A 55,947-nucleotide genomic window follows, 5' to 3' on the forward strand; every position below is an offset into this window, starting at 1 on the left:
TCTACGAGAACGGCCAGAAGGGCAAGAAATTCGATAGCTCCGTCGATCGCAAGGAGCCGTTCGAATTCCCGATCGGCAAGGGCCGTGTCATCGCCGGCTGGGACGAGGGCGTCGCCTCGATGAAGGTCGGCGGCAAGCGCACGCTGATCATCCCGCCGCAGCTCGGCTACGGCGCCCGCGGCGCCGGCGGTGTAATCCCGCCGAACGCGACGCTGATGTTCGACGTGGAACTGCTCGCGGTGAAGTGACGCACGCGTCGCACTGGGCGACACAAAATAAAAAAGACCGGCCTTTCGGCCGGTCTTTTCCGTTTTCAGATGCCGCGCGTCAATCGGCCGCGCGCTTTGCGCCGGCTGCCGCACGATCAATCGCGTCCTTTGCGGCGTCCTTGGCATCACCCATGGCCTGCTGGCCCTTGCCCTTCACTTCCTGGATCACGCCTTCGCCCTTCAGACGGTCGGAACCGGTGGCTTCACCGATGCCCTGCTTGGCCTTGCCGATGGCCTCGTTGACGTTACCCTTGATCTTGTCCGTGGTGCCGCTCATGAAACTCTCCTTTTGATCTTGCTCGTGAATGCAACGTCCCGCGGCTAGCAAGGTTCCAATTTTGGTATGGCTCGCGAGCGCGGCTTCGGGTTAGGTTGCCGCGCACGGAACCAACAGAAAGCAAGTCCCATGACTGGCCATGACCATTCGCATTCCCACCATGACCACGATCACGACGATCGCTGGAAACATGACGGCGTGCGCGTCATTCCCGGCAACCAGCTCGATACCAACGTGCCGTCGACGGCAGGCATGGACCGCGCGGCCGCGATCAATTTTGCGCGCGTCGGCGCCCAGAAATTGTGGGCCGGCACCGTCAGCATCAAGCCGGACGCCAAGACCGGCGCGCATCATCACGGCCATCTCGAGAGCATCATTTATGTGGTGAAGGGCAAGGCGCGGATGCGCTGGGGCGAGAATCTGCAATTCACCGCGGAAGCCGGCCCCGGCGACTTCATCTTCGTCCCGCCTTACGTGCCGCATCAGGAGATCAACGCCAGCCCGGACGAGGTGCTGGAATGCGTGCTGGTGCGCAGCGACGGCGAGGCGGTGGCGATCAACCTCGACATCGAGCCGGTCGAGAAGCCCGAGACCGTGCTGTGGATCGATCCCGTCCACCGGGATCCGAACGAGAAGAAGTAAGACCTGACGGCGGCCTGCCCGGTTCTGTCGGGTCGAACCGGGCGGGGGTGACCGTCGGAAAAATATCCGGAAGCGGTGTCGGGTGGCCGTCGGCCTGTACGTCCTTGGGCAGAACCCGCCCAAGGAGCTTCCGATGCCCAGGATGATTTTTCTCAATCTGCCGGTGACCGACCTCAAGCGTGCGACCGCTTTTTACGAAGCGGTCGGCGCGACCCGGAACCCGCAATTCAGCGACGACACGGCAAGCTGCATGGTCTTCTCCGAGGCCATCTACGTGATGCTGACGACCCACGACAAATTCCGTCAGTTCACGCCGAAGCCGATCTCCGATGCGAAGACCTCGAACCAGGCGCTGTTCTGCCTGTCCGCCGACACCCGCAACGAGGTCGACGCGATCGTCGGCAAGGCCGAGGCGGCGGGCGGGTTGGCCGATCCCAGCCCGAAGGACGAATACAGCTTCATGTATGGCCGCAGCTTCGAAGATCCGGATGGCCATATGTGGGGTGTGAACTGGATGGACATGGCGGCTGTCCCTCCGCAGCCCGCAGCGGCGAATGCCTGATCAGCTCGTTTGAGCGCTAAACTGAGGAGGAGCATTCACGATGTCCAAGGTCGTACCCTGCATGTGGTTCAACGGCGATGCCGAGGAAGCCGCGAAGTTCTATGTCTCGCTGGTGCCGAATTCGGCAATCACGCACGTTCAGCGCAACGTATCGGACGGCCCCTCCGGCAAGGAAGGCTCCGTGCTCGTTGTCGAGTTCACGGTCGCCGGTCAGCCGCTGGTCGCGCTCAACGGCGGCATGAAGATGGAGTACACCCACGCCATCTCGTTGATGATCCATTGCGATCACCAGGCCCAGGTCGATAGCATCTGGAATGCTTTCCTTGCCCATGGCGGCAAGGAGGAGCAGTGCGGTTGGCTCAGGGATCGCTGGGGCGTGGCCTGGCAGGTGGTGCCGAAAGTGATGTTCGAGTTTCTGTCGAGCCCGGACAGGGCAGCGGCCGCGCGCGCGATGCAGGCCATGATGAAGATGGTGAAGCTGGACGTCGACACGCTGCGCCGTGCGTTCGAGGGTAAGTCGGCAGCGTGACGGCGACACAGGTCCCGTAGGGTGGGCAAAGGCGCTCTTGCGCCGTGCCCACCATCCGTATCCGGTTGAGAAAGGTGGTGGGCGCGCTCCGCTTTGCCCACCCTACAAGATCCGTGCGAGCCGCTAATAATTGATCCGCAGCCCGACGCCGCCGTGGATGGTCGTGCCGACGGGTTGCGGGCCGAGCGTGCCGTTGGCGAAGAGGTCCACGACCCAGCCCTTCTGCACGCGGAAGCCGAGCCGGCCGCCATATTCGAACCAGCCCTGGTTGCCCATGGTCGGCACCACCGTGCCGTCGCCGGTCACGGTGGCGACGATGCCGCTATGGCTCGCAAACGACTGCACCCAGCCGCCGTTGATGTTGGTTTCGATGTTGCTGCTGAACAGATGCGTCCACTGGCCGCCGATCTTGACCAGGCTGGTGCGGTCGGTGCCGGTCGCGATGGTGGCGTCGAACGGGTTGAAGGCCACCGCATTGTCGCTATAGCCGGACACGCGCTGCCAGAGCTGCCAGACCTCGATCGAAGCTGCGACCTCGTCGCGCGGCGACACGCGGCTCATCCAGCCGGCGCGGCCGTAGACCGCGTAGTTCGACGCGTTGGTCGAGCTCGTCACGCTCACCGGTCCGAGGCTGGTATTATAGCTGCGGGTGTAGCGCGCCTTCTCCCACGGCGTCAGGATGGTGCCGACGTCGAAGAACGGACGTGACGAGCCCCAGTCGGTGAAATCGTAACGGAGCGCGAAGGCGCCGATCGGCGCGCTGGTGATCTTGTAGCCGCCCTCGTTGTATTGCGTGTAGGCGATGCCGGCGAGCAGCGACAGATTGTTGGTGAGCTCCTTGCGGCCGTGGATGCCGGCCGAAAACGAGCCGGCCGAGCCGAACGCGCTGATGCAGTCGCTGCAATTGACCTGCTCGTTGACGCCGAGCAGGACCGTGCCGAGCACCCGGTTGGTGATCATCTGGTTGAAGCGCTGATTGGCGAGCCCGCCGATCGAATTGCCGCTGGAATCCGCGCCGGTCGGCGTTGGGCTGGGCGACGGATAGGGATTTGGCGTGGGTGACGGAGAAGGCGAGGGGCTGGGGGAGGGCGAGGGCGAGGGCGATTGAGCGGCGGCCGAACCGATGCCAAGCGCGGCCGAGCACAATGCAACAGCCAGAAGGAGCGCGGCCCGTCTCACGAACTGTCTTGCCAGGTTTCGCATCGTCAGCGCCCACACAGCATGCCGTCCTCATGGACGGCGGGCGTGATCGCCGGCGAGGCGTCGGCATACTGGTTGACCGAACACAGCCCCGCGCTTGCGGCGCAATTGGCAGCGAAGGTCCACGGCGGCGTGTTGGTCTTGGTGATCGAGACCTTGCCGCCGGTCGATGTGATGATTGCGGTGTCGCCGGGCTGGGTGAGCTGAACGCATTGGAAGCTCGTCGTGCAGACGCTGGCCGCGCCGTCCTGAAGCACGACGACGGAGCGTCCGCGCTGCGAGAGGATGTCGAGCGTGGTGCCGCGCACGCCGATGGTGGCAAGCGGTGTCGTGATCTTGTAGGCGGTCTTCTCGGAATGGCCGGTGACGAAACGGAACGCGCCGGTGGTCATGCGGATCGCGACGTCGCGATAGCTGTGCTCGTCGTTGAAGACGGTGCGGTCGAGCTTGAGCGTGGCGCTGGGACCGAGCGACAGGTTGGTGCTGTCGGCCATGACGAAACGCGCGGCGCTGTCGGCGCCGGTGCGCACGGTCTCGTCGCGCAGCATGCTGTCGCCGACACTGATCGGCGTGGCGGTCGCGGCCACGCGCACCACTTCGTTCTGGATCACGACGGCTTCGCCGACGCGCGTCTGCGCCGACGCGGCAGGCGCCGCGCACAATGCGGCCGACAACAGGGTGGGGAAAAGCCAGAAACGCAAATTCATTTCACAACCGATCGATGTGTCCCTGATCGTACCGGATCGCGCACGCTTCTGATGTGGCGAAATTATCACAAGCGGCGCGGACATGCGTTATGCTTAGTGACAGTGGCGGCAGAATGCGTTCAATGAAAACTGCGATCCTCTTTTTTGTCAGCGGTGACGCAAATTTGCCACGCAAAACATCCCCACAGCAGCCGCTTGAACGGTCCGCAGTTCCGAGAGTGTCGCGAAGCGCAGTGGTTGCTGTCGTTATTTTCCTAGCTGCCCATTTCGCGCTGCTGATCGGACTGACCACACCGGAGAAGTTCGTCTTCGACGAGGTGCATTACGTGCCGGCGGCGCGGCAGATGCTGGTCCCCGTGATGTCGCAGCCGATGCTCAATCCGATGCATCCGCCGCTGGCGAAGGAGCTGATCGCCGCCTCGATCGCGGCCTTCGGCGACAACGCGCTTGGCTGGCGTTATCCCGCGACATTGTTCGGTGCGTTGGCGATTGTCGCGATCTATCTGTGCGGCCTCGCGCTGTTCTCCGCGCAGGGGCCTGCGATCGCCGCAGCGCTGATCGCCGCCCTGAACCAGATGCTCTACGTGCAGGCGCGCATCGCGATGCTCGACATCTTTGCGCTCGGCTTCGGTCTGCTCGCGACCGCGGCCTTCATGCATGGTTTTCGACGCGAGCGGCCGCAGGCGCTGTTCGCGATCTCCGGCAGTCTGTTCGGCCTGGCGGCAGCCTGCAAATGGAGTGGCCTGTTTCCGCTCGGCGTCTGCATCGTCATCGTCGCAGCGATCCGCCTGATGCAGGGCTGGCGCACGCTGTTCGCCGACGCCAAGCCGGACGACTGGTACCGGCCGGAGCTGTGGCCCGGCTTGAGACTGCATCATGTCGCGCTCTGCTTCGCCGTCCTGCCGGCGATGACCTATCTTGCGACTTTCGTTCCGATCTACGGGGTGTCGTTGCCGGATCTGATCGAGGCGCAGCGGCGGATCTTTGCCGACAACACCACGACCGCGATCGCCGGCCACACCTATATGAGCGCGTGGCCGTCATGGCCTCTGCTCGCACGCCCGGTGTGGTTCCTGTTCGACAAGACGGGCGAGGACAACATCTCTGCGATCGTCTTCCTCGGCAATCCGCTGGTGCTGTGGCCGGCTCTGCTCGCGCTCGCGCTCGCGCTGCGCGATTTCATCGTGCTGCGCCGGTGGGATGCGTTCCTGATCGCGGCGTTCTATTTCGGTCCCTGGCTCGCCTGGGCATTGCTGCCGCGCACGCTGGGCTTCATCTACTACTATCTGCCCGCCGCCACGGCGGCATCGCTCGCGCTGGTCTACGTGCTGCGCCGGGACGGCCTGCCGCGCTGGCTGCTCTGGGCCTATGTCGGAACCGCCGCGATCGGTTTTGCAGTCATGCTGCCGATCTCGGCGGCCTTCATCGGAACCACGATGCGGAGCTTCGGCCGGCTGATGCTGTTCCAGAGCTGGATATGACATCGCCGCCTGCCGGGGCGGCAGGCGGCGATGTTCGTCATCGGATCAATGCCCACATCACTTCGATGCGGTCTTGGTATCCATGTTCACGACCTGGACGCGGCGGTTGATCGGGTCGGCGCCGTTGGCGGTATCCTTCAGCTTGGTCTTGCCGTAGCCGACGGTGACGAGATCGGTGCCGTTGAGGCCGTAGTTCTGCACCAGGTACTTCTTGATGGTGTCGGCGCGGCGCTCGGAGAGACCTTGATTGTACTCTTCGCCGCCGGTCGCGTCGGTGTGGCCGGCGACCACGAAGGTCGAGCCCTTGAGCGCCGGATCGGACAGCGCCTTGCCGAGCGCCTGCACCGAGGGCACCGAGGTCTTGGCGATGTCGGCCGAGTTGTAGTCGAACTGGATCTCCAGATCGATCTTCGGCTTGGTCGCGGCGAGCTCGGCAATCTGCTCGCGCTCACCGGTCGAGAGCGAACGGGTCGATCGGTTGCGCACGGTGTTCAGGAAGGTCGATTCCTTGGCCTGTACCGCCGGATCGGCCTGCGGACCGGCGGACAGGCCGCGGGTCGCCGGCTTCGGCTTCAGTGCATCCAGGATCTGGCCTGTGGACACGTTGTTGTCACCGGCCAGAGCCAGGCCCGCCGTCATCGACAGCGCGGCGGAGAGAGTTATCGCCTTCAGTCCAAAGAATTTATCAAAACGGGTCATTGTCGTATCCTCGCTGTTACGCCTGATAGCGATTTGATGCTGCGAGCATAGGGCAGGTTCAAAGGCCCTGATGTGATCTTGGTCACGGTGGCAAAAACCGCTTCAAGGCCGATCCTAGCGCATTTCCGGGCGTTCCGGACGTCGGACCGGCGCGTTTCGCGGTCACCCCGGGTACAGGGCCGATCGTACCAATAGCAGTGGTCGCACTCGCCGCGGCGCGGGTTCAAGCGGCGGCGGTCCCCGGTGTGATCGAAATCATGTTGGGGTGCGCGGACCTTGGCCGCGGCAGCTCCGTTGTTGCATTGCAGCAAGAAAATTGTCTTCTCCGCGAAACGTCGGCGGGAGAGAATACGTAATTGCGAAGGCCGGCATGATGCCGGTTTCATTTTACGGAGGAGACTTTTTGATGAAGATCTTGCTCACCGCCGCAGCCTTTGTCGCGTTCACCCTTTCGCTGTCCCCGGCGTCCGCCGCGATGATGGCGTGCACCAAGGACAACATGATGAAGTCCGCCGCGATGATGGGCGGCACGCCCGACACACCGGCCAAGATGGCGTCGAACAAGGAAATGGCCATGGCCAACACCGACATGAGCAATGGCAAGATGAAGAGCGCCTGCATGCACTACATGAAGTCGCAGAAGGCCATGATGGCGAAGTAGGCTTCGGCCGCGCCAGCCCGCCGCGCTGTCAGCAGATGGCAGCGCGGCTTTTTCATTGCAGGTTCCGGTCAGGTTCTTTCTCCCGGCGCGAATCCCGCTACATTGCGTTCTGCAATGTCACGCGCGCCCAAACCGCTTCCCCTCACCACGACACAGGCCCGGCAGATCTGGCTGCATGCCCAGCGGCTGAACGAGCGTGCCCCGTTCGGCGAGGGAGCGCAGGCCGTCGCAGATGCGGTCGCCCATCTTGGCTACGTGCAGATCGACACCATCAACGTCATCGAGCGCTGCCACCATCACATCCTGTTCAGCCGGATCCCGTCCTATCGCCGCGCCGATCTGCGCCACGCCCAGAGCGTCGACAGAAGCGTGTTCGAGTATTGGACGCATGCACTTTCTTACGTGCCGACCGGCGACTTCCGTCTGTTCCTGCCGGCGATGCGCGAGCATCGGCGCGAGGGACACAAATGGTTCGCCTCGGTGAAGCCCGCGGACATGCGCAAGGTGATGCGGCTGGTGCGTGCCGGGCCGCTGACGATCCGCGACATCGAGGACGACGTGCTCACCGAGAAGGAGCATCTGTGGCAGAGCCGCAAGCCCTCGAAGCGGGCGTTGCAACTCGCCTTCTATACCGGCGCCGTGACCATCAGCGAGCGCCAGGGCATGCTCAAGACCTACGAGCTGATGACGCGGCATTTCGGCTGGGACAAGCTGCCGAGGCCGGCATCGGCCGGGGAGATCACGGCCTATCTGCTCGACCGCGCGTTGCGGTCGCAAGGTGTGGTGAGCCTCGATTCGATCTGCCACCTCGACGCGCCGCGCAAGAAGGCGGTGGCCGGCCTGATCGCCTCCCGCGTCCGTCGCGGCGAGCTCGTGCCCGTCGCTATCGAAGGTGCCGGCAAGCAGGAGCATTGGGCGGCGCCGGCCGCGCTCGAGGCGAACGCCGAGGTGGTCTCACCCGATCTCGTCCACATCCTCTCGCCGTTCGATCCCCTGATCATCCAGCGCAAGCGCACCAATCTCATCTTCGGCTACAACCACCTGTTCGAGGCCTATGTGCCGAAGGCCAAACGCAAGCTCGGCTATTTCGCGCTGCCGGTGCTGGTCGGCGACGAGATCGTCGCCGCGCTCGATCTGAAGACCGATCGGCAGGCGAAGAAGCTGCTGATGCAGAAATGGACCTGGACCGGGCAGGGCAAGAAGACGGCGGGGCGCAAGGAGCTCAAGCAGAAGATCGAGGACGAGCTCGATCGCTTCGAGCAGTTTCAATTGGCGGAGTAGACGCGACTTCGTAGGGCGGATGAGCCGAAGGCGTAATCCGCCACGGCTGTCGCAGCGAAGAGAGTAGAGGCGGATTACGCAGCGCTAACCCACCTTACGCAACTCAGCCACCCGATCGATCCAGGCCCCGAACGCTATCCCGACCGCATAGGCCACAAGGTTCCATGGCGAGAAGATGCGCCCGAGCAGCAGCGCACCGGCCGTGGTGAGCCGGAACGCGTCGAGCCATGGCGTATGCACCAGTCGGGAGAACTCCACGACAACCGCGATCAACACCGCGACAGTCGCGATCTGCGCCCGCGTCAGCTGCGGCAGCACGACACCGACCATCAAGAACACCATCGTCGCCCACAACAGCGAGCCGCCGTATTTCACGATGAACGCAGGCAGGCCGAGCGGAAAGCCGTACCAGCGCAGGCACAGCCCGCAGGCGATCACCGCGAGCGCGAGGGCGGCGCGGGTCTGCGATGTCCGTACCGGCGCAACAGGTTTATCCGGTTGCGTCCAGTGCATTGCTTGCTCCATTGACTCTTTGGCCACGATGCTGAAAACGGCAACCGGCCCACAAAAGCAACAACCCAGGGGGAAGCCATGAGCCAGACCACCACCTATGCCGGTCCCGGCGGCGCCAAGAACTTCAACAAGTCGGACATCGAGACCTCGACGATCCGCGCCATCTCCTGGCGCCTGATTCCGTTCCTGGTGCTGGCCTACTTCTTCTCCTATCTCGACCGCGTCAATCTCGGCTTCGCCGCGCTGACCATGAATGCGGAGCTGAAGTTCACGCCGCTGATCTTCTCCTGGGGCGCCGGCATCTTCTTCATCGGCTATTTCATCTTCGAGGTGCCGAGCAATCTGGCGCTGGAGAAGTTCGGCGCCAGCCGCTGGATCGCCCGCATCATGGTGACCTGGGGCATCATCTCCGCGCTGATGGCGCTCACGAGCGGCGTGACGAGCTTCTACGTCCTGCGCTTCCTGCTCGGCGTCGCCGAGGCCGGCTTCTTTCCCGGCATCATCCTCTATCTCACTTATTGGTATCCGGCCGAATATCGCGCCCGCTTCCTTGCGGCCTTCGCCATCGCCGTGCCGGTCTCGACCGTGATCGGTGCGCCGATCTCGGGCCTGCTGCTCGGGCTCGACGGCGCGATGGGCCTGAAGGGCTGGCAGTGGCTCTTCATCATCGAAGGCATTCCCTCGGTGCTGCTCGGCATCGTCACCTGGTTCTATCTCACCGACAAGCCGGAGAAGGCGGACTGGCTGTCGGCCGAACAGAAGGCGTGGCTGAAGACGAAGCTCGATTCGGAAATCGCCGCCAAGCAGGCGGTGAAGCACCTCTCGCTCGGCGAGGCGTTGTCCTCGCCGAAGGTGATCGCGCTCAGCCTGATCTATTTCGGCTTCGTCGGTGCGCTCTACGGCATGCAGTTCTGGCTGCCGCAGATTGTCAAGGCGTTTGGGCTGACCAATGCGCAGACCGGCTTCGTCACCGCGATCCCGTATCTGTTCGGCACCATTGCCATGATCCTGTGGGCGCGGCATTCCGATGCGACGCGCGAACGCGTGACGCATGTCGGTGCGCCGCTGCTGCTCACGGCCGTGGCGCTCGCCGTCTCCAGCTATCTCACCGATCCCGCCATGACGATGGTGGTGCTGACGGTGGCCGCGATCGGCGTGTTCTGCTGCTTCGGCGTGTTCTGGACGCTGCCGACCGCCTGGCTCTCCGGCACCGCGGCCGCCGGTGGCATTGCCCTGATCAACTCGATCGGAAACCTCGCCGGCTTCGGCGGGCCCTATCTGATCGGCTGGGTCAAGGAAGCGACGGGACAGACCTCGACCGGTCTGCTGGTGCTCGCCGTGCTGCCGCTGCTGGCGGGCATCCTGGTGTTCGTCGGCGGCCACGACAGCACGCACGAGTTTGCTGAGCAGGAGCGGTAAAGGGCGAAACCCCACAGCTCGGTAGCCTGCATGATCCAGGCTACGAACCTGCATGGTGCCCTATCAGGGCACCTATCTGCCAATAGTCCTTCCGACCCTTACCACCCCTTAACGATCACGCATTCCTGATGACTGACGATTATTGACTTTCATCAGTGATTAGTCGACATTCCTCTCATTCGAGATACAGGAGTGTCCTTCGATGTTCGTCCGGTCGGTTTTGTCGAGCTATTCCAGGCTGTTGGCAGGTGTGTCGTTGGCCCTGATGGCGGCGAGTCTGGCTGGGTGCAATGACACCGTCGCCGAGAAGGCAGAGCCGCCACGTCCGGTTCTGGTCGCGACCGCGCATTATGATGCCGAAACCCCCGAGCGCAGCTTCGTCGGCACCGTCAGGCCGCGAATCGAGAGCGATCTTGGCTTCCGCGTCGCCGGCAAGGTCGCCAAGCGCCTGGTCGAGGTCGGCCAGACCGTCGAAATCGGCCAGCCGCTCGCGACCCTCGACGAGATCGATCTGAAGCTCCAGGCCGAGCAGGCACTGGCCGAGCAAACTGCGGCAACCGGCGTGCTGGCCCAGGCCGCTGCCGCTGAGCAGCGCGCCAAGGACCTGAAGGCCAAGGGCTGGACCACCGACGCGCAGATGGACTCCAGCCGCGCGGCTGCAGACGAAGCCCGCGCCCGCCTGAACCGCGCCGAGCGTGCGCTCGAGCTCAGCAAGAATTCCCTTTCCTACGCGACGCTCAACGCCGACGCCCGAGGCGTCGTCACCGCAACGCTGATCGAGCCCGGCCAGGTGGTCTCCGCGGGCCAGGCTTCGATCCGTGTCGCCCGCTTTGCCGAAAAGGAAGCGGTCGTCGCGATCCCTGAGACGCTGGTCGGACGCGCCAAGTCGGGCGTCGCCAGCGTCACTCTTTGGTCGGAGCCGGGCAAGAAGTATACAGCCAAGCTCCGCGAGATCGCGCCGACGGCCGATCCGGCCACGCGCACCTATCTTGCAAAGTTCTCGCTGCCCGAGGCCGACGACAAGGTCTCGCTCGGCATGACCGCGACGCTGACGCTGTCGGACGCCGCCACCGAACGCGTCGCGCGGCTGCCGCTGTCGGCGCTATTCAACGAAGGCGGCAAGCCCTCCTTTTATGTCGTCGACGACAACGGCGCGCTCACGCTGAAGCCGGTGGCAGTGAAGTCCTACGAGAGCAGCGACGTCGTCATCACCAGCGGTGTGGAAGAGGGGGCCAAGATCGTTGCCCTCGGTGTGCAGAAGCTGGATCCGGGCCAGCGGGTGCGGGTCGTGTCGTCACTGTCCTTTTAAGTCTCGTTTTCGAGTTCGTCGTTGCAAGGCGAGTTTCGGCCCGAGCGCAAATGCGAAGGCTGAAGCGGCGAAGCGATCCAGAATCTGCCCAGCCCCCTGGATTGCTTCGCTGCCTCGCGATGACGGTTTGAACTGAGTGGCTGTCGTTATTTTGGCAACTGGATCGTCTTTTCGGAGAGAGCGATGAAGCGCTTCAACCTTTCGGCCTGGGCCGTCAGCCATCGGACGCTGGTTCTCTTCCTGATGATCATACTCGGCGTTGCCGGCTTCTTCTCCTATGAGAAGCTCGGCCGCGCCGAGGATCCGTTCTTCACGGTGAAGGTGGTCAACGTCTCCGTGATCTGGCCGGGCGCGACCGCGCAGGAGATGCAGACCCAGGTCGCGGACCCCATCGAGAAGAAGATCCAGGAGCTGCCCTATTTCGAGAAGGTGCAGACCTATTCCAAGCCGGCCTTCACCGCGCTGCAGGTCACCTTCCGCGACTCCACGCCGCCGAAGGACGTGCCCTATCTCTTCTACCTCTTGCGCAAGAAGCTCGCCGACGTACAGGGCCAGCTGCCGTCAGGCATCCTGGGACCCGTCGTCAACGACGAGTTCTCCGACGTCGATTCCATCCTCTACATGATGACCGGCGACGGCGCTGACTACGCCCAGCTCAAGAAGGTCTCGGAAGGCTTCCGTCAGCGCATGCTGAAGGTGCCCGGCGTGACCAAGGTCGACGTCTACGGCAACCAGGACGAGCGCATCTTCGTCGAGTTCTCCCACGCCAAGCTCGCCACCCTCGGCATCACACCGCAGGCGCTGTTCGACTCGCTCGCCAAGCAGAACAACGTGACGCCGGCCGGCACGGTCGAAACCTCCGCGCAGCGCGTGCCGCTGCGCGTCACGGGCGCGCTCGACGGCGCCAAGGCCGTCGCCGAGACGCCGGTCGAGAGCAATGGCCGCGTGTTCCGCCTCGGCGACATCGCCACCGTCACCCACGGCTATGTCGATCCGCCGAGCTTCGTCGTCCGTCAGGAAGGCAAGGCCGCGATCGGCATCGGTGTCGTCACCGCCAAGGGCGCCAACATCCTCGAGCTCGGCAAGGAGGTCGAGAAGGCGACGGCTGAATTCATGAAGGCGGTGCCGCAGGGCATCGACGTCAAGCTGATCGCCGACCAGCCCAAGGTGGTCGAGCACGCAGTCGGCGAGTTCGTGCACTCCTTCATGGAAGCGCTCGTGATCGTGCTGTTCGTCTCGTTCCTGGCACTCGGCTGGCGGACCGGAATCGTGGTCGCGCTATCGGTGCCGCTGGTGCTCGGCATCGTCTTCATCGTCATGAACATGATGGGCCTCGACCTGCACCGCATCACGCTGGGTGCGCTGATCATCGCGCTCGGCCTGCTCGTCGACGACGCCATCATCGCGGTCGAGATGATGGTGGTGAAGATGGAGCAGGGCTGGGACCGCATGCGCGCGGCGTCGTTTGCCTGGGAATCAACTGCGTTTCCGATGCTCACGGGAACGCTGGTCACGGCCGCTGGCTTCCTCCCCATCGGCTTTGCCAATTCGGCGGTCGGCGAATATGCCGGCAGCATCTTCTGGATCGTGGCGATTGCGCTGGTCGCCTCCTGGTTCGTGGCGGTGATCTTCACGCCCTATATCGGCGTCATGCTGCTGCCCAACATCAAGGTGCACCACAATCACGATCCGCACGCGGTGTACGAGACCCGCATGTACCGGGGCCTGCGCGCCATCGTGCAATGGTGCGTCAACCACCGCATCACCGTGGTGGTCGCGACCGTCGGCATCTTCATCGCCTCGGTCGTCGGCTTCGGCCATGTCCAGCAGCAGTTCTTCCCGCTGTCGGAGCGGCCCGAGCTGTTCTTCCAGTTGCGCCTGCCTGAGGGCACCGCCTTCAACGTCACCGAAAAGGCGGTGAAGAAGGCCGAGACGCTGCTGAAGGACGACAAGGACATCGAGACCTACACCTCCTACGTCGGCCAGGGCTCGCCGCGCTTCTGGCTCGGCCTCAATCCGCAGCTGCCGAACGAGGCCTTTGCCGAGATCGTCGTCGTCGCCAAGGGCGTCGAGGGACGCGAGCGCGTCAAGGCCAAGATCGAGAGCGCGGTTGCCGACGGCTTCCTGTCCGAGGCGCGCGTCCGCGTCGACCGCTTCAATTTCGGCCCGCCGGTCGGCTTCCCCGTGCAGTTCCGCGTGATCGGTCCCGACGCCAACAAGGTGCGCGAGATCGCCTATCAGGTCCGCGACGTCATGCGGCAGAACAAGAACGTCAAGGACGTCCAGCTCGACTGGAACGAGCAGTCGCCCTACCTCAAGCTCGTCGTCGACCAGGATCGTGCCCGCGCCCTGGGCCTGACCCCGCAGGACGTGTCGCAGGCGCTCGCGCTGCTGATCTCGGGTTCGCAGGTCACGACCGTGCGCGATGGCATCGAGAAGGTCGGCGTGGTCGCCCGTGCGATCCCGTCCGAACGCCTCGACCTCGGCGGCGTCGGCGACCTCACCATCACTTCGCGAAACGGCGTTGCCGTGCCGCTGCAGCAGGTCGCCAAGATCGAGTATGCCCACGAGGAGCCGATCATGTGGCGGCGCAACCGCGACATGGCGATCACGGTGCGCTCCGACGTCGTCGACGGCGTGCAGGCGCCCGACGTCACCGGCCAGATCACGCCGAAGCTGAAGGCGATCAAGGACCACCTCGAGCCGGCCTACCGGATCGAGGCGGGCGGCGCGTTCGAGGAATCCGCCAAGGGCAACGCCTCGATCTTCGTCCTCTTCCCGCTGATGGTCATGGTGATGCTGACGCTGCTGATGATCCAGCTGCAGAGCTTCTCGCGCCTGATCCTGGTGTTCCTGACCGCGCCGCTCGGCATCGTCGGGGCCTCGTTTGGCCTCAACGTCGCCAATGCCCCGTTCGGCTTCGTGGCGCTGCTCGGCCTGATCGCGCTTGCCGGCATGATCATGCGCAACACGGTCATCCTGGTCGACCAGATCGAGACCGACGTCTCCCACGGCCTGACCCGGCGCGAGGCGATCGTGGAGGCCACCGTGCGCCGCGCCCGTCCGGTGGTGCTGACCGCGCTCGCGGCCATCCTCGCCATGATCCCGCTGTCGCGCTCGGCCTTCTGGGGCCCGATGGCAATCACCATCATGGGTGGCCTGTTCGTCGCGACCTTCCTGACGCTGCTGTATTTGCCGGGCCTCTATGCACTTTGGTTCCGGAAGAGCCTGGACGAGGCGGGGACGCCCGAGCAGCCTGCCGCGTCGCAGCATGGCAGCGATGATCATCCCGCAATTCCGCTTGCTGAAGCGGCTGAATAAGTGAGATGAAGTGCTGATTGACGAGTCCTGACAGATGACACTGATTGCGGAACATATCGAAGGCGACACCCGGGATCGTATTCTCGAGGTGGCCGAGCGGCTGTTCCGTCAGATCGGCTACCAGAAGACCACGGTCGGGGACATCGCCAAGGAGCTCAGGATGAGCCCCGCCAACGTGTATCGCTTCTTCGAATCGAAGAAGGCGATCCATCAGTCGGTGGCGCGCTCGCTCATGGGCGAGGTCGAGCTTGAGGCGCAGCGGATCGTGGCGAAGCCCGGTCCGGTGCCGGAGCGCTTCCGCGAACTGCTCACCACCATCCACCGCATGAACACCGAACGCTATGTCGGCGACAACAAGTTGCACGAGATGGTCGAGATTGCGATGCAGGAGGACTGGGACGTCTGCGTCAACCACATGGAGTGTATCGCCCGGTTCGTCGGCCAGATGATCGCGCAAGGCGTGGCCTCGGGCGAGTTCGAGGCGCCGGACCCCCAGCTGGCCTCGCTGTGCGCCTGCACCGCGATGATGCGGTTCTTCCACCCCCAGATGATCGCCCAGTGCGCCACCAAGCCGGGCCCGACCATCGACCAGATGATCGATTTCGTCATCGCCGGTCTGTCGCCGCGCCACTGACGGGGCGGCGGAATTTCTCTTATAAGCAGGCTGACGTAGCCCGGATGGAGCGAAGCGCAATCCGGGATGGTTCAGCGTTGCGCTAGCGGCCCCGGATTACGCTTCGCTCCATCCGGGCTACCAGGATCAGGGAAGGCCTCGCGTGACCGACAAAGACCTGTACTTCTACGAGCCCTGCAAGGGCCACGGCCTCAAGCACGATCCCTTCAACGCCATCATCGCGCCGCGGCCGATCGGCTGGATTTCCTCCCGCGACACCAAGGGCCATGTCAACCTCGCGCCCTACAGCTTCTTCAACGCGTTCTGCTATGTGCCGCCGATCATCGGCTTCTCCTCCACCAATTGGAAGGACACGGTCGAGAACATCCAGCAGACCGGCGAGTTCGTCTGGAATCTCGCCACGATGGACCTTGCCAAGCACATGAACGCGACTGCCGCGCATGTCGCCCCCGAGGTCGACGAATTCGAGATCGCGGGCCTCACCGCCGTGCCCGGCAAGCTCGTCAATGTGCCGCGCGTCGGCGAGAGCCCCGTCGCCTTCGAGTGCAAAGTGTCCGACATCGTCCGCCTCAAGGGCGCCGACGGCAAGGAGGCCGATGCCTGGCTGACGCTGGGCGAGGTCGTCGCCGTCCACATCGACAAGGCCATGATCGAGGACGGCGTCTACCAGACCGCCGCCGCCCGCCCGATCGTCCGCGCCGGCCGCCGCGGCGATTATTTCGAAATCAAGCCGGAAAACATGTTCGAGATGGTGCGCCCGGATTAATCCCGCTCGCTCTCTCCGCTGTCATTCCGGGGCGACGCGTCAGCGTCGAGCCCGGAATCCATCGAGCCGCAGAGTGGTTGGATGAATGGATTCCGGGCTCGCGCCAAGAGGCGAGCCCGGAACGACGTGGGGGAGACATCTGGCCCCATCCCTCTCCCGGAACTGCCAGCACGACCCGGCCGTTATGGCCCCGGGGCGGCCGCCCGGCCGCGTCAATTCGCTTCATTTCGCAGCCGAAGTGTTCACTCGCCCCGGCCACTTTCCGCTAAAATGCCCGACAAACGCGCCGATGCATGAGGTCAGCCATGAGCTTCCGCCGCGACACCATCACCAAGCCGATATTTTCCTGGGCCCGCGGCGTGCTGCCGGCGATGTCCGATACCGAACGCGAGGCGCTGGAGGCGGGTGACGTCTGGTGGGATGCCGATCTCTTCACCGGCAACCCCGATTGGTCGAAGCTGCTGAAAATTGCGCCGGCCAAACTGACTGAGGAGGAGCGGGCCTTCCTCGACGGCCCCGTCGAAGAGCTCTGCGCCATGCTCGACGAGTGGAAGATTTTTTGGGAATGGCGCGATTTGCCGCCGGATGTCTGGCACTTCGTCAAGCGCGAAAAGTTCTTCGGCATGATCATTCCGAAGGAATTCGGCGGCCTCGGCTTCTCGCCCTACGCCCATTCGGAAGTCGTGCGCAAGATCTCGACCCGCTCGATTGCGGCCGCCGTGACGGTGATGGTGCCGAATTCGCTCGGGCCCGGTGAGCTGCTGATGCATTTCGGCACCAAAGAGCAGCGGGAGCGCTGGCTGCCGCGCCTCGCCGATGGCCGCGACATTCCCTGCTTCGGCCTCACCAGCCCGGAAGCCGGCTCCGATGCCGCTTCGATGGTCGACACCGGCATCATCTGCAAGGGTACCTTCGAGGACCGCGAGGTCATCGGCCTCAGGCTCAACTGGCACAAGCGCTACATCACGCTCGGCCCGGTCGCGACCCTGCTTGGGCTCGCCTTCAAGGCTTACGACCCGGATCATCTCGTTGGACAGCAGGAGGAGCTCGGCATCACGGTCGCGCTGATCCCGACCAATTTGCCCGGTGTCGAGATTGGCCAGCGCCACCTGCCGTCGATGCAGGTGTTCCAGAACGGCCCGAACCGGGGCCGCGATGTCTTCATCCCGCTCGACTACGTCATCGGCGGCAAGGAGCGGCTGGGGCAGGGCTGGAAGATGCTGATGACCGCGCTCGCCGCCGGCCGCGGCATTTCGCTGCCCTCACTGTCGGCGGCCGGCGCCGCTTATGCGGCCCGCACGACCGGCGCCTATGCCCGCATCCGCGAGCAGTTCGGCATCTCCATTTCCAAGTTCGAGGGGGTCGAGGAGCCGCTCGCGCGCATCGTCGCAACCGCCTATCAGCTCGACGCCGCGCGCCGGCTCACTTGTGCGGCCTTGAATGCCGGCGTTCATCCTGCCGTCATCTCCGGCATCATGAAGCTGCATGCGACCGAGCGGATGCGCACCGCGGTCGACGACGCCATGGACATCCACGGCGGCAAGGCCGTGATCGACGGCCCGCAGAATTATCTCGGCAATCTCCACCGCGCCGTGCCCGTCGGCATCACGGTGGAGGGCGCCAACATCCTCAGCCGCAACCTCATCGTGTTCGGGCAGGGCGCGATCCGCGCCCATCCCTATCTGCTCGCCGAGATGACCGCGCTTGCCGACACCGACCGCGACCGCGGGCTCGCCGCGTTCGACAAGGCGTTCTGGAAACATGTTGGCCACAGCGTCCGAACCCTGTTCCGGGCTTTCGGCCGGAGCTGGACTTTCGGCGCGTTCGCGATGGCGCCTGACGCGGGCGACGCCACGCCCTTCTATCGCCAGCTCTCGCGCTATTCGGCGGCATTTGCGCTCTGCGCCGACATGGCGCTCCTGACGCTCGGCGGCGCACTCAAGCGCAAGGAGATGCTGTCGGCGCGCTTCGGCGACATCCTGTCCGAGCTGTACCTGCTATCGGCGGCGCTGAAACGCTGGCAGGACGAGGGCCGGCAGAAGGAAGACTTTGCCGCGCTGGAATGGTGCATGGCGACCGGCTTCAAGACGATCGAAAACAGGCTTGCGGAAATCCTCGCCAATCTGCCGAACCGTTTCGTCGCGGGCTTCCTCAAGCTCGTGATCCAGCCGTTCGGTGCCCGCGTGCTCGGCCCGTCCGACCGGGTCGTTCACCAATGTGCTGGGATCGTGCTGGAGCCTTCGGCCGCGCGCGAGCGGCTCACGCCGGACCTGGCCCATGTCGACGACGACGGCGGCTTCGCCCGGCTGGAGCGCGCGTTCACGCTGGTCACGGGCACCGACGCCATCGCCAAGCGCATGCGCGCGGCGCACATCCGCGACTGGAAGGACGCCGTGGCCAAGGGCGTGATCACGCAGGCTGAAGGCGAGCAGCTTGCCGAGGCTCACGAAGCGGTCACAAAAGTCATCGAGGTCGACGATTTTGCGCCGGAGGCGCTGTCGCCGATTTACAAGAAATCCGGCGACGTGCATCAGTTCTTCCAGGACCTGGGTGAACAGAGGGCGGCGAGCTGATGGCACGACCGGTTTTCATCGTTGACGGCAGCCGGACGCCGTTCCTGAAGGCGCGCTCGGGCCCCGGGCCGTTCACGCCGGTCGATCTCGCCGTGCAGTGCGGACGGCCGCTGCTGGCGCGGCAGCCGTTCGCGGCGACTGCTTTCGACCAGGTCATCCTCGGCTGTGTCAACGTGATCGCGGACGAGATGAATCCGGCCCGCGTCGCCGCGCTTCGGCTCGGCATGGGCGAGGACATGGTCGCCTTCACCGTGCAGATCAATTGCGGCTCCGGCATGCAGTCGATCGACACGGCCTATCGTTACATCCGCGAAGGCCATGCCGACATGATCCTCGCCGGCGGCACCGAGGCTCTGAGTCATGCGCCGCTGGTCTGGCCCAATTCCGGCGTGCGCTGGTTCGCCGGCCTTGCCACAGCCAAGGGCATCGCCGCGAAGGCCGCCGCCGCGTTCAAGCTGCGGCCGCGCGATCTCAAGCCCATCATTGGCCTGGAGCGCGGGCTGACCGACCCCATCACCGATCTGAACATGGGGCAGACCGCCGAAGTCGTCGGCCATCTCTTCGGCATTACGCGCGCGCAGTCCGATGCCTACGCCGCCGAGAGCCATCGCCGGCTCGCGCATGCGCAGACGGAGGGCTATCTAAAGGGCGAGGTCGAGACCGCGTTCTCCCGTAATGGAAAATTCTTCGACCACGACGATGGCGTACGTCCGGACTCGACGGCCGAGACGCTAGCAAAGCTCCGGCCGGTGTTCGAGCGTCCCTGGGGCAAGGTCACCGCCGGCAATTCCTCGCAGATCACCGACGGCGCGTCCTGGGTGATCCTCGCCTCCGACGCCGCGGTCGCAAAGCACAGGCTGACGCCGAAGGCCGTCATCGTCGACAGCAATTGGGCCGCGCTCGACCCTAGCATCATGGGTCTCGGTCCGGTGATGTCGGCGACGCCGCTGCTTCAGCGCAACGGCCTCACCATCAAGGACGTCGAGACCTGGGAGCTGAACGAAGCCTTCGCGACGCAGGTGCTTGGTTGCCTGGCTGCCTGGAATGACGACAAGTTCTGCCGCGAGATTCTCGGCCTTGACGGCGCCGCCGGCGAGGTCGACCGCGAAAAGCTCAATGTCGATGGCGGCGCGATCTCGCTCGGCCATCCCGTCGGCACCTCCGGCAATCGAATCGTGTTGCATCTCGTCAATGCGATGAAGCGGCTCGGCACGCGGCGCGGAATTGCCACCGAGTGCATCGGCGGCGGGCTCGGCGGCGCCATGCTGATCGAGGCGGTGTGACCATGGATTCGAAGATCATGACCGCGCTGGGCGACCGCGTGCTGGAGCTCGGACCCAAGCCGGCGACGGACAGTCCCTACAGGCACTTCAAGCTGACGCGCGATGAGGACGGCGTGGCCTGGCTGCTGTTCGACCGCGCGGACGCCAGCGCCAACACGCTGTCCTCGGACGTGATGGAGGAGTTCGATGCCGTGCTCGCGGTGATCGAGACCGAGCGTCCCGCCGGCCTCGTGATCCGCTCCGCCAAACCGTCCGGCTTCATCGCCGGCGCCGACGTCAACGAATTCCGTGGTGCCAGCGATCCCGGGATCGCCGGCGATCCCGGGATGGTCGAGATGCGCATCCGCGCCGCGCATGCGGTGGTGGATCATCTCGAAGCCTTGAAGCTGCCGACGGTCGCCGTGATCCACGGCTTCTGCCTCGGCGGCGGCCTCGAGGTTGCGCTCGCCTGCCAGTCGCGCATCGCGATCGATGGGGCGCGCTTCGGCTTCCCGGAGGTGATGCTGGGTCTGCATCCCGGCCTCGGCGGCACCGCGCGTTTCACCGCGCTGGTCAATCCCACCCAGTCGATGGCGTTGATGCTGACCGGCCGCACCATCGATGCGCGCCGCGCCAAGGCGCTCGGTCTCGTCGATACCGTGACGCAGGAGCGTCATGTCCGGGGCGCGGTGAAGGACGCACTGTTCGGCCGGCTGAAGCGGGCCAAGCCCGGTCTTCTCACGCGTGCGGCGAATTTCGGCTTTGTGCGCGGTCTCCTGGCCAAGCGCATGCGGTCGGAGGCGGCGAAGGCGGCGCCCCGCGAACACTATCCCGCGCCTTACGCGCTGATCGACCTCTGGGAGGCCCATGGCGGCAACAAGGCCGCGATGCTGAAGGCCGAGCAGGCCTCGTTCGCCAGGCTGATGGTGACGCCGACCGCCCAGAACCTGATCCGGGTCTTCTTCCTGCGCGAGCAGATGAAGAAGGCGGCAGGCAGCGGTAACACCATCAAGCACGTCCATGTCATCGGCGCCGGCGCCATGGGCGGCGACATCGCGGCTTGGGTCGCCGGGCAGGGGCTGCGCGTCTCGCTCGCCGACATGAAGGCCGAGCCGATCGCGGGCGCCGTCAAGCGCGCCGCCGAACTCTACGGCAAGATCATCCGCAAGCCGACAGAGGTGCGCGACGCGCTTGATCGGCTGATCCCGGACATGGACGGAGAGGGCGTCCGCAATGCCGATCTCATCATCGAGGCAGTCCCTGAGAAGCTCGAGCTGAAGCAGAAGGTCTACGCCGGGCTCGAGCCGCGGATGAAGCCGGCCGCGATTCTCGCTACCAACACGTCGAGCATTCCGCTTCAGGATCTGCGCACCGCGCTGGCGCGGCCCGAGCGGCTGGTCGGCCTGCATTTCTTCAATCCGGTGTCGCGGCTGCAATTGGTCGAGGTCGTCAGTCACGACGGCAACGACCCACAGGTGCTGAGGGAGGCGCTGGCTTTCGTCGGCGCGATCGATCGTCTGCCGCTCTCCGTGAAGAGCTCGCCGGGCTTCCTCGTCAACCGGGCGCTGACGCCGTACATGCTCGAAGCCATGGTGATGCTGGACGAGAAGACCGACCAGCGCCTGATCGACGCCGCGGCCGAGCAGTTCGGCATGCCGATGGGGCCGATCGAACTCGCTGACCAGGTCGGGCTCGACATCTGCCTCGACGTCGGCGACATGCTGCGCACCAAGTTCGGTGACCTCCTGCCGCCCACCCCCGCATGGTTGCGCGAAAAAGTCGCCAAGGGCGAGCTTGGCCGCAAGACCGGCAAGGGCTTCTATACCTGGAAGGACGGCAAGGCCGAGAAGGCGCCACTCCCCGACACCGGTCCGCGCGTCACCGACCAGATGATCGACCGCCTGATGCTGCCGATGTCCAATGTCTGCGTCGCCTGCCTACGCGAGGGCATCGTCGACGATCCCGATGCGGTCGACGGCGCCATGATCTTCGGTACCGGCTATGCACCGTTCCGCGGCGGACCGCTGAACTATGCGCGCACGCGCGGCGTGGAGAATGTCGTGTCCACGTTGCGCGGGCTCGCCGAGCGATTCGGCGGACGTTTCGCGCCGGATGCGGGCTGGGACAGTTTGCAATAGGGGGCCGCCGGTTAAAAGATGCTATCATGGGTGGTGGAGCCTGTGGGAGTATCGCCGATGCCGACGATCCCGTTCTTCCAGCAAGCCACCCTGCGCGAGATCATCATCACCCGGCTGTGCTGCGGGGCCGATGTCGTCGTGATCCTTTGTTGCGTCGGCTATCTCGTCGGAAATTATCCGGCGGTGGGATTGCGCTGGCCGTGGTTGATCGTGGCACTCCTGGCCGGATATTTCCTCGCTGACCTTTTCTCGGGGCTGGTGCATTGGGTGGTCGACACTTGGCTCGACGAGGGGATGCTTGGGCGCGGCATCGCAATCACGCGGGAGCATCACACCCATCCCGGTCACGTGCTGCTCTACGGATTCCTCGATCAGGCGTCTCTCGGTGCGGCGCCGAGCGCGGTGGTGGTCGGGGGCGCGGCCACCGTCACGGCGTTGTTTCCGGTTTCCGCACTCACCTATGCGCTGATGGTCGTGTGGTTCGTGATCGCGACCTGCATGCTGTTTGGCATGAGCTTTCACAATCTCGCGCACTGGCAGGTCCGCCCGCTGCTCCTGCGCATGGCGCAACGGCTGCATCTGGTCTGCTCACCCGAGCATCATTGGTGTCATCACCGTGACCACACCATCCGTTATTGTGTCATCAATGGATGGGCCAATTATCCGTGCGATCGTCTCCGGCTGTGGAGCAGGCTGGAACGGCTGGTAACGGCGACGACCGGACGCGTGCCCCGGGCCGACGATGCGGAGTGGCAACGCAAGCTGAACGATACCGGAATCTTCGTCGCCTCGCGGCGGCCGATGAGATAGCGCATGCCTGTCTCGTGCCGATGTTGCGCAAGGCGCCGCGGCTTTGTATCCAGAGCGGAGAGCCGCGGGAGATCGACCACATGACCGACACGCACGTCCACACCCCTATCAGCTCCGGCACCGGGCCCGGCGGCGATCTCTGTATCCGCACGCTGGCGATGCCCGCCGATACCAACGCCAACGGCGACATCTTCGGCGGCTGGCTGCTCAGCCAGATGGACGTCGGCGGCGGCGTGTTTGCGTCGAAGGTCGCGAAGTCGCGCACCGTGACGGTCGCGATCGAGGCGATGAATTTCCGCAAGGCGGTCTATGTCGGCGATCTCGTTTCCGTCTATGCCAATCTCGTGCGCGTCGGCCGCACCTCGATGACCGTGCATCTCGAAGCCTGGGCGCTGCGCCGCAGGGAGCTTCAGCCGATCCTGGTGACCGACGGAAATTTTACCTATGTCTCGATCGACGACGAGGGGCGTCCGCAAACGATCCGTCGAGACGATCCGCCGATCGCGACCTAACCGCGCGCGGCGCTCTGCCCTATCTCACGAAGATGTGCGGCGCGGCCAAACGTGGCGCGACCAGGTCATCGCGTCGCGGCTTCGCCAGCAACCGGTCATAAAACGGATGGGCTCCCCGCGTACTCAATTGCACGTCGATTCGGGGTAAGAGCCGGCTGATTTGCCTGAGGAACTTTTGGGCAGAGATCCGGTTGTTTGCCCGCATTGAGGAATCCACGGGCCATGCCGGACAGCTACATAATCGAAGTCAATTCACAGACCGCGGGTATCGTCGTTCGCGGCCAGGGCGGCTACTGCTTCTTCGCCTCGTCCCACCAGTTCAATCGCCTCGAAGGCCAACTCTTCCGCAACGCCCGTGAGGCCGAGCGGGCCGCACGCAAGTTGGTTAACGGCGATGTGAGGGAAGCCGCATAGCTTCCGCTATCGTTCCGGAGCGCGCAGCGCGAATCCGGAATCTATCACGCTGCAGAAATTGCCGACCAATGGATTCCGGGCCCGCGCCTTTCGGCGCGTACCGGAATGACGTTGATCACAACTTCGTCGCGGCCCGCGACAGCAGCTTCCATTCGTCGCCCTGCTTCTGCCAGTTCATCAGAATGTGAAGGTTGGTCGGCACTTTCTTCCCATCCGCCGCCATCTCCTGCTCGGCCATCCAGTGGAAGCGCACGATCGCAGCGGGACCGACGACCTTGATGGTGGGGTCCTTGTAGTCGATCGACAGGAATTTCGACTTGCCGTCGGTGGCGTTGGCGATGAAGGTCGCCTTGTCCTCGACCTTGCCGCTGGAGTGGCTGTAGCTGAGATCGTCCCAGCACAGTGCGCCGAGCGCCTTCGGATCGGCCGCAATCTGGGCGAGGCGGAAGGCTTCGACCTTCTTGGTCACGGTGTCCTCGTCCACTGATGCGGCGAGCGCCGGTGTCGTGAGCGCAAGCGCGGAGACGGCAAGAGTCGAGAGAGCCAGATCGCGTCGGTTGATCGTCATCGTTTCCTCCTTTTTGATCTTGCGGGAAGTGTTGCAGCCGCGCGCGGCTTTGTCGAGTGTCACTTCGTCGTCAGCATGACGTCATTGCGCGCTCGAAGCCTTATTGATACGTCTCACGCATCAATGCGCCGCGGATTTGGGAAAGTACGGACATGATCGAAGCCGCAACGGAAGCGACGGGCAGGGCCCTGCTGTTCGACATCGACGGCACGCTGGCCGACACCGACCCGCTGCACTTGAAGGCCTTCAACCAGGTTCTCGGCCCTCGCGGCCACATCTTCGATCACGCGCGCTTCTCCAGAGAGCTGCAAGGTTTCGCCAATATCGCGATCGGCGAGCGCTTTCTGCCGGACGAGGCGCCGGAGCGGCGCGCCTCGATCCTCGACGAGAAGGAGGAAGTCTTCCGCGAACTCGTGGCCGGGCAGATCGAGCCGCTGCCGGGCCTGATGGCGCTGCTCGACCGTGCGGACGCTGCCGGCATTCCCATGGTGGCGGTGACCAACGCGCCGCGCCTCAATGCCGAGTTGCTGCTTTCCGGCCTCGGCATCACGCATCGTTTCAAGGCGCTCGTGATCGGTGCCGAACTGCCGCACGGCAAGCCGCATCCGCTGCCCTATCAGGAAGGGCTGCGCTTCGTCGGCGCCAGGCCGGAGGCCTCGATCGCATTCGAGGACTCCCGCACCGGCGTCCAATCGGCCACGGCGGCCGGCATTCCGACCATCGGCGTCCGGACCAGCCTCAGCCATGCTGACCTGGTTGCAGCCGGCGCCATCGCATCCGCCGGCGCCTTCGACGATCCGCAGCTGCTCGCGCGTCTCGCGAGCGCCATGTCGTGGTGAGAATGGCTTGGTAGGAGATGGCGTGGTGAGCGGCCGCATGGCTAACCGTGATCGCAGCGTGCATTGACCGAAGGCGAGAACCGCCGCACCATGCGGCTTCCTGATTTGAGGCCTTTGCCGTGACCGGACTGACCCATCGCCAAGCCGAAATCCTCAACATCGCGCGGGCCTCTGGCCGCGTCATGGTCGAGGAGCTCGCGCGCCGCTTCGAAGTCTCGGCGCAGACCATCCGCAAGGATCTCAATGATCTCTGCGAGCGGAGGTCGCTGACCCGCATCCATGGCGGCGCCATCATCGCCTCCGGCGTCGAAAACCTCGCTTATGAGGCGAGGCGCTTCGTCGCCGCCGACGAGAAGAAGGCGATTGGAGCTGCCGCTGCATCGCTGATCCCGAACGGCTGCTCGCTGTTCATCAACATCGGCACCACGACCGAGGAGGTCGCGAGCGCGCTGACCTCGCACGAGGACCTCCTCGTCATCACCAACAATCTCAACGTCGCGATGCTGCTCTACCGCCATCCCCGCATCGAGGTCGTCGTCGCCGGCGGCACGGTGCGGCGTGCCGACGGCGCCGTGGTCGGCTCGACCGCGACGCAGCTGATCGGCCAGTTCAAGGTCGACTACGCCATCATCGGCGCGTCCGCGATCGACGAGGAGGGCGCGCTGCTCGACTTCGATTATCGCGAGGTGCAGGTCGCGCAGGCCATCATCGCCAATGCCCGCAGCGTGATGCTGGTTGCCGATTCCACAAAACTCCGCCGCAGCGCGCCGGTGCGCATCGCGCACATGACCCAGATCCAGACCTTCGTCACCGACCAGGAGCTGCCCGAGCGCCTCGCCACGATCTGCCACAGCAAGGGCATCGAGGTGATGGCGGCGATGCCGAAGGGGGCGGGAGATGTCGATGACGTCCAGGCCGAGGTGCAGGAAGCCTCGCCGGTGGTACGGCTGCGTTAGGGTCTTATCGAGCGCTCCACGGGTTGATCAGCGTCACACCAGTTGGTTCGAAATCCCCGACATTGCGCGTAACAACCGTCAGGCCATGAACAAGCGCGGTTGCTGCAATGAGGGCGTCGCGTTCAGCCCGTGGATTGGGGACGTGAAGTTGCGCACACCGCTGCGCCACCGCAATATCGATCGCCAGGATCCGCCCTTCGAAGCGGGCCAGAATGTGATCGTCGATCCAGGCGCGCAGGATGGCGCCCTGCACCGCGTCTTTGCGCTCGATCAGACGCGCGCCAAGTTCAATTTCAAGAATTGAAATGGCGGACATGAAAAAATTGGCCGCGGGCACAGCGTTGGCCCAGGCGAGGACATTGCGATCAGCCCTGTCCGGCCGCCTCAGTTCGGAAATGACATTGGTGTCCAGCAGAAACATCAGTCGAGATCGGCGGGCCTGGAGATTCCGCCGGTGAGCCGAGGCGGATCGAAATCAAAATCCGCGTTCGCCTGCGCCAAGGCTTCGGCAAGGCTCATGTGGCCGCCGCTTAGCCGCAAATAGTCCTCGATCGTCAGCAGGACATGGGCCGGGCGGCCGCGATCCGTGATGAAGACCGGCCCCTCCGAGGCCGCCTTCTTGGCGCCGCTCGTATCCTGGTTGAATTCTCGGCTGGTCAAGGTGGTGACCATCGTCAGCGTCCTTATCGCCACGGCAGGCTTTACCCGTCAAACTATATGTAGATACATTGCTACATTCAAGTGGTGCGCTTTGTTGTTGTCGCAAGGCCGCCTCGCCCTGCCGCTCAACCGGGCCATTTGCCTCCAAATCGCCCGGGCTTCTGCCGATTTCTCCGTCCCATTGGCGTTGAATAAGCTCTCCTTTCACTTTCTTTCGCCTCTCTTTCATCTTGCTTTCGTTTTCCGGTGTGATCTAATGAGAAACGAAAGTAACCGCCCGACGGAACGGGCGGTCGCCGGGGGATGCGTCTGTTGGAGCGTATTTTCGACCTCGCCATCATTGGAGGCGGTGTTAATGGCTGCGGCATCGCGCGCGACGCGGTGGGCCGCGGCAACACGGTTTTCCTGTGCGAAATGAACGATTTGGCGAGCGGGACATCGTCCTGGTCGACCAAGCTGGTCCATGGCGGCCTGCGCTATCTCGAATATTACGAGTTTCGCCTGGTTCGCGAGGCGCTGATCGAGCGCGAGATCCTCTGGGGCATCGCGCCCCACATCATCCGCCCCCTGCGTTTCGTATTGCCGCATCACTCTGGCCTGCGCCCCGCTTGGCTGCTGCGTCTCGGCCTCTTCCTCTATGACCACATCGGCGGCCGCCATCTGTTGCCGGCGACCCGCTCGGTCGATCTCCGGCGTGACGAGGTCGGCAAGCCGCTGATCCCGAATCGCTACTCCCGCGCCTTCGAATATTCCGACTGCTTCGTCGACGACGCCCGCCTCGTCGTGCTCAATGCGCGCGATGCCGCCGACAAGGGTGCCGAGATCCGCACCCGCACCCGCGCAACGGATATCAAGCAGTCCGGCGGTCTCTGGACCGTGAGCATGGTCAACACGCTGACGGGTGAGCGGTCGCAGATCCAGGCAAAGGCTCTGGTCAATGCCGGCGGCCCCTGGGTCGAGGACGTGCTCGGCCGCGGCGCCGGCGTCAACGCGAAAGCCAAGGTGCGCCTGGTGCAGGGCTCGCACATCGTGGTCAGGAAGCTCTACGACCACGACCGCGCCTACATGTTCCAGAACGCCGACGGCCGCATCATTTTCGTGATCCCGTACCAGGACGACTTCACGCTGATCGGCACCACGGATCGCGACTATGACGGCGATCCCGCCAAGGTGAAGGCGACGCCGGAGGAGGTCCAGTATCTCTGCACCGCGGCGAGCGAATATCTGGCGAAGCCCGTGACGCCGGACGACGTGGTCTGGACCTATTCCGGTGTGCGCCCGCTCTATGACGACGGCGCCAGCGAAGCCAAGGCCGCGACGCGGGACTACGTGTTCGAGCTCGACACGCCCGGCGGCGTGCCTCTGCTGTCGATCTATGGCGGCAAGATCACCACCTATCGCCGGCTCGCCGAGGAGGCGCTGGAGCGGCTCGCGCCCTATCTTCGCAGCGCAAAAGCGCGGGAGGGCTGGACGGGCAAATGGCCGCTGCCCGGCGGCGACATGAATGTGTCCGACATCGACGGCCTGATCGCCGAGCTGCAGCGCGGCTATCCCTTCCTCAGCCACGAGCACGCCAGGCGGCTCGCGCGCGCCTATGGCACCAAGGCCATCAAGCTGCTCGGCGACGCCAAATCGTCGGCCGATCTCGGCCAGGCCTTTGGTGCGACGTTGACCGAACGCGAGGTCCGCTACCTCATGGCCAATGAATGGGCCGTGACCGCCGAGGACGTCGTCTGGCGCCGTTCCAAGCTCGGCCTGCGACTATCTGCCGATGAGATCGCTGCACTTGACGACTGGATTGCAACCCACGCTGTGCCGCAAAGTCCCCTGCTGGAAGCGGGAGGACGCTCATGACCGTGACACTCGATCACGTGACCCGGACCGTCGAGGGGGTCGAACACATCCGCGACGTCTCGCTGACGCTCGAGAGCGGCACGCTCAACGTGCTGCTTGGGCCGACGCTGTCGGGCAAGACCTCGATCATGCGACTGCTCGCCGGCCTCGACAAGCCGACCAGTGGTAAGGTTCTGGTCAACGGCAAGGACGTCACCGGCGCCGACGTGCGGAAGCGCTCGGTTGCGATGGTCTATCAGCAGTTCATCAACTACCCCTCGCTCACCGTCTACGAGAACATCGCCTCGCCCCTGCGCGTGCAGGGCAAGCCGCGCGCCGAAATCGAAGCGCGCGTGGGCGAGGCCGCCAAGCTGCTGCGGCTCGAGCCGTTCCTGAAGCGTACGCCGCTCCAGCTCTCCGGCGGCCAGCAGCAACGTACCGCGATCGCGCGGGCGCTGGTCAAGGGAGCCGATCTCGTGCTGCTCGACGAGCCGCTCGCCAATCTCGATTACAAGCTGCGCGAGGAGCTGCGCGCCGAGCTGCCGCGCATCTTCGAGGCCTCGGGCGCGATCTTCGTCTATGCCACCACCGAGCCGACCGAGGCGCTGCTGCTCGGCGGCAACACAGTGTGCATGTGGGAAGGCCAGGCGCTCCAGATCGGCGGGACCGCGAATGTCTATCGCCGGCCGCAGACGCTACGCGTCGCACAGGTGTTCTCCGATCCGCCACTCAACCTCGTCGGCATCGAGAAAAAGAACGGCTCGGTTCAATATGCCGGGGGCGCCGCTTCGCCGGCCTCCGGCCTCTATTCGTCGCTGGCCGACGGCGCCTATCGCGTCGGCTTCCGGGCGCATCAGCTCGCGCTTGCCAATGGCGAGGCCGACCGGCACGCCTTCCACGCCACGGTCACGGTGACCGAGATCACCGGTTCGGAGAGTTTCGTGCATCTGACCCGCGACGGATCGAACTGGGTGGCGGTGCTGCACGGCGTGCACGAGTTCGAGCCGGGCCAGACGCTCGACGCCGTGCTCGATCCCAATGATGTCTTCGTGTTCGACGCGGCCGACCGCCTGGTCGCCGCGCCCGGCTCTTGAGGGAGATGCGCCATGGCCCGCATTGACCTCGTCGATCTCGCGCACTCCTACGGCGGCAATGATGCGCCGCAGGACAGCTTTGCGCTGAAGCCGGTGACCATGACCTGGCGGCAGGGCGGCGCCTATGCGCTGCTCGGCCCGTCCGGTTGCGGCAAGACCACGCTGCTCAACGTCATCTCCGGCATCATCACGCCGTCGCGGGGGAAAATCCTGTTCGACGGCGAGGACATCACACCGCTGTCAACCCAGAAGCGCAACATCGCCCAGGTGTTCCAGTTTCCGGTGATCTACGACACCATGACGGTAGGGCAGAATTTGGCGTTTCCGCTGAAGAACCGCGGCGTGCCGAAGGCCGAGATCGACAAGCGCGTTGCCGAGATCGGCCGCCTGCTCGACCTCGAACCCTATCTGAACCGCAAGGCGACGCGGCTCACGGCCGACGCTAAGCAGAAGATCTCGCTCGGCCGTGGTCTCGTCCGCTCCGACGTCGCCGCCGTGCTGTTCGACGAGCCGCTGACCGTGATTGATCCCGAGCTGAAATGGCAGCTGCGCTCGAAGCTGAAGGCGCTGCATCGCGAGCTCGATCTCACGATGATCTACGTCACCCACGACCAGACCGAGGCGCTGACCTTCGCCGACACCGTCGTCGTCATGCATGACGGCCGCGTGGTGCAAAGCGGCACCCCGGCGGAGCTGTTCGACAAGCCCGCGCACACCTTCGTCGGCTACTTCATCGGCTCGCCCGGTATGAACATCCTGCCGGCGGAGGTGAGGGGACGCGAGGCGCGCATCGACGGCCACGTCATCGCGCTCAACCGCAGCTATGACAACCTTCCGGCCGGTGCGAAGATCGAAATCGGCGTGCGTCCCGAATTCGTCGACGCCGTCACGCCGACGCCCGGCCTGCTCACGTCGAAGATCGAGCGTGTCGACGATCTCGGCCGCATCCGCTTCGCGCGGGTCCGCGTCGGTGAGGCCAGATTGGCCGCGCGCGCGCCTGCTGGCTTCACGCCATCCGACGGCATGGCCGGACTGAAGTTTGATTCGTCCCATGTCCACGTCTACGCCGACAGCCTTCTGGTGGAGGGAGCCGCCTGATGGACAAGACCGTCAACCAAAAAGCCTGGTTCCTGGTGCTGCCGGTGTTCCTGGTCGTCGCTTTCTCGGCGGTGCTGCCGCTGATGACGGTGGTGAACTATTCGATGCAGGACACCTTCGGCAACAACCAGTTCTTCTGGAACGGTGTCGGCTGGTTCAAGGAGTTGCTCGATCCCTCGACCGACCTCGGCGGCCGTTTCCTCGCTTCGCTCGGGCGCAACCTGTTTTTCTCGCTGGTGATCCTCGCCATCGAGGTGCCGCTCGGCATCGTCGTCGCACTGTCGATGCCGCGCCAGGGCTGGACGGTCGCGGCCAGCCTCGTGATCCTCGCGCTGCCGCTGCTGATACCGTGGAACGTGGTCGGCACGATCTGGCAGATCTTTGGCCGGCCCGATATCGGTCTGATGGGCTACGTCCTCAACCACATCGGTCTCGATTACAATTACGTCTCCAACGACATCGATGCCTGGGTCACCGTCATCGTGATGGACGTCTGGCACTGGACCAGCCTCGTCGCACTGCTCTGCTACGCCGGCCTGAAGTCGATCCCCGAAGCCTATTACCAGGCGGCCCAAATTGACGGCGCTTCGCGCTGGGCCGTGTTCAAGGCGATCCAGCTGCCGAAGATGAACCGTGTGCTGCTGATCGCCGTGCTGCTGCGCTTCATGGACTCGTTCATGATCTACACCGAGCCGTTCGTCGTCACCGGCGGCGGCCCCGGCAACTCGACCACCTTCGTGTCGATCGAACTGGTCAAGATCGCGCTCGGCCAGTTCGACCTCGGCAAGGCGGCTGCGCTCTCGCTGGTCTATAACCTCATCATCCTGATCGTCTGCTGGATCTTCTACACCGTCATGACCAATGCGGGCTCCGAGCGGAAACAGCAGGAAGGAGCCGTGTGATGCACTCGATTCCCGGCCGCCGCCTCATCATGGCGCTGTTCCTGATCTTCCTGCTGCTGCCGATCTACTGGCTCGTCAACATGAGCTTCAAGACCAACGCCGAGATCGTCTCGACGATGACCCTGTGGCCGCATGCGCCGACGCTGCAGCATTACAAGCGCATCTTCACCGACGAAAGCTGGTATTCCGGCTACATCAATTCGCTCGAATACGTCGTTCTCAACACCATCATCTCGATCTCGGTCGCGCTGCCGGCGGCCTACGCGTTCTCGCGCTACCGCTTCCTCGGCGACAAGCACCTGTTCTTCTGGCTGCTGTCGAACCGCATGGCGCCGGCGGCGGTCTATGCGCTGCCGTTCTTCAACCTCTATTCGGCGATCGGCCTATTCGATACGCCCTGGGCGGTGGCGCTCGCGCATTGCATCTTCAACGTGCCCCTAGCGGTCTGGATCCTCGAAGGTTTCGTCTCCGGTGTACCGCGCGAGATCGACGAGACCGCCTTCCTCGACGGCTATTCCTTCCCGCGCTTCTTCATCAAGATCCTGGTGCCGCTGATCGCAAGCGGCATCGGCGTCGCCGCCTTCTTCTGCTTCATGTTCTCGTGGGTCGAGCTGCTGCTCGCGCGCACGCTGACCTCGGTGTCGGCCAAGCCGATCGCCGCGATCATGACGCGCACGGTGTCGGCGGCCGGCATGGATTGGGGCCTGCTCGCCGCCGCCGGCGTGCTCACCATCATTCCGGGCGCGCTCGTGATCTGGTTCGTCCGCAATTACATCGCGAGCGGTTTCGCGCTCGGTCGCGTGTAGGAGCGCTCATGATCCCGAAAAGTGGAAACCGGTTTTCGGACCAGATCATGAGCAAGGAGTAGAGCTTATGGACTCCATCGCATGGATGGCCTGGACGTTGCCGACGGCGATCTTTTTCGCCGCGCTCGGCTGCACGCTCGCGGTCATGACCTATCTTGCCGCGGTCTATCCAGAGGCCGAGCGGGTCGGTGTCCTGCGCATCCCGACGACGCGCGGTGACCGCCTGTTCATCTCTCTCGTGACAGCCGCAGTCATCCATCTGCTGTGGATTGCCTTCATCGGCACGGATGCGATCGCAACGCTGCCGATCGGCGGCGAGGATGGCGTCGAGATCTCGCGCCTCTGGCTCGCATCAGGAATTTCGCTGGCCACGGCCGTGCTCATTTTCCGCACGGTCTGACGCTCGCGAAGGGACGGCCAGATCCGGGGGCGATCCGGGTCTGTATAAAAGTTTGTCGCTCAACGGAGGAACAACATGCGACAGTTTAGGAGAAGGGAACGTCCATTGACCAAGAATAGCTTTCTGACCATGACCAGCGTCGCCGCGCTCGTTGCGGTGTCGTTCGCCGTCTCGGCGCCGGTCCGCGCCGCCGACGACGCCGCGATCCAGAAGTGGATTGCGGAATTCCAGCCCTCGACGCTGTCGAAGGATGACCAGAAGAAGGAGCTGGAGTGGTTCGCGAAGGCGGCCGAACCGTTCAAGGGCATGGAGATCAACGTCGTCTCCGAGACCATCACCACCCACGAATACGAATCGCAGACGCTGGCCAAGGCGTTCTCCGAACTCACCGGCATCAAGCTCAAGCACGACATCATCCAGGAAGGTGACGTCGTCGAGAAGCTGCAGACCCAGATGCAGTCCGGCAAGAACGTCTACGACGGCTGGATCAACGATAGCGATCTGATCGGCACGCATTTCCGCTACGGCCAGACCATCGCGCTGTCGGACTACATGACCGGCGAGGGCAAGGACGTCACCGACCCCATGCTCGACGTCAACGACTTCATCGGCAAGTCGTTCGGCACCGCACCGGACGGCAAGCTCTATCAGCTGCCCGACCAGCAGTTCGCGAACCTCTATTGGTTCCGCTACGACTGGTTCACCAACCCGGACTACAAAGCCAAGTTCAAGGCCAAGTATGGCTACGAGCTCGGTGTTCCCGTGAACTGGTCGGCCTATGAGGATATCGCCGAGTTCTTCACCAACGACATCAAGGAGATCAACGGCGTCAAGGTCTACGGCCATATGGATTATGGCAAGAAGGATCCCTCGCTCGGATGGCGCTTCACCGACGCCTGGCTGTCGATGGCCGGCAACGGCGACAAGGGCATTCCGAACGGTCTGCCGGTCGACGAATGGGGCATCCGCATGGAAGGCTGCCGTCCGGTCGGCTCGTCGATCGAGCGCGGCGGCGACACCAACGGTCCGGCCGCGGTCTACTCGATCACCAAGTACCTCGAGTGGATGAAGAAATATGCTCCGCCGCAGGCCCAGGGGATGACCTTCTCCGAGTCCGGTCCGGTGCCCGCGCAGGGCAACATCGCCCAGCAGATGTTCTGGTACACCGCCTTCACCGCCGACATGGTGAAGCCGGGCATCGCCGTGATGAACGCGGACGGTACGCCGAAATGGCGTATGGCTCCGTCGCCGCACGGCGCGTACTGGAAGGAAGGCATGAAGCTCGGTTACCAGGACGCCGGCTCCGTGACGCTCTTGAAGTCGACCCCGGCGGATCGCCGCAAGGCAGCCTGGCTCTATCTCCAGTTCATCGTCTCCAAGACGGTCAGCTTGAAGAAGAGCCATGTCGGTCTCACGTTCATTCGTGAATCCGACATCTGGGACAAGTCGTTCACCGAGCGTGCGCCGAAGCTCGGCGGCCTGATCGAGTTCTACCGCTCGCCCGCGCGCGTGCAGTGGACCCCGACCGGCAACAACGTGCCCGACTATCCGAAGCTGGCCCAGCTGTGGTGGCAGAACATCGGCGATGCGTCGTCCGGTGCGAAGACGCCGCAGGCCGCGATGGACTCGCTCGCAGCCGCCCAGGACTCCGTGATGGAGCGTCTGGAGAAGTCCGGCGTGCAGGGGGCCTGCGGTCCGAAGCTGCACAAGAAGGAGTCGGCCGAGTACTGGTACGCCAAGGCCCAGAAGGACGGCACCATCGCCCCGCAGCGCAAGCTCGCCAACGAGAAGCCGAAGGGCGAGACGGTCGACTACGACACCCTGATCAAGTCGTGGCCGGCCCAGCCCCCGAAGCGGGCGGAAGCGAAGTAAGCGCGTCGAGCGTTGCCAAATGCGAAAGGCCGGGAGCGATCCCGGCCTTTCTGTTTTCGGAGAGCCACGCTGCCCGCCATACCGTCATTGCGAGCGAAGCGAAGCAATCCAGAATCTTTCGGCGATGGCAGTCTGGATTGCTTCGTCGCAAGAGCTCCTCGCAATGACAGCTGAGAGAGCAGAGCCCTACTCCGCCGGCTCGGCCGCCAGCGTCGGGTAATCCGTATAGCCCTTCGCGCCGCCGCCGTAGAAGGTGTTCTTGTCCCAGTCGTTCAGCGCCGCGCCTTGCTTCAGCCGCTCGACGAGGTCGGGGTTGGAGATGAACGGCTTGCCGAAGGCGATGAGATCGGCTGCATTGGCGTCAAGCACCTTGGTCGCAAGATCGAAATCGTAACCGTTGTTGGCGACATAGGCGCCGGAGAAGCGCTTGCGCAGGCCGGCATAGTCGAACGGGGCGATATCGCGCGGGCCGCCGGTGGCGCCTTCGACGACGTGGAGATAGACCAGCTTGAGCGCGCTGAGGCCATCGACGATATGGTCGTACAAGGCTTGCGGGTTCGAGTCCGAGATGTCGTTGGCCGGCGTCACCGGCGAGATGCGGATACCGGTGCGGTCGGCGCCGGCCTCGGCCACGACGGCCTTGGAGACTTCCAGCATCAGCTTCGCGCGGTTCTCGATTCCGCCGCCATAGGCGTCGGTGCGCTTGTTGGTGCCATCCTTGGCGAACTGCTCGAGCAGATAGCCGTTGGCGCCGTGGATCTCGACGCCGTCGAAGCCGGCCTCCAGCGCGTTCTTCGTGGCGCGCCTGAAATCGTCGATGATTCCGGGAATTTCCGAGAGCTCGAGCGCGCGGGGCTCGGAGACGTCGGCGAAGCCGCCGTTCACGAACGTCTTGCCCTTGGCGCGGATCGCGCTTGGCGCCACCGGGGCTGCGCCATTGGCCTGGAGATCGACATGCGAGATGCGGCCGACATGCCAGAGCTGGATGAAGATTTTGCCGCCGCGCTCATGGACCTTGTCGGTGACCTTGCGCCAGCCGGCGACCTGGTCCTTGGTGTAGATGCCGGGGGTGTCCTGGTAGCCCTGGCCCTGCTGCGAGACCTGGCTCGCTTCGGTGATCAGGAGGCCTGCGGAGGCGCGCTGGGCGTAATAGTCAGCCGCGAGCGCGCCGGGCACGAACGTGCCGGGTACGGCGCGGTTGCGTGTCAGCGGCGCCATCACCAGGCGGTTGGCCAGCGTGATCGGGCCGAGCTTGTAGGTTTCAAACAATTTGGTCGGGCGGCTCATTTGGGGTGCTTCCAGGCGGTGAGAGGTCCGGAACACTTGTGCATTGCGTCAATCAGCGCAAGGGAAGAGCCATTCGGAAAGTGCAGGCGAGCTACGCGGTGGGGCCCGCGTAGCATAATTCATGTGCGATTTTGGCCACGGCAGTGGATTGCGACTGCCTCGGCCATGCAAATCAGTTCGCGCCCATGAAATCGCGCTTGCCGATCTCGACGCCGTTGTGGCGCAAAATGCCGTGCGCGGTCGTGGCATGGAAATAGAAGTTCGGCAGCGAGAAAGCGCTCAGGAATTGCTGCCCCTTCATGGTGATGGACTTGTCGGGGCCGGCCGGGAAGGTGACGTCCTTGGTCTCGGCGCCCTCGAACTGCTCGGGCTTGAACGACTTCACATAGTCGATGGTCTTCGCCAGCCGCTGCTTCAATTCCGCAAAGCTGGTCTCGGTGTCGGGCGTCGCGGGCACTTCGCTATGGGTCAGCCGGGCGCAGCCCTTGGCGGCGAAATCGCCGACCAGCTGGATCTGCCTCGACAGCGGCAGCATGTCCGGAAACAGGCGGGAGCCGAGCAATACGCTGGGATCGATCTTTTTGGCCGCGCAGTGCGCTTCAGCTTTGGTGAGCAGCCCGGTTACGCTGTTCAGCATTTGCAGATAAGCAGGGACGACGGCGTCGTAGAAGGACATGTGATGCTCGCTTATGAATGGGAAATCTCAGGAGAAAACCTGAGCCACTCACATGGGAGCCTCATGGAAAATTACAATCGCGGGGAGCTGCTTGTGCAGTGCGAAAATTCTACCTCATCGTTCCCGCCGGCTGCGTCTGCGCCGTGCCGCCGCGCATGCGCGCCAGCAGCTCCGCGGTCGGCCAGGAATCGGCCGGCAAGCCATGCTTGATCTGCATCGCCTTGACGGCGGCGCGGCTCTGCTGGCCCAGCACGCCATCGACCTTGCCGACATTGAAGCCCGCACGCACGAGCAGTTGCTGCAATTCCTTGAGCTCGTTGAACGGCAGCTGCGATACCGGTTGGGCGGGTTTGCGCATGGGGGCAGCGCCCGCAATGCGCGAGGCGAGATAGCCCGCTGTGGTCGAATAGATCAGCGAATTATTCCACTCGGTGTAGGCCGCGAAGTTTGCATAGGCCATAAAGGCCGGGCCAAAGCGCCCCATCGGCAGCAGCACGGAGGCCGCGAGATTGTCGTTCGGCAAGGGACGGCCGTCGGGATATGTCACCCCTAACTGCGCCCATGTCGAGCGCGGCTCTCGCACCGTGAGATCGGTCTTCTCCCACGGCAGGTTTTGCGGCACCTTGATCTCTTCCAGCCACGGCTCGCCACGCCGCCACTTCAAGCCGTTGGCGATGTAGTTCGCGGTCGAGCCGATCACGTCGGCGCCCGAGCGCAACAGGTCGCGCCGTCCGTCGCCGTCATAATCGACGGCGTAGTTGACGTAATGCACGGGCAGGAACTGGGTCTGCCCAAGCTCGCCGGCCCAGGAGCCGATCATCTCGTCAGGATGCAGATCGCCGCGGTCGATGATCTTCAGCGCGGCGATGGTCTCGTTCACGAACATCTCGGAGCGGCGGCAGTCATAGGCCAGCGACACCAGCGATTTCAGCGTCGGCAGATTGCCCATGTTGGCGCCGAAGTCGCTCTCCAGCCCCCAGAACGCGGCGATCACCGCCGGCGGCACGCCATATTCCTTTTCCGCGCGCGCGAATGCGGCGGCGTATTGCTTGATGTGTTGCTGGCCGTTCTGCATGCGATAGGGCGCCGCCATGCGACCGGCAAATTCGGTGAAGAGCTGGCCGAACACGCGCTGGCCGCGGTCGCGGTTGACGATGCCCTGGTCGTAGACGAGGTAGGGCGAGGCTTGCGCGATCGTCCGCTGCGACACGCCGGCCGCCACGGCCTGTTGCTTCACGTCGGCAAGGAAGCGATCGAAGCTCGCGCCATTGTGGCACGACGCCGCGCGGGACGAAGGCGCGGTTGCCTTGGGCATAACAGGCCTTGCGGGTGGCGGCTGGAGCTGGGCGGAGGCGGGAAAGCAGAACGCAGCGAAAGCAACGGCCGCGATCGCGAGTCGGGTCTGGAGCATGGAGTTTCCGGCGGGGAGGGACGCTTGGATTCTGGACGAAGCTTAATGGAAGCGCGGTAAGCAAACCAGTGCCGCGGCTCCGCGACGCACCTTGAAACCTTGCGCCCCGGCCCGGGTCATCCCCACCTGATGTTTGCCGGCCCGCAGGCGCTTCCAGCGGCCGTGGCCGGCCCAGGAGAGGGCCATGAACTATCTTCGTACCGCAATGCTGCTCGCAGGCCTCACCGCCCTGTTCATGGGCGTCGGCTATCTGATCGGCGGCGCCTCCGGCGCCATGATCGCGCTTGTCATTGCCGCGGCGACCAATCTCTTCGCCTACTGGAACTCCGACCGCATGGTGCTCTCGATGTACGGCGCCCATGAGGTCGATCGTTCGACCGCGCCGGAGCTGGTCGGGCTGGTCGCGGAACTTGCGGGGCGGGCAAGCTTGCCGATGCCGCGCGTGTTCCTGATGGACGAGGTGCAGCCCAACGCGTTCGCGACCGGCCGCAATCCGCAAAATGCCGCGGTCGCCGTCACCACCGGCCTGATGCGCCAGCTCAGCCGCGAGGAGCTCGCCGGCGTGATCGCGCACGAGCTCGCCCATATCAAGAATCACGACACGCTGCTGATGACGATCACTGCGACCATCGCCGGCGCGATCTCGATGCTGGCGCAATTCGGCATGTTCTTCGGTCACCGCGGCAACAACAACGGCCCGGGCATCGTCGGCTCGATCCTGATGATGATCCTCGCCCCGCTCGGCGCCATGCTGGTGCAGATGGCAATCAGCCGTACCCGCGAATATGCCGCCGACGATCTCGGTGCGCGCATCGTGGGACAACCGATGTGGCTGGCCTCTGCGCTGGTCAAGATCGAGGGAGCCGCGCATCAGCTGCCGAATGTCGAGGCCGAGCGAAACCCTGCGACCGCGCACATGTTCATCATCAATCCGCTGTCGGGCCATGGCGTCGACAATCTGTTCGCCACTCATCCCTCGACGCAGAACCGCGTCGCGGCGCTTCAGCAACTCTCGGCCAAGCTCGGCGCGCAGGTGGCGCCGTCGCTCGGTGCCAACGAGAACTACCCGCCGCGCAGCCCATGGGGTCGCTCGTCCTCGCGTGGGCCCTGGGGCTGAACCGGAACCTGCAATTTGCAGCCGGCTTTGTGACCTGGCGCACACAGGATAGTCGGAGCCGGTGTTAACACCCGGGCGAGACACTTCCTTCGAAAGGGGATGCGTGACCGGCCCGCTGCCGGCCACCGTCGAAGATGACCAGAGCTGCCGTACCATTGCTGATCGTCCTGTGCGTGCTTGTCGGCCTGTCCACGCACACGGTCGTCAATTGCGGCGACGAGGACGATCCCGACATCTGCTCGGCCGTGATCGGCTTCTCGCCGCTGCGCGGCGCGCTGATCGCCTTTGCCTATGAGGGGCGCGGACGGATCGCGCTACGCCATGGCGACTTCAAGCGGGCAGTCGCCGATTTCGACGAGGCCATTCACCTCAATCCCAACCGCGCCTCGCTCTATCGCGACCGCGCGCTCGCGCGCCGTCAGAACGGCGATCTGGAGCTCGCCATCGAGGATTACGACGAGGCGATCGCGCATGATCCCAAGCTTGCCGCGCCCTATCACCAGCGCGGTCTCGCGCTTGCCGCCACCGGCGATCTCGATCGCGCCATCCTGAGCTACAACACGGCGGTCCGCCTCGACCCCTCCGATGCGCAGGCCCGCCTCGACCGTGGCCTTGCGTTCCTCGCCCGTGGCCAGGCCGACGACGCACGCGCCGATTTCTCGGCGGCGCTGGCGCTGCCGGCGGGCAAGGACGGCCACACCCGCGAAGCCGCGCGCGCCAGGCTCGCCGAACTCGCCAGCGCCGAGCCGACGCAGGTGTCGGCGCCGCGAAGGTGAGATTGTCTCTCCACGAATCCCGAAATCGTAGGGTGGGCAAAGGCGCACTAGCGCCGTGCCCACGATCTCTGCATTCGGCGACAGACGCGTGGGCACGCTGCGCTTTGCCCACCCTGCGATACTGTCGTCGCGGAAAGAGACCCCTCATCCGGCGCTTGGCGCCACCTTCTCCCGCGAGGGAGATAAAAGGAAGTCCGTCCTACTTCGCCTTCTTGGCTTTGGCCTTCTTCGCCTTCGCGGCCTTCTTCGCAGGCTTCTCCGCCTTGGCCTTCTGGACCTTCACCGCAAGCGGGGTGCTGGCGGCGAGCCGCATTGATCGCGCATAGCTGTCGGCGACGTTGTCGGCGGACATCTGCAGGCGCTTGGCGGCGGCGGTGGCCTGCTCCATGGTGGCCTTGGCCATCATCTTGAAGCGGTCACTGGTCTCCTTGCCCTTGGCCTTGGCCGCCAGGCCGTTGAAGCGATCCCGCCGCTCCTTGGCGCGGGTCATCAGGCCCGTATGCAGCTGTCTGGCCAGTTGCCGGATCACGACATCCAGGTCGGCGTCCGCCATGTTGTTCTACCTCTTCGAAAAACGGTATCGATGCGGGCGGGACTATGCAGATCGGGCCCCGCCTTGGCAATTCCCGCCGAGGCGTCATCCGCAGCTTCCGGCCTGCAAAACCAAAAAAGCCGCGCAAGTTGCGCGGCTTTTCTGATGTTGCCGTGGGACGCCTCACTTCAGCGAGGCGACCGGACCGTTTGCGGCCGCCGGCTCCGGGTCGAAGCCGAACACGCCGACGAGATATTTGTAATAGTCCGGCATCTTCTCCTTGAGCGTCTCGCGCGACTTCGGGTCGTGGAATTCGCTCTTGCCGGCCAGGAAGATGCTGGCGGTTACCGCAAAGAATTCCATGGGATTCTTCAATGCATAGGATTCCTTGGGCAGCAGATCCTTGGACTTGGCCAAGGCGTAATAGGCGATCACGCCCTTGTTGGCGTAACCGTCCGGCAACAGGCGCGCATGATAGGCGTGCAGGAGCTCGTGCAGCAGCACGGCCTCCTTTTCGTACCGCATCATGTCCGGCCGCAGCATGATCACGCCGAGGCCCGAATCGACCGCGAGGTCGACGGCGTTCGGATTGGTCCAGCGCTGCTTGTCGTGGTCCCACACCGTCAGCGTCCGCGGTACGCGGCGTTCGACGTTGGGGGCGACGCGGCCGTAGCAGGCGGTGGCGGCGCCTTCGTCGAGGCAGGCGAGCTCGCTCGCGATGATCGGCACGGTGCGGAAGAAGCGCAGCACGCGCGGCGACAGGCCGGCCGCCTCGACCGCGTCGATCTGGCTCTTCAGATTGTCGGTGAGCTTGTCGACGTCCTTACGGTCGGAATTCTCCGTGAGGTCGAACATGTAGCCGCGATAGCTCTGGAAGCCGGGCGGCAGCGGCTGCGCTGCGGCGGCATCGAGCGTTTCGGCACGGGACGGACCGGCGAAGAGCGCGCCGACAATGGTTGCGGTCAGCAGCAACGCAATGCGCATGATGAACCCCCTGATGTCACTTCGCCCGGCAGAATAGGCCACCGCCGTTTGCGAAAAGTGAGTGGGGCAAGACTAAGGCGCCGATGTTGAGGCGTGCTTAATCCTTGGTTGCAGATCGCGGCGGCGTGTTAGGGGCCAGTTAACCAAGGTCATCCAGGGCGGCCCTCACAACTCCCGCGCATTCGAGAATGCGAACGAACTCACCCGCCGTGTCGTCTCGTCCAAAATCAGCGTGCGCGTGATCGGCGGCTCGGCGCGCTGGGCGCAGTTTTCGCGCTCGCAGAGGCGGCAGTTGACGCCGATCGGCGTGCCCTCGGTCTTCTCCAGGTCCATGCCGGCGGCGTAGGTCAGGCGCGCGGCGTGACGGATCTCGCAGCCGAGGCCGATGGCGAAGCGCGGTTGCGGCAGCGGGTGCGGCGCGACGGGGCGGCGCACCATCTGCGCGATCGAGAAGTAACGCGTGCCGTCGGAGAGCTCGATCACCTGCTTGAGCAGGCGATCGGGCGTGTCGAAGGTCGAGTGCACGTTCCACAGCGGGCAGGTGCCGCCGAATTTCGAGAACGGAAAGGTACCCGACGAGAAGCGTTTTGAAACGTTGCCGGCATTGTCGACGCGCAGCAGGAAGAACGGAATGCCGCGCGCGTTCGGTCGCTGCAAAGTGGTGAGCCGGTGACAGACCTGCTCGAACCCGGAACTGAAGCGCTGCGCCAGCACGTGGATGTCGTAGTTCAGCGCTTCGGCCGCAGCCAGAAACGCCGGATAGGGCATCATCACGGCCGCCGCGAAATAATTGCCGAGCGTGATCCGGAACAGACGCCGCGGCGCGTCGTCGAGCGGTCCGGCACGGCCGATGATGCTCTCCAGGGCTTGCGCACATTCCCCCAGGCCAAGCTGGAAGGCGAGCTGGAAGGCGCGGCCGGGCGGATCGACCAGCTCGGAGACCAGCAACTGGCGGCGATGGCGGTCGAAACGCCGCAGCGTCTCGCGCATCACGTCGACCGGCATGATGCGGGTCTGGATCGAATGCTTTTCACGTAAGCGCGCAGCGAGCGCTGCGTAGAGCCCCTCGGCCGGGACGTTCAGCTCATCGCGAAGTGTCTCTGCGGCCTGCTCCAGCTCCGGAAAATAGTTGCGGTTGGCCTCGATCAGCTCGCGGACGCGCTCGACCGGGTTGGCCTCGTAGCGCGTACCGACGTCACGGTCGGCCATCTGCGCCGCAGCCAGCGTCTCGCCCTGGCGCGCCTCGGTATAGGCCGCGTACAGCCGCTGCAGCGCGTGGGTCACGCCGGGGCAGAGCTCGGCGAGGTCGCGCAGCTCCTGCTTGGGCACGTCGATCTGGCGGAACAGGGGATCGGAGAAGATCTCGTTCAGCTCGGCGAAGAATCGATCCTCGTCGGCGGTGGCGAGGTCACGCAAATCGAGGTCATAGGTCTCGGCCAGCCGCAGCAGGATTTGCGCCGTGACCGGGCGCTGATTGCGCTCGATCAGGTTGACATAACTCGGCGAGATCCCGAGCCCTTCGGCAATCTGGGTCTGCGACAGCCCCAATTGCTGCCGGATCCTGCGGAACCGCGGGCCGACGAAGAGTTTTTTGCCGGAATTGGCGGGCATTTCTCAGGGCTCCGTGCGCATTAAGGACAGTCTGACTGACCTATAAATTTACAAACTTTACAAAATAACATCTATTACATGTTCCGATGTTACATGACATCACCAATAAGAAACAAGCCATCTAGCCGAAGTTTCTGTTTTCGCGTTTAGCTCCTGACACGCATCTCGCAATGCACTGTCAAGAATGTCGATGGCCAGCCATCGCCATCGTCAGCGAAAGGATCAGGCAAATGAACTACCAGCCCCGCGGCATCAGCACCCTCCAGGGTCCATCGTCGTATCAGGACGAGGTCAAGGCGGCCCAGGCGCTCCTTGAGACCCAGCCGACGTGGAACGGCGTGTCGGCCGAGGCCGTCGCGCGCATGCGCCTGCAGAACCGCTTCAGGACCGGCCTCGACGTCGCCCGCTACACCGCGGCGCTGATGCGGGCCGACATGGCGGCCTATGACAAGGATCCGACAAAGTACACCCAGTCGCTGGGCTGCTGGCACGGCTTCATCGCCCAGCAGAAGCTGATCTCGGTCAAGAAGCATTTCGGCGGCAAGACCGATCGCACCTACCTGTATCTCTCGGGCTGGATGATCGCGGCGCTGCGTTCCGAGTTCGGCCCGCTGCCCGACCAGTCGATGCACGAGAAGACCTCGGTGCCTGCGCTGATCGAAGAGCTCTACACCTTCCTGCGCCAGGCCGACTCGCGCGAGCTCAACGACATCTTCCGCCTGCTCGACAAGGCGCGGAAGGAAGGCGACAAGACCCGCGAGCAGGAGCTGATCGCGAAGATCGACAACTTCCAGACCCATGTCGTCCCCGTCATCGCCGACATCGACGCCGGCTTCGGCAACGCCGAGGCGACCTATCTGCTCGCCAAGAAGATGATCGAGGCGGGTGCCTGCGCGCTGCAGATCGAGAACCAGGTCTCGGACGAGAAGCAGTGCGGTCACCAGGACGGCAAGGTCACCGTGCCGCACGAAGTCTTCATCGCGAAGATCCGCGCCTGCCGCCACGCCTTCCTCGAGCTCGGCGTCGAAGACGGCGTCATCGTGACCCGCACCGACTCGCTCGGCGCCGGGCTGACCCAGCAGATCGCCGTCAGCCACAAGCCCGGTGACATCGGCGACCAGTACAACAGCTTCCTCGATTGCGAGGAAATCACCGCGGAGAACGCCCGCAACGGCGACGTCATCATCAACCGCAACGGCAAGATGCTGCGTCCGAAGCGGCTGCCCTCGAACCTCTACCAGTTCCGTCCCGGCACCGGCGAAGACCGCTGCGTGCTCGACAGCATCACCTCGCTGCAGAACGGCGCGGACCTGCTCTGGATCGAGACCGAGAAGCCGCATATCGAGCAGATCGCCAAGATGGTCGATCGCATCCGCAAGGTGATTCCGAACGCCAAGCTCGCCTACAACAACTCGCCGTCGTTCAACTGGACCCTCAACTTCCGTTGGCAGGTCTACGACGCGATGAAGGAAGCCGGCAAGGACGTCAGCAAGTACAACCGTGCCGAGCTGATGAAGCCGGAATACGACGATACGCCGCTGGCGCAGGAAGCCGACGAGCGCATCCGTACCTTCCAGGCGGATTCGGCCAAGCGCGCCGGTATCTTCCATCACCTGATCACGCTGCCGACCTATCACACCGCGGCGCTGTCGACCGACAACCTCGCCAAGGAGTATTTCGGCGACCAGGGCATGCTGGGCTACGTCAAGAACGTCCAGCGCCAGGAAATCCGTCAGGGTATCGCCTGCGCCAAGCACCAGAACATGGCCGGCTCCGACATCGGCGACGACCACAAGGAGTACTTCGCCGGCGAGGCTGCCCTGAAGGCGGGCGGCGCCCACAACACCATGAACCAGTTCGGCTAACGAGCACGCTATTGGACAGGAGACTGACAATGACCAAAGGCAGCAATTTCTGGGTGATCGGCGGCGAGTTCGGTTCGATGAACTTCCACAAGCTGGTGGAAGGCTCGGCCCAGGTGCAGGGTCCGTTCAAGACCCGCAAGGAGGCCGAGGATGCCTGGCGCACGGTCTCGGAAGAGAACCGCCACAAGGCCGGCGTCCGCTTCTCCATCGTCGAAGAGCCGTCGCGCGTCTCGGCCTGAAGGGCTCGACTGGCGACCTGAACTAAGAAGACGTCCAAGGACGGATGGTCCCATCCAGGCTCTGCCTGGGTGGGATCGTCTGTTTTTGGCACAGGTCAATCGGCTGTGGGCGCCGTAAGTCTCTGGAATTGCGGACCCTTTGCGGCGGGTGTGGTTGCTGATAGGTTAATGGAGGAAAGTCGAGGACGAGGCCGACAATGTCAGAGCCCGAAACCAGCGGGACCCATCCCGGCCAGCCGCGCCCGGTGCGGCTGCGCGACGCGCTGCTGCGCGCGCGGATCGAGGCGGCCGACCGGACCGGCGTCGTCGTCGATCTCAGGGACGCCGAGGTGGCGCGGCTCGAGATCCTCAACGACGCGCTCGATCCCCTGTTCGCCCAGGTGCCTGACAGGATCGACCTGTTCGACCGCGGCATCAGCCAGGGCGATACGCCGAGACTCTGGGTCGACGTCGTCGCCCACATCGTGATGGGACGCGACAAGCGGCAGTACCGCTTCGTCCAGGACACCCGCTTCGGCCGCATCGTACTCGCCGAATCGCACGACACCGCAATCATCGTCGAGGCCGTCACCGATTATGTCGCGCGGCGGATGGTCGAGCGCGAGCATGCGATGGTGGTTCCGCCCGAACCGAAGCCCGAGGCCGTGCCGGAGCCGCGCCGCTCGCGCCTGTGGCCGTTCGTGTTCGGTTTCGTGCTCGGCGCCGCCGCGCTGTTCGGGCTTGCGGTGCTGGCGGCGTTGCGGAGCTGGTGATCAGTTGCTCTGTCATTCCGGGGCTCGCGCTTCGCGCGCCCCGGAATGACGGCGAACTAAATCAACCTCACATGCTTGATCTGCCCGATCTGAAATCCCGCCCCGAGGCTCCGCACCGTCTGCTCGCAGCGCCAGCCGGCATTGTCCTTCTCGATTCTGAACAGGTTGTACGCAGCCGCCGGGTAGTGGCCATGCGCGAGCGCGGAGGCCGAGGGCACGCCGAGCGCGGGAATGTTGCCGTTGGGACCTTCGAACCACATCGTCGAATGAATGTGGTCGTGCCCGTGCAGGATCAGCTCGACGCCGTGGCGCTTGAGCAGCGCGAGCAGCGCGGCCGAATCTGTCATCCGCTTCTGCCGCGCATCGGACTTCAGCGGATGGTGCACCAGCAGCACGCGGAAGACGTCCTCGCCCGCGAGCCGTTCGAGCACTGTTGCGAGGGCGGCGAGCTGATCGGGCCCGAGCGTGCCCGTCGCCATCAGCGGCAGGGTCGGCACCGCCGTGGACAGGCTGATCAGCGCGAGCGGCCCGCGCCGGCGCACGGATGGGAAGCCGATGCCGCCGTCGTCGCCGGCGAGATAGGGCGCAAACGTCTCGCCGAAGCGGTGCGAGGTGGCGCGGACATAGGCGTCGTGATTGCCGGGAATCGTGGTGACGCGGTCGGGCGCGCCGACGCCCTCGAGCCAGGCGCGGGCAGGGGCGAACTCGGCTTCCAGCGCGAGGTTGACGAGATCGCCGGTCACCGCGATGTGGTCGGGCGCCTGCGCCTTCATGTCGGCCACCAGCGCGTCGAGCACCTCGCGGCGCTGGTACTTGTGGCGGTTGCGCGTCCAGTTGACGTAGCCGAGCACGCGCTTGCCGGCGAGCTCGATCAGCCGCGGCTTCGGCAGAGGCGCCAGATGCGGATCGGACAGATGGGCAAGCGTGAAGGGGGCCGGCGTGTTGGAAGTCATGGCGCGCGATTGCCTCGCTATTGTTTTGCTGTAATGGCAAGGTCGCGCCCCGCGCGCAAGAAGGGCCTGAACCCTGGCCTCAAGGAAGCCTGATGGGAGATCGCCTGAACCGCATTCGACGGAAGTTCGAGCCGCTGCTGCGGCGATTCTTCCACGCCTATTTCCTCGTCGTCCGCGGCATGACGCTCGGCGTCCGCGCCGTGGTGCTGGATGCCGAGAATCGGGTGTTTCTGGTCAGGCACAGCTACGTCAGCGGCTGGCACCTGCCCGGCGGCGGCGTTGATTTCGGCGAGACCATGGAGCAGGCGATGCGGCGCGAGCTCAAGGAGGAGGGCGACATCGACCTTACCGGCGAGGCCGTGTTGCACGGCATCTTCCTCAACAGCCACGTCTCCCGCCGCGACCATGTCGCCATCTACGTGGTCAGGCAGTTCAGGCAGGATCGCCTGCCCCCGCCCAACCGCGAGATCAGCGAATGCGGGTTCTTTGCGGTCACGGCGTTGCCCGAGGACACCACGCGAGGGACGCGGCTGCGGATCGCCGAAGTGCTGGACGGCGAGCCCCTGATTGCGACGTGGCGCTGAGGATGGCCTGTGTTAGAGCGTTTCCCAGCAAAGTGGATACCGGTTCGCGTCAAGAAAACGCGTCAAAACGAGAACCTGGAGCCCCGTTCCGATACCATCGGAACGGAAATGACTCTAGTAAGCAGCCCGAAAGAGCACCACCGGATGAAGATTGCCAAATTCGCTTTCGGCCTGATCTGCCTTGCGATCCTCGCCAGCAACATCGTCACGATGTCGCGCTGGAGCGAGGCGCGCGGGGTCTATGACGACATCTGCTATCTCAGGCAGGCGCATCTGTTCCAGCGTCTCGGCATCGGTGGGCTCAACACCAATGCCGCGTTGGACCACGATCATTATTTCGAAGGAAAATTGAGGGAGATCGCGTTCGCCGAATGGCAGGATCCGATCCGCTGGCCGTGCCACAATCCGATGCCGAGCGGCAAGATCGTGATGCAATATCCGCCGGGCACCGGCTTTCTGCTGGCGCTGTTTCCCGAGGGTCACCAGGTGGTGCCGCTCTACGTTGCCGCGAGCCTGATCGTCTGCGGCCTTGCTCTGTCAGGCATTGCCATGGCGCGCACGCTGCCGTCGGTCTTCGGCGCTGGCCTGTTCGGCGCGCTCGCAATCTACCTCATGATCAATCCGGCGAAGGCGAGCTATTCGGTCGCGCCGACCATGGCGCTGTGCGCGGTCGCCGGCTTCCTGACGGCGCTGTGGCTGACCAGGGATAAACGCAGCGTGCTGCTGATCGCGCTGATCGCCGTCCTCCTTGGCGCGTCCGTCAATTTCAGATTGCCGAATGCGCTGCTCGCGGCCGGCTATTTCATCTATCTCGGCATTGCCTTCCTGAAGGTGCGGACTCCGTCAGCCTTCGTGCAGGGGCTCGGCCTCGGCTTCGGCGTTCTCGTCGGCATGGCCCCGACCTTAGTCGCCCAGGCCATCAACGCCGGCAGCCCGCTGGCCACGACCTATGGCAGTGCCGACGTGGTCGCGCCGGCCTTCGACTTCGCCGTGTTCGGCCATTATCTGCGCGACATGCAGTTCGTGCTGATCGTGCTGGCGATCGGATCCACGGCATGGCTGTTGCGGATGGGCGAGGGCAGCGTGCGGCAGGTGGCCCTCGTCGTCGCCGGCAATCTCATCGTCAATCTCGTCTTCTTCCTCAGCCATCCGGTCTTCACGCCCTATTACATCGTGCCGGTTGCGATGCTCTCGCTGTGGAGCGTCTCGTTCGCCTGGCTGATGCAGCCGGCGCAGGCGCAGCAGCCCGCAGCGCTCGGGCGCGAGCCGGCAAGCTTCGGAGCGCCGTCGCGATGACCTCAACGCAACTTCGCATCGCGGTGTTGGTGCCCTGCTACAACGAGGAGGCGGCGGTCGCCACTGTCGTTGCCGATTTCCGCAAGGCGCTGCCGTCGGCCGCGATCTACGTCTATGACAACAATTCGCGCGACCGTACCGCGACTGTCGCGCGCGAAGCGGGCGCGATCGTGCGCAGCGAGCGCCGGCAGGGAAAAGGTCACGTCGTGCGCCGCATGTTCGCCGACGTCGAGGCCGACGTCTATGTGCTGGTCGACGGCGATGCGACCTACGATGCGCCGAGCGCACCCGGCATGATCGATCGCCTGCTCGATGATCATCTCGACATGGTGGTCGGCCTTCGCGTCGATCAGGTCCGGGCCGCCTACCGGCTCGGCCACCGCACCGGCAACCGCATGCTGACCGGCTTTCTGGCGTCGACCTTCGGTCACGCTTTCAAGGACATCCTGTCCGGCTACCGCGTGTTCTCGCGCCGTTTCGTCAAATCCTTCCCCGTCCTCTCCGACGGCTTCGAGATCGAGACCGAGCTCGCGGTCTACGCGCTGGAACTGTCGCTGCCGGTCGCCGAGATCGAGACTCCCTATTACGCGCGCCCCGAAGGCTCGTTCTCCAAGCTGAACACCTGGCGCGACGGCTTTCGCATCCTCGGCACCATGGTGAAGCTCTACCGTTCGGAGCGGCCGTTGCGCTTCTTTGCCGTAATCGGGGGCGTGTTGGCGCTGGCCGCAGTGATCCTCGCGATCCCGATCGTGATCACCTTCATCGAGACCGGCCTGGTGCCGCGCCTGCCGACCGCCGTGCTGTCGATGGGCTTGATGATCATGGCCCTGCTCGCGGTGTCCTCGGGGCTCGTGCTCGACACGGTGACGCGAGGGCGGCGGGAGATGAAGATGCTGGCCTATCTGTCCCAACCGCCCCTCAAAAGCAGCTGAACGCCGTCGCTGCCCGATGGACCGCGCTGCGTTCAGGTGCTATCCCGCGAATTGACATGACCGATCTCTCACTGACCATCCTCCCTGAAGCCGCCGGCGACGCCCAGTCGATCGAGCGGCTGCACGAACGCACCTTCGGTCCCGGCCGCTTCGTGCTCAGCGCCTATCGGATCCGCGAGCACGTCGACCACCTGCTCGAATTGTCCTTCACGGCCCGCATCGGCACGCTGCTGGTCGGCTCGGTCAGGCAATTGCCGGTGCTGGTCGGCGAGACGCCGGCGCTGCTGCTCGGCCCGCTCACGGTCGAGCCGCCGTTCCGCGGCCACGGTGTCGGCCGTCTGTTGATGGAGCGCGCGCTCAAGGACGCGAAGGCGAAAGATCACCGCCTCGTGCTGCTGGTCGGCGACGAGCCCTATTACAGCCGGGTCGGCTTCAAGCCGGTCCCGAAAGGCCGTGTCACCATGCCCGGCCCTGTCGACGCCGCCCGTATCCTGGTGTTCGAACTCGTCGACGGCGCCTTCGAAGGCGTGTCGGGGCAGGTGGGCCCCGACTGGAGCAAGGCGCGGGCAGGGTAGCTCGGTTCGTAGCCCGGATGAGCGAAGCGACATCCGGGACATCTGCGCCGCAGATGCAGCGCCCCGGATATCGCTGCGCTCATCCGGGCTACGTAGCTCGGTTGGACTCCGTCATTGCGAGCGCAGCGAAGCAATCCAGGCTACCTCTGCAGACAGACTCTGGATTGCTTTGTCGCAAGACCTCCTCGCAATGACGGCGAGTGCCGTTGGCCGACTCGAGCTCAGAACTTGAAGTTCGCGAACGCGCGCACGCCGATGCCGGGCAACAGCACCTCGTCCTTGTTGTAGGATACCGAGTTGCGGATGTTCTCGTTGAGGAGATTGTTGCCGACGATGCCGGCCATCATCTCGCGCGCACCGAACCAGTTGCGGTCGAGCTTGGTCTTGTAGCTCACCTCGGCCTTCAACAGGTTGTAGCCCGCCGTCGGCGTCTCCGCGATCACGGCGACGTTGTTCTGCGCGAAGGCGTGCAGCAGGTTGACGCGCATCAACCAGTTGTCGTCGCGCCAGAACACGCCGCCGCCCATCCGCATCGGGGGGATCCGCGGCACGTTGGTGCCGTCGCTGAAGGTGGCGCGGACGAAATCGAACTGGTTCTCGATGCCCCAGATGCCGCCCTGGAAGGCGGCGACGTCGAGCTGCGACTGGAATTCACCGCCGCGGAAATTCGCGTTGCGCTGCGAATAAACCGCCTGGTTCAGCTCGGCGCCCGGATTGCCGCAGGACGCAAAGTCGTCGTCGCAGGACACGCCCGTGAGGCGGCGGTAGATGAAATTGTCGAAATGCGTGTAGTAAACGGTCGCCTCGAAGCGGAACGGCCCCGTCGCCCTGCGCACGCCGAGCTCGACCGACTTGGCGGTCTCGATGGTGAGGTTCGGATTGCCGATATCGAAGGTCGCGGTCGCGTCGTGGCCGCCGCGCGAGAACAATTCGGCCGCCTTCGGCGCGCGCTCGACATATTGCGCGGTGATGCTGCCGACCATGCCGCCCGGCAGGTCCTGCAACAGGCCGATGCTGCCGCTCTTCGGCGTGAACGACGGATTGCGCGCGATGCCCGCCTGCGGCGTGCCGTCAGGCAAATAATCGGTCGGGAAGTTTGGTGTCGTGCCGTGCAGCTCGACATGCTCGATGCGGCCGGCGACCTGCGCCCGCGTCGCCTCTGTAAACTTGAACTCGTTGAAAGCGTAGCCGGCAACGCGGTTGCTGTTGTTCGGATCCCACAGGCCGTTGAACAGCGTGCCGGGATTGTCCGGGCTCGGTGCGCTCAACTCCTGATGGCCGACCTGCAAGCCCAGCGCCGTCGTCACTTCGGCGAAGCGGGCGTTGAACGGCATCAGCTGCACTTCGGTGCGGATCTCCTGCTCCTTGTTGGTGAAGGTCTGCCGCACGCCATCAGTGGTCGGGTCGGTGGGATCGGCGAGGCCAATCTCGTTGTGCCGGTAGTCGGTCGCGCCGGCCCAGAAGCGCACCGCGTCGATTGCGGCGGCGTCGGGATGATACTCGCCCTTGACGTTGATCTTGGTCTGGTGGCCGTCGATCCGTGTCTGGTGGTCGGCGCCGTCGATGCCGGGGATGTGATAGAGCGCGTCGTTCTGGGTGATCGACGCGCCGATATAGCCGCCCTGGAAGAAGTAGGAGCCGCCGATCGAGGCGCCGTCCGAGCGCGTCGCCGAATTCGGCTGGCGGCCGTTCACGGGCCGCGTCTGGTCGAAGAGATACGGATAGCTCGGAATGCTGTAGTCCGAGGTCGTGCGGCCATAGGCGTCGGCGTGGAAGGCGAAATTGCCGCCGCCGGTGTCGAGCAGAACGCCGCTCTCGACGCCGCGATCGACCGAAGAGAACGCGGTTCGGGTCTCGGCGGTGACGCAAGGCGAAGTCGCGGCGCTCGCGAGCGGAGCCTTGGTCGGCAGGCCGTAGGCCTGGAATGACGGCGCGCAGGACGGCAGCGCATCCGGAATCCGGTTATTGGTGGCGCTGACGACGCCGCCGATCGAGGTCGAGCCGTAGCGCAGCGCGGCGGGCCCGCGCACCACTTCGATCTGGTTGGTCGCAAGCGAATCGATCGGAACGAAATGATCCTCGCCGAGATCGGAGGCGCCGCTCGCATTGGTGCCGTTCTCGACAATGCCGACGCGATTGACGTCGAGACCCCGGATGATCGGCCGGCTCGATGCGCCGGGCGCGAAGCTCGATCCGGTGATGCCTGGCTTGGAGAACAGGAGATCGCCGAGCTGTCCGCCGCCCTCGCGGCGGATTTCCTCGTTCGGCACCACGGTGACCGTCGCGAACTGGTTGGTCACGACTGACAGCACGCCCTGCTGAGGCGCGGCGGACGCGGAAGCTGCCGGCTCCGCCTCCGCCGCTTGTTGGCGGCTGCGCACCCGCGCGGTCCGCGTGCCGCGGCCGGGATTGCGGGACGGCACCACCGCTCTGCGCACGATGGGGCTCGGCGCCGTCACGGTGACGGCAGGGATCTCGGTCGATGAGTTGTCTTGCGCAGGCGTCTGGGCGAGAGCGGGCGTGGCGGCGGCACCGAGCAGGAGCAGGCTTGCTCCGCCAAGACGCTGCGCGCGTCGCGATTGAAATGACATGGTCCTGATTCCAGTCAGGCGCCGTCCGCATGATTGTGTGCTGATCGGAGGCGGCCTGCCGTCGCGGCGCGACGGAATTCGACTTCAACGTTTCCCGGGCATTCGCCGTTTCGCGGCAAGCCCAGGCGTGATCAAGCGATGTTGAGAGTCAGGACGCGGGAGGGGCGCGCGGCTGGAACGCGTGGCCTGCCGATTTCAGATGCAGAAATTCGGCATCGGTGGTGCGGTAGAGCAGCTCGATCGCTTGCGGCAACAGCAGCACGGGCGGCGTTGCCGATATGACGGTGCCCGCCATCGCGACCACGGCACAGATCGCGCAATTGTCCTCGCCCGGATGCTCGCGGTCGGGAACGGCCGGCGATTGCTTCTGGACCGCGGCGCGGTCGATCGCAGCAACGTCCTTCGTGCTGTCCTTGGCGCCGTCGATCCGCTGGAGCGAGGCCTGCGTCAGCGGCGCGGCCTGGGCGAACCAGTGGCTGTGGCCGAACGTCAGCGCGAACTGCACCAGCATCGCGAAGATCGCGAGCCGGGCGCCGTGCCTGATATTCGACCGGAACCACTTCATCTGGAAAAGCCACCCCACATCGCGAGATATCGCGATGTAACAATATAACATCGCCCGATCGGTCTGCGGATGTCAATCGCGCTCAGGCCGGCCAGCGCCGGTGGCGGGTCGATGTGTCGTTCGAGCAACGGAGCGAGGTCAGCGCCCCTCGCGTACCCACGTCGCCGCAAACGCGCCGAGCAGCAGCAACAGCCCGATCAGGCCGGCGAATATCGGCAGCACGCCGACGCCCTTGACGACGCTGGCGTCGCGCATCCGCACGCCCATCCAGCCGTCGCCGGCAAACACGCTGGCCGAGCGCACCGGCAGGATGCGCGGCAGCTCGACGCTGGTGCCGTCCACCACGCGCACGGCATTGCCGCCGGTCGCCTGCGTCAGCGGCTTCAAGGTATCGACGGTGGAAGTGACTTCCGAAAACTCCTTCGGATTGGTCGGGCCGACATTGATCAGCGCCTTCAGCGTGCCGTCTGTGGCCTGCCACAGGCCGAGCTCGCTTGCGGGAAGGCTGGCGCGCCATTCGCCGGGGTCGCCGGCGCTCAGCGTCAGATCCTGCGAGACGCCGGACGGTGAGGTCACGCTCACCGGCTGGACGCTGTCGGCCATGGTCTGGCGCACCACGACGAGGTTCTTGCCCTGCACCTGAAGGCGCAGCGCCTCTTCATCGAGATCCGGCTGCTTCATCAGCCAATGCGACATCCGCCTGAGCAAGTCCAGATGCGGGCCACCGCCCTCATAACCGCGTGCCCACAGCCAGATGTGGTCGGAGAGCAGCAGCGCGACGCGGCCCTCGCCGAAGCGGGTCAGGAACAGCAGCGGCTTGCCGTCCGCGCCCGTCATCACCGGCGGATTGACGGAATTGCGGGTGTCGACGGTGCGGAAGAAGCGACTCCAGTGCGGCGGCTCGGAGGCCGAGCCCTCCAGCCCGCGCGTGACGGGGTGGCGTTTGCCGACATCGGACAGATGCGCATAGAACGGCTTTTCGGTGACGCCGACCGGTTCGGCCGGCAGCACCGAATCCAGCGGCGTGCGCCAGATGCTGGTGTTGGAGGCGTAGTCGGGGCCGGCCGAGACCAGCACCGCGCCGCCGCCGCGCACATAGCGCGCGATGTTGTCGAAATAGGCGATCGGCAGCACGCCCTGGCGGGCGTAGCGGTCGAAGATGATCAGCTGGAATTCGTTGATCTTCTGCTGGAACAGCTCGCGGGTCGGAAACGCGATCAACGACAATTCGTTGATCGGCGTGCCGTCCTGCTTCTCCGGCGGGCGCAGAATGGTGAAGTGCACGAGATCGACGCTGGCGTCTGACTTGAGCAGATTGCGCCAGGTGCGCTCGCCCGAATGCGGCTCGCCCGACACCAGCAGCACGCGCAGCTTGTCGCGGACGCCGTCGATGGCGACGACGGCGCGGTTGTTCACCGGCGTCAGCTCTCGCTCGAGCGGCGAGGCCTCGATCTCGACGATGTTCGGGCCGGCATGCTTGATGTCGACGTCGACGGTCGCGGCCTGGCCGCTCGAGAGCGTGCGTTCGTTGATGACCTCGCCGTCCCTGCGGACCGTGACCTTGGCGCGCTCGCCCGTGACGCCCTGGTCGTCGAGGCGGTAGCTGATGGTCTGGGTCTGGCCGACGATGCCGAAGCGCGGCGCCGCCGTGATCGCGATGCGGCGGTCGCGCTCGTCCTTCTGCCCGGTGATCAGCGCGTGCACCGGCGCCTGGAAGCCGAGCGCGGCGGCGTTTGCCGGAATGTCGTGGACGCGGCCGTCGGTGATCAGGAACGCGCCGGCGACGCGGTCGACCGGCACGTCCGCCAGTGCCGAGGCGAGGGCTCCGAACAGTTTTGTGCCGTCGGTCTCGCCGTCGGCCTGTCCGGCCTCGACGACACGCACTTCCAGCCCCTTGATCTTCTTCAGGCCGTCGACCAGCGCTTCCCGTGCTTGCGCAGCCTCGCGATTGCGGTTGCCGAAATTCTGGCTCGGGCTCTTGTCGACGACGATTGCGGCAACCGAGGTGAGGGGATCGCGGTCCTCGCGGGTGAAGGAGGGATTGGCGAGCGCCAGCAGGAACAGCGCCAGCGCGGCCACGCGCACGGCGGCGCCGCGCGCGCGCGCAAGCAGCAGCACGAGTGCGATGACGACGATCGCGGCGAGCGCGATCCACAGCACGATCGCGGGGACAAGCGGCGTGAATGCGATGCCG

At 64.7% G+C, this 55,947-nt stretch carries 54 protein-coding genes (2 of these 54 only partly in view); 36 read left to right on the forward strand and 18 right to left on the reverse strand.

What is annotated here, in order from left to right; genetic code table 11:
- Positions 1-248, forward strand: partial view of an FKBP-type peptidyl-prolyl cis-trans isomerase gene (locus CIT40_RS08320; RefSeq protein WP_094892743.1) — the 3' portion only. It extends 217 nt beyond the left edge of the window; the window shows 248 of its 465 coding nt (coding positions 218-465); its start codon lies beyond the left edge, outside the window; its stop codon occupies positions 246-248.
- A gap of 79 nt (positions 249-327) precedes the next feature.
- Here CIT40_RS08320 and CIT40_RS08325 read toward each other — a convergent pair whose 3' ends face one another.
- Positions 328-546, reverse strand: a complete 219-nt coding sequence (locus tag CIT40_RS08325; protein WP_094892742.1) for a CsbD family protein — start codon at positions 544-546, stop codon at positions 328-330.
- Positions 547-675: 129 nt separating this feature from the next.
- Here CIT40_RS08325 and CIT40_RS08330 point away from each other — a divergent pair, with 129 nt between their 5' ends.
- From CIT40_RS08330 to CIT40_RS08340, 3 genes are all read left to right on the forward strand, one after another.
- Positions 676-1,188: a cupin domain-containing protein gene (locus CIT40_RS08330; RefSeq protein WP_094892741.1), complete on the forward strand. Its 513-nt coding sequence runs from the start codon at positions 676-678 to the stop codon at positions 1,186-1,188.
- Between the two features lie 133 nt (positions 1,189-1,321).
- A complete protein-coding gene (locus CIT40_RS08335; protein ID WP_094892805.1) occupies positions 1,322-1,750 on the forward strand; it encodes a VOC family protein in 429 nt (142 codons plus the stop codon).
- Between the two features lie 40 nt (positions 1,751-1,790).
- A complete protein-coding gene (locus CIT40_RS08340; RefSeq protein ID WP_094892740.1) occupies positions 1,791-2,279 on the forward strand; it encodes a VOC family protein in 489 nt (162 codons plus the stop codon).
- Between the two features lie 123 nt (positions 2,280-2,402).
- Here CIT40_RS08340 and CIT40_RS08345 read toward each other — a convergent pair whose 3' ends face one another.
- Together CIT40_RS08345 and CIT40_RS08350 are read right to left on the reverse strand one after the other, a co-directional pair.
- Complete coding sequence (locus tag CIT40_RS08345) at positions 2,403-3,482, reverse strand: hypothetical protein (RefSeq protein ID WP_094892804.1); 1,080 nt, start codon at positions 3,480-3,482, stop codon at positions 2,403-2,405.
- A gap of 2 nt (positions 3,483-3,484) precedes the next feature.
- Positions 3,485-4,186 carry a FecR family protein gene (locus CIT40_RS08350; protein WP_162307403.1) on the reverse strand — a complete coding sequence of 234 codons (702 nt, stop codon included), beginning with the start codon at positions 4,184-4,186 and terminating at the stop codon, positions 3,485-3,487.
- 122 nt (positions 4,187-4,308) lie between these two features.
- On the opposite strand from CIT40_RS08350, the gene CIT40_RS08355 reads away from it, so the two are divergent.
- Positions 4,309-5,667: a phospholipid carrier-dependent glycosyltransferase gene (locus tag CIT40_RS08355; protein WP_244611943.1), complete on the forward strand. Its 1,359-nt coding sequence runs from the start codon at positions 4,309-4,311 to the stop codon at positions 5,665-5,667.
- 57 nt (positions 5,668-5,724) lie between these two features.
- On the opposite strand, the gene CIT40_RS08360 is transcribed toward CIT40_RS08355, so the two are convergent.
- Positions 5,725-6,366, reverse strand: coding sequence for an OmpA family protein (locus tag CIT40_RS08360; RefSeq protein WP_094892738.1), 642 nt, complete (start codon positions 6,364-6,366; stop codon positions 5,725-5,727).
- A 406-nt stretch (positions 6,367-6,772) separates the two neighbouring features.
- Between CIT40_RS08360 and CIT40_RS08365 the strand changes: the two genes are divergently transcribed.
- Positions 6,773-7,027 carry a hypothetical protein gene (locus CIT40_RS08365; protein WP_063196637.1) on the forward strand — a complete coding sequence of 85 codons (255 nt, stop codon included), beginning with the start codon at positions 6,773-6,775 and terminating at the stop codon, positions 7,025-7,027.
- A 114-nt stretch (positions 7,028-7,141) separates the two neighbouring features.
- A complete protein-coding gene (locus CIT40_RS08370; RefSeq protein ID WP_094892737.1) occupies positions 7,142-8,308 on the forward strand; it encodes a winged helix-turn-helix domain-containing protein in 1,167 nt (388 codons plus the stop codon).
- 84 nt (positions 8,309-8,392) lie between these two features.
- On the opposite strand, the gene CIT40_RS08375 is transcribed toward CIT40_RS08370, so the two are convergent.
- Positions 8,393-8,821 (reverse strand): ribosomal maturation YjgA family protein, encoded by a 429-nt coding sequence (locus tag CIT40_RS08375; protein ID WP_162307405.1) that lies wholly within the window; start codon positions 8,819-8,821, stop codon positions 8,393-8,395.
- Between the two features lie 78 nt (positions 8,822-8,899).
- Between CIT40_RS08375 and CIT40_RS08380 the strand changes: the two genes are divergently transcribed.
- The 11 genes from CIT40_RS08380 (at position 8,900) to CIT40_RS08430 (ending at position 23,979) form a co-directional block, all read left to right on the forward strand.
- A complete protein-coding gene (locus CIT40_RS08380; RefSeq protein ID WP_094892735.1) occupies positions 8,900-10,240 on the forward strand; it encodes an MFS transporter in 1,341 nt (446 codons plus the stop codon).
- Between the two features lie 202 nt (positions 10,241-10,442).
- Positions 10,443-11,549: an efflux RND transporter periplasmic adaptor subunit gene (locus CIT40_RS08385; protein ID WP_094892734.1), complete on the forward strand. Its 1,107-nt coding sequence runs from the start codon at positions 10,443-10,445 to the stop codon at positions 11,547-11,549.
- A 183-nt stretch (positions 11,550-11,732) separates the two neighbouring features.
- The gene (locus tag CIT40_RS08390) at positions 11,733-14,870 is read left to right on the forward strand and encodes an efflux RND transporter permease subunit (protein WP_094892733.1); all 3,138 of its coding nucleotides are present in this window, start codon (positions 11,733-11,735) and stop codon (positions 14,868-14,870) included.
- Positions 14,871-14,904: 34 nt separating this feature from the next.
- A complete protein-coding gene (locus tag CIT40_RS08395; protein WP_094892732.1) occupies positions 14,905-15,504 on the forward strand; it encodes a TetR/AcrR family transcriptional regulator in 600 nt (199 codons plus the stop codon).
- Between the two features lie 142 nt (positions 15,505-15,646).
- Positions 15,647-16,270, forward strand: a complete 624-nt coding sequence (locus tag CIT40_RS08400) for a flavin reductase family protein (protein WP_094892731.1) — start codon at positions 15,647-15,649, stop codon at positions 16,268-16,270.
- A gap of 305 nt (positions 16,271-16,575) precedes the next feature.
- A complete protein-coding gene (locus tag CIT40_RS08405) occupies positions 16,576-18,843 on the forward strand; it encodes an acyl-CoA dehydrogenase (RefSeq protein WP_162307406.1) in 2,268 nt (755 codons plus the stop codon).
- On the forward strand, positions 18,843-20,126 hold the full coding sequence (locus tag CIT40_RS08410; protein ID WP_094892729.1) for an acetyl-CoA C-acetyltransferase: 1,284 nt from the start codon (positions 18,843-18,845) through the stop codon (positions 20,124-20,126). The genes CIT40_RS08405 and CIT40_RS08410 overlap by 1 nt, the downstream gene beginning before the upstream one ends.
- A 2-nt stretch (positions 20,127-20,128) precedes the next feature.
- On the forward strand, positions 20,129-22,243 hold the full coding sequence (locus CIT40_RS08415) for a 3-hydroxyacyl-CoA dehydrogenase NAD-binding domain-containing protein (protein WP_162307407.1): 2,115 nt from the start codon (positions 20,129-20,131) through the stop codon (positions 22,241-22,243).
- Positions 22,244-22,300: 57 nt separating this feature from the next.
- The gene (locus CIT40_RS08420) at positions 22,301-23,053 is read left to right on the forward strand and encodes a fatty acid desaturase CarF family protein (RefSeq protein ID WP_094892727.1); all 753 of its coding nucleotides are present in this window, start codon (positions 22,301-22,303) and stop codon (positions 23,051-23,053) included.
- A gap of 80 nt (positions 23,054-23,133) precedes the next feature.
- The gene (locus tag CIT40_RS08425; RefSeq protein ID WP_094892802.1) at positions 23,134-23,565 is read left to right on the forward strand and encodes an acyl-CoA thioesterase; all 432 of its coding nucleotides are present in this window, start codon (positions 23,134-23,136) and stop codon (positions 23,563-23,565) included.
- Positions 23,566-23,787: 222 nt separating this feature from the next.
- The gene (locus CIT40_RS08430; RefSeq protein ID WP_015688044.1) at positions 23,788-23,979 is read left to right on the forward strand and encodes a hypothetical protein; all 192 of its coding nucleotides are present in this window, start codon (positions 23,788-23,790) and stop codon (positions 23,977-23,979) included.
- 115 nt (positions 23,980-24,094) lie between these two features.
- On the opposite strand, the gene CIT40_RS08435 is transcribed toward CIT40_RS08430, so the two are convergent.
- Positions 24,095-24,547 (reverse strand): nuclear transport factor 2 family protein, encoded by a 453-nt coding sequence (locus CIT40_RS08435; RefSeq protein WP_094892801.1) that lies wholly within the window; start codon positions 24,545-24,547, stop codon positions 24,095-24,097.
- 152 nt (positions 24,548-24,699) lie between these two features.
- On the opposite strand from CIT40_RS08435, the gene CIT40_RS08440 reads away from it, so the two are divergent.
- Together CIT40_RS08440 and CIT40_RS08445 are read left to right on the forward strand one after the other, a co-directional pair.
- On the forward strand, positions 24,700-25,386 hold the full coding sequence (locus tag CIT40_RS08440; protein WP_094892726.1) for an HAD family hydrolase: 687 nt from the start codon (positions 24,700-24,702) through the stop codon (positions 25,384-25,386).
- A gap of 119 nt (positions 25,387-25,505) precedes the next feature.
- A complete protein-coding gene (locus CIT40_RS08445) occupies positions 25,506-26,342 on the forward strand; it encodes a DeoR/GlpR family DNA-binding transcription regulator (RefSeq protein WP_094892725.1) in 837 nt (278 codons plus the stop codon).
- Positions 26,343-26,346: 4 nt separating this feature from the next.
- Here CIT40_RS08445 and CIT40_RS08450 read toward each other — a convergent pair whose 3' ends face one another.
- Complete coding sequence (locus tag CIT40_RS08450) at positions 26,347-26,763, reverse strand: type II toxin-antitoxin system VapC family toxin (protein ID WP_094892724.1); 417 nt, start codon at positions 26,761-26,763, stop codon at positions 26,347-26,349.
- The gene (locus tag CIT40_RS08455; protein WP_094892800.1) at positions 26,763-27,014 is read right to left on the reverse strand and encodes a type II toxin-antitoxin system Phd/YefM family antitoxin; all 252 of its coding nucleotides are present in this window, start codon (positions 27,012-27,014) and stop codon (positions 26,763-26,765) included. Before CIT40_RS08455 ends, CIT40_RS08450 begins: the two co-directional genes overlap by 1 nt.
- A gap of 291 nt (positions 27,015-27,305) precedes the next feature.
- Here CIT40_RS08455 and glpD point away from each other — a divergent pair, with 291 nt between their 5' ends.
- The 7 genes from glpD (at position 27,306) to CIT40_RS08490 (ending at position 35,007) form a co-directional block, all read left to right on the forward strand.
- Entirely contained in the window at positions 27,306-28,856 is a 1,551-nt protein-coding gene (glpD, locus tag CIT40_RS08460) for a glycerol-3-phosphate dehydrogenase (protein ID WP_094892723.1), read from the forward strand.
- Positions 28,853-29,929 carry an ABC transporter ATP-binding protein gene (locus tag CIT40_RS08465; RefSeq protein WP_094892722.1) on the forward strand — a complete coding sequence of 359 codons (1,077 nt, stop codon included), beginning with the start codon at positions 28,853-28,855 and terminating at the stop codon, positions 29,927-29,929. Before glpD ends, CIT40_RS08465 begins: the two co-directional genes overlap by 4 nt.
- A 12-nt stretch (positions 29,930-29,941) precedes the next feature.
- Positions 29,942-31,027, forward strand: a complete 1,086-nt coding sequence (locus tag CIT40_RS08470; RefSeq protein ID WP_094892721.1) for an ABC transporter ATP-binding protein — start codon at positions 29,942-29,944, stop codon at positions 31,025-31,027.
- The gene (locus CIT40_RS08475) at positions 31,027-31,929 is read left to right on the forward strand and encodes a carbohydrate ABC transporter permease (protein WP_094892720.1); all 903 of its coding nucleotides are present in this window, start codon (positions 31,027-31,029) and stop codon (positions 31,927-31,929) included. Before CIT40_RS08470 ends, CIT40_RS08475 begins: the two co-directional genes overlap by 1 nt.
- Positions 31,929-32,735 carry a carbohydrate ABC transporter permease gene (locus CIT40_RS08480; RefSeq protein WP_018454979.1) on the forward strand — a complete coding sequence of 269 codons (807 nt, stop codon included), beginning with the start codon at positions 31,929-31,931 and terminating at the stop codon, positions 32,733-32,735. Before CIT40_RS08475 ends, CIT40_RS08480 begins: the two co-directional genes overlap by 1 nt.
- A gap of 67 nt (positions 32,736-32,802) precedes the next feature.
- A complete protein-coding gene (locus CIT40_RS08485; protein ID WP_094892719.1) occupies positions 32,803-33,135 on the forward strand; it encodes a DUF2160 domain-containing protein in 333 nt (110 codons plus the stop codon).
- Positions 33,136-33,264: 129 nt separating this feature from the next.
- Positions 33,265-35,007 (forward strand): ABC transporter substrate-binding protein, encoded by a 1,743-nt coding sequence (locus CIT40_RS08490; RefSeq protein WP_162307834.1) that lies wholly within the window; start codon positions 33,265-33,267, stop codon positions 35,005-35,007.
- A gap of 186 nt (positions 35,008-35,193) precedes the next feature.
- Here CIT40_RS08490 and CIT40_RS08495 read toward each other — a convergent pair whose 3' ends face one another.
- The 3 genes from CIT40_RS08495 to CIT40_RS08505 all read right to left on the reverse strand — a co-directional run bounded on the left by CIT40_RS08495 (position 35,194) and on the right by CIT40_RS08505 (position 38,381).
- Positions 35,194-36,294, reverse strand: a complete 1,101-nt coding sequence (locus tag CIT40_RS08495; RefSeq protein WP_094892717.1) for an alkene reductase — start codon at positions 36,292-36,294, stop codon at positions 35,194-35,196.
- A 172-nt stretch (positions 36,295-36,466) separates the two neighbouring features.
- A complete protein-coding gene (locus tag CIT40_RS08500) occupies positions 36,467-36,970 on the reverse strand; it encodes a DUF1993 domain-containing protein (protein WP_094892716.1) in 504 nt (167 codons plus the stop codon).
- A 109-nt stretch (positions 36,971-37,079) separates the two neighbouring features.
- Positions 37,080-38,381 (reverse strand): lytic murein transglycosylase, encoded by a 1,302-nt coding sequence (locus CIT40_RS08505; RefSeq protein WP_094892715.1) that lies wholly within the window; start codon positions 38,379-38,381, stop codon positions 37,080-37,082.
- 184 nt (positions 38,382-38,565) lie between these two features.
- On the opposite strand from CIT40_RS08505, the gene htpX reads away from it, so the two are divergent.
- Both htpX and CIT40_RS08515 read left to right on the forward strand, forming a co-directional pair.
- Entirely contained in the window at positions 38,566-39,498 is a 933-nt protein-coding gene (gene htpX, locus CIT40_RS08510; protein ID WP_094892714.1) for a zinc metalloprotease HtpX, read from the forward strand.
- 134 nt (positions 39,499-39,632) lie between these two features.
- Positions 39,633-40,274, forward strand: coding sequence for a tetratricopeptide repeat protein (locus CIT40_RS08515; protein WP_094892713.1), 642 nt, complete (start codon positions 39,633-39,635; stop codon positions 40,272-40,274).
- A gap of 199 nt (positions 40,275-40,473) precedes the next feature.
- Here CIT40_RS08515 and CIT40_RS08520 read toward each other — a convergent pair whose 3' ends face one another.
- From CIT40_RS08520 to CIT40_RS08530, 3 genes are all read right to left on the reverse strand, one after another.
- The gene (locus tag CIT40_RS08520) at positions 40,474-40,827 is read right to left on the reverse strand and encodes a hypothetical protein (protein WP_094892712.1); all 354 of its coding nucleotides are present in this window, start codon (positions 40,825-40,827) and stop codon (positions 40,474-40,476) included.
- A 162-nt stretch (positions 40,828-40,989) separates the two neighbouring features.
- Positions 40,990-41,790, reverse strand: coding sequence for a hypothetical protein (locus CIT40_RS08525; protein WP_162307408.1), 801 nt, complete (start codon positions 41,788-41,790; stop codon positions 40,990-40,992).
- Positions 41,791-41,955: 165 nt separating this feature from the next.
- Positions 41,956-43,401, reverse strand: a complete 1,446-nt coding sequence (locus tag CIT40_RS08530; protein ID WP_094892710.1) for a helix-turn-helix domain-containing protein — start codon at positions 43,399-43,401, stop codon at positions 41,956-41,958.
- A 230-nt stretch (positions 43,402-43,631) separates the two neighbouring features.
- On the opposite strand from CIT40_RS08530, the gene CIT40_RS08535 reads away from it, so the two are divergent.
- The 3 genes from CIT40_RS08535 (at position 43,632) to CIT40_RS08545 (ending at position 46,257) form a co-directional block, all read left to right on the forward strand.
- The gene (locus CIT40_RS08535; protein WP_094892709.1) at positions 43,632-45,266 is read left to right on the forward strand and encodes an isocitrate lyase; all 1,635 of its coding nucleotides are present in this window, start codon (positions 43,632-43,634) and stop codon (positions 45,264-45,266) included.
- A 29-nt stretch (positions 45,267-45,295) separates the two neighbouring features.
- Positions 45,296-45,505, forward strand: a complete 210-nt coding sequence (locus CIT40_RS08540; RefSeq protein WP_018323282.1) for a DUF4170 domain-containing protein — start codon at positions 45,296-45,298, stop codon at positions 45,503-45,505.
- Positions 45,506-45,702: 197 nt separating this feature from the next.
- Positions 45,703-46,257, forward strand: a complete 555-nt coding sequence (locus CIT40_RS08545) for a hypothetical protein (RefSeq protein ID WP_094892708.1) — start codon at positions 45,703-45,705, stop codon at positions 46,255-46,257.
- Positions 46,258-46,313: 56 nt separating this feature from the next.
- Here the strand turns inward: CIT40_RS08545 and CIT40_RS08550 are convergent, their stop codons facing one another.
- On the reverse strand, positions 46,314-47,210 hold the full coding sequence (locus CIT40_RS08550; protein WP_094892707.1) for a metallophosphoesterase family protein: 897 nt from the start codon (positions 47,208-47,210) through the stop codon (positions 46,314-46,316).
- Positions 47,211-47,302: 92 nt separating this feature from the next.
- On the opposite strand from CIT40_RS08550, the gene CIT40_RS08555 reads away from it, so the two are divergent.
- The 4 genes from CIT40_RS08555 (at position 47,303) to CIT40_RS08570 (ending at position 50,597) form a co-directional block, all read left to right on the forward strand.
- Positions 47,303-47,794 carry an NUDIX domain-containing protein gene (locus CIT40_RS08555; RefSeq protein ID WP_094892706.1) on the forward strand — a complete coding sequence of 164 codons (492 nt, stop codon included), beginning with the start codon at positions 47,303-47,305 and terminating at the stop codon, positions 47,792-47,794.
- 144 nt (positions 47,795-47,938) lie between these two features.
- The gene (locus CIT40_RS08560) at positions 47,939-49,090 is read left to right on the forward strand and encodes a hypothetical protein (RefSeq protein WP_193550912.1); all 1,152 of its coding nucleotides are present in this window, start codon (positions 47,939-47,941) and stop codon (positions 49,088-49,090) included.
- Positions 49,087-50,022 (forward strand): glycosyltransferase family 2 protein, encoded by a 936-nt coding sequence (locus CIT40_RS08565; protein WP_094892704.1) that lies wholly within the window; start codon positions 49,087-49,089, stop codon positions 50,020-50,022. Before CIT40_RS08560 ends, CIT40_RS08565 begins: the two co-directional genes overlap by 4 nt.
- 56 nt (positions 50,023-50,078) lie before the next feature.
- Positions 50,079-50,597 (forward strand): GNAT family N-acetyltransferase, encoded by a 519-nt coding sequence (locus CIT40_RS08570; RefSeq protein ID WP_094892703.1) that lies wholly within the window; start codon positions 50,079-50,081, stop codon positions 50,595-50,597.
- Positions 50,598-50,818: 221 nt separating this feature from the next.
- Here the strand turns inward: CIT40_RS08570 and CIT40_RS08575 are convergent, their stop codons facing one another.
- From CIT40_RS08575 to CIT40_RS08585, 3 genes are all read right to left on the reverse strand, one after another.
- A complete protein-coding gene (locus tag CIT40_RS08575; protein WP_094892702.1) occupies positions 50,819-53,188 on the reverse strand; it encodes a TonB-dependent receptor in 2,370 nt (789 codons plus the stop codon).
- Positions 53,189-53,336: 148 nt separating this feature from the next.
- The gene (locus CIT40_RS08580; RefSeq protein ID WP_162307409.1) at positions 53,337-53,753 is read right to left on the reverse strand and encodes a DUF2946 family protein; all 417 of its coding nucleotides are present in this window, start codon (positions 53,751-53,753) and stop codon (positions 53,337-53,339) included.
- A 138-nt stretch (positions 53,754-53,891) separates the two neighbouring features.
- Positions 53,892-55,947: the 3' portion of a hypothetical protein gene (locus tag CIT40_RS08585; protein WP_094892700.1), read on the reverse strand. The gene runs 8 nt beyond the window's last position; the window shows 2,056 of its 2,064 coding nt (coding positions 9-2,064); its start codon lies beyond the right edge, outside the window; the stop codon is at positions 53,892-53,894.

The organism is Bradyrhizobium amphicarpaeae (assembly GCF_002266435.3).
GTDB lineage: Bacteria > Pseudomonadota > Alphaproteobacteria > Rhizobiales > Xanthobacteraceae > Bradyrhizobium > Bradyrhizobium amphicarpaeae.

Bases quoted from the DNA above. Each gene is read 5' to 3' on its own strand.
- CIT40_RS08325 (WP_094892742.1), bottom strand. From the start codon at position 546: ATGAGCGGCACCACGGACAAGATCAAGGGTAACGTCAACGAGGCCATC.
- CIT40_RS08330 (WP_094892741.1), top strand. From the start codon at position 676: ATGACTGGCCATGACCATTCGCATTCCCACCATGACCACGATCACGAC.
- CIT40_RS08335 (WP_094892805.1), top strand. From the start codon at position 1,322: ATGCCCAGGATGATTTTTCTCAATCTGCCGGTGACCGACCTCAAGCGT.
- CIT40_RS08340 (WP_094892740.1), top strand. From the start codon at position 1,791: ATGTCCAAGGTCGTACCCTGCATGTGGTTCAACGGCGATGCCGAGGAA.
- CIT40_RS08345 (WP_094892804.1), bottom strand. From the start codon at position 3,482: ATGCGAAACCTGGCAAGACAGTTCGTGAGACGGGCCGCGCTCCTTCTG.
- CIT40_RS08350 (WP_162307403.1), bottom strand. From the start codon at position 4,186: ATGAATTTGCGTTTCTGGCTTTTCCCCACCCTGTTGTCGGCCGCATTG.
- CIT40_RS08355 (WP_244611943.1), top strand. From the start codon at position 4,309: ATGAAAACTGCGATCCTCTTTTTTGTCAGCGGTGACGCAAATTTGCCA.
- CIT40_RS08360 (WP_094892738.1), bottom strand. From the start codon at position 6,366: ATGACCCGTTTTGATAAATTCTTTGGACTGAAGGCGATAACTCTCTCC.
- CIT40_RS08365 (WP_063196637.1), top strand. From the start codon at position 6,773: ATGAAGATCTTGCTCACCGCCGCAGCCTTTGTCGCGTTCACCCTTTCG.
- CIT40_RS08370 (WP_094892737.1), top strand. From the start codon at position 7,142: ATGTCACGCGCGCCCAAACCGCTTCCCCTCACCACGACACAGGCCCGG.
- CIT40_RS08375 (WP_162307405.1), bottom strand. From the start codon at position 8,821: ATGCACTGGACGCAACCGGATAAACCTGTTGCGCCGGTACGGACATCG.
- CIT40_RS08380 (WP_094892735.1), top strand. From the start codon at position 8,900: ATGAGCCAGACCACCACCTATGCCGGTCCCGGCGGCGCCAAGAACTTC.
- CIT40_RS08385 (WP_094892734.1), top strand. From the start codon at position 10,443: ATGTTCGTCCGGTCGGTTTTGTCGAGCTATTCCAGGCTGTTGGCAGGT.
- CIT40_RS08390 (WP_094892733.1), top strand. From the start codon at position 11,733: ATGAAGCGCTTCAACCTTTCGGCCTGGGCCGTCAGCCATCGGACGCTG.
- CIT40_RS08395 (WP_094892732.1), top strand. From the start codon at position 14,905: ATGACACTGATTGCGGAACATATCGAAGGCGACACCCGGGATCGTATT.
- CIT40_RS08405 (WP_162307406.1), top strand. From the start codon at position 16,576: ATGAGCTTCCGCCGCGACACCATCACCAAGCCGATATTTTCCTGGGCC.
- CIT40_RS08410 (WP_094892729.1), top strand. From the start codon at position 18,843: ATGGCACGACCGGTTTTCATCGTTGACGGCAGCCGGACGCCGTTCCTG.
- CIT40_RS08415 (WP_162307407.1), top strand. From the start codon at position 20,129: ATGGATTCGAAGATCATGACCGCGCTGGGCGACCGCGTGCTGGAGCTC.
- CIT40_RS08420 (WP_094892727.1), top strand. From the start codon at position 22,301: ATGCCGACGATCCCGTTCTTCCAGCAAGCCACCCTGCGCGAGATCATC.
- CIT40_RS08425 (WP_094892802.1), top strand. From the start codon at position 23,134: ATGACCGACACGCACGTCCACACCCCTATCAGCTCCGGCACCGGGCCC.
- CIT40_RS08430 (WP_015688044.1), top strand. From the start codon at position 23,788: ATGCCGGACAGCTACATAATCGAAGTCAATTCACAGACCGCGGGTATC.
- CIT40_RS08435 (WP_094892801.1), bottom strand. From the start codon at position 24,547: ATGACGATCAACCGACGCGATCTGGCTCTCTCGACTCTTGCCGTCTCC.
- CIT40_RS08440 (WP_094892726.1), top strand. From the start codon at position 24,700: ATGATCGAAGCCGCAACGGAAGCGACGGGCAGGGCCCTGCTGTTCGAC.
- CIT40_RS08450 (WP_094892724.1), bottom strand. From the start codon at position 26,763: ATGTTTCTGCTGGACACCAATGTCATTTCCGAACTGAGGCGGCCGGAC.
- CIT40_RS08455 (WP_094892800.1), bottom strand. From the start codon at position 27,014: ATGGTCACCACCTTGACCAGCCGAGAATTCAACCAGGATACGAGCGGC.
- glpD (WP_094892723.1), top strand. From the start codon at position 27,306: ATGCGTCTGTTGGAGCGTATTTTCGACCTCGCCATCATTGGAGGCGGT.
- CIT40_RS08465 (WP_094892722.1), top strand. From the start codon at position 28,853: ATGACCGTGACACTCGATCACGTGACCCGGACCGTCGAGGGGGTCGAA.
- CIT40_RS08470 (WP_094892721.1), top strand. From the start codon at position 29,942: ATGGCCCGCATTGACCTCGTCGATCTCGCGCACTCCTACGGCGGCAAT.
- CIT40_RS08475 (WP_094892720.1), top strand. From the start codon at position 31,027: ATGGACAAGACCGTCAACCAAAAAGCCTGGTTCCTGGTGCTGCCGGTG.
- CIT40_RS08480 (WP_018454979.1), top strand. From the start codon at position 31,929: ATGCACTCGATTCCCGGCCGCCGCCTCATCATGGCGCTGTTCCTGATC.
- CIT40_RS08485 (WP_094892719.1), top strand. From the start codon at position 32,803: ATGGACTCCATCGCATGGATGGCCTGGACGTTGCCGACGGCGATCTTT.
- CIT40_RS08490 (WP_162307834.1), top strand. From the start codon at position 33,265: ATGACCAGCGTCGCCGCGCTCGTTGCGGTGTCGTTCGCCGTCTCGGCG.
- CIT40_RS08495 (WP_094892717.1), bottom strand. From the start codon at position 36,294: ATGAGCCGCCCGACCAAATTGTTTGAAACCTACAAGCTCGGCCCGATC.
- CIT40_RS08500 (WP_094892716.1), bottom strand. From the start codon at position 36,970: ATGTCCTTCTACGACGCCGTCGTCCCTGCTTATCTGCAAATGCTGAAC.
- CIT40_RS08505 (WP_094892715.1), bottom strand. From the start codon at position 38,381: ATGCTCCAGACCCGACTCGCGATCGCGGCCGTTGCTTTCGCTGCGTTC.
- htpX (WP_094892714.1), top strand. From the start codon at position 38,566: ATGAACTATCTTCGTACCGCAATGCTGCTCGCAGGCCTCACCGCCCTG.
- CIT40_RS08515 (WP_094892713.1), top strand. From the start codon at position 39,633: ATGACCAGAGCTGCCGTACCATTGCTGATCGTCCTGTGCGTGCTTGTC.
- CIT40_RS08520 (WP_094892712.1), bottom strand. From the start codon at position 40,827: ATGGCGGACGCCGACCTGGATGTCGTGATCCGGCAACTGGCCAGACAG.
- CIT40_RS08525 (WP_162307408.1), bottom strand. From the start codon at position 41,790: ATGCGCATTGCGTTGCTGCTGACCGCAACCATTGTCGGCGCGCTCTTC.
- CIT40_RS08530 (WP_094892710.1), bottom strand. From the start codon at position 43,401: ATGCCCGCCAATTCCGGCAAAAAACTCTTCGTCGGCCCGCGGTTCCGC.
- CIT40_RS08535 (WP_094892709.1), top strand. From the start codon at position 43,632: ATGAACTACCAGCCCCGCGGCATCAGCACCCTCCAGGGTCCATCGTCG.
- CIT40_RS08540 (WP_018323282.1), top strand. From the start codon at position 45,296: ATGACCAAAGGCAGCAATTTCTGGGTGATCGGCGGCGAGTTCGGTTCG.
- CIT40_RS08545 (WP_094892708.1), top strand. From the start codon at position 45,703: ATGTCAGAGCCCGAAACCAGCGGGACCCATCCCGGCCAGCCGCGCCCG.
- CIT40_RS08550 (WP_094892707.1), bottom strand. From the start codon at position 47,210: ATGACTTCCAACACGCCGGCCCCCTTCACGCTTGCCCATCTGTCCGAT.
- CIT40_RS08555 (WP_094892706.1), top strand. From the start codon at position 47,303: ATGGGAGATCGCCTGAACCGCATTCGACGGAAGTTCGAGCCGCTGCTG.
- CIT40_RS08560 (WP_193550912.1), top strand. From the start codon at position 47,939: ATGAAGATTGCCAAATTCGCTTTCGGCCTGATCTGCCTTGCGATCCTC.
- CIT40_RS08565 (WP_094892704.1), top strand. From the start codon at position 49,087: ATGACCTCAACGCAACTTCGCATCGCGGTGTTGGTGCCCTGCTACAAC.
- CIT40_RS08570 (WP_094892703.1), top strand. From the start codon at position 50,079: ATGACCGATCTCTCACTGACCATCCTCCCTGAAGCCGCCGGCGACGCC.
- CIT40_RS08575 (WP_094892702.1), bottom strand. From the start codon at position 53,188: ATGTCATTTCAATCGCGACGCGCGCAGCGTCTTGGCGGAGCAAGCCTG.
- CIT40_RS08580 (WP_162307409.1), bottom strand. From the start codon at position 53,753: ATGAAGTGGTTCCGGTCGAATATCAGGCACGGCGCCCGGCTCGCGATC.